The sequence below is a fragment of the Mycobacterium gastri genome (genome assembly GCF_002102175.1).
GTDB lineage: Bacteria > Actinomycetota > Actinomycetes > Mycobacteriales > Mycobacteriaceae > Mycobacterium > Mycobacterium gastri.
The window spans coordinates 1-56153 of sequence record NZ_LQOX01000077.1 but is presented as its reverse complement, the minus strand read 5'-3'; the positions used below and the strand labels follow the sequence as shown (position 1 = coordinate 56153).

The window sequence follows — 56153 nt, the reverse complement described above, 5'->3', positions numbered from 1 at the left end:
CGGCCGTCAATTCGATTTGCCACAAGAAGTAGGAACGCCGAAGACGACCCGAGCCCACGACAACCATGGCGACACTGGCCGTGGGCCCGCCGGTGGCCGATTGAGGGGACGCGGTGTGCTAGTCCGCTTTCACGGCGAATCCTCGTACTCTCGGTTGTGGCGGTTGCGGCGCGGCGGATCGATCGCAATCCCCGGATACGTGGTCGGGTGCAGCGCGGCCGATGTTGAATCCGCGGCCGGATTTCGGGCCGGAGAGGGGTCGGCGGTGCCGGTGACGGTGGTGTGGTGTAGCCCGCCCGATGACCATCCGGATGGCGGATCCGCCCGCGAAGACCAGGGCAACTAGACTCAGCGGCCTGGGTATACATGTTAGGAGTCGGGGTGACCTCACCGAACGAGCCGGGCGCCCCTAATACGGGCGACTTACCGAATGGGGATGCTGTGGCCGAGCGTGCCGGTGCACACCGGGCGACGACCGGGCCTGGCCGCACGTCAGAGCCCGCAGACACTGCGTCGCGGCACCGAGGTGGCGCCTGGCCGTCTCAGCCGGGGCAGTGGCAACCGAACGATCCGCCGACCGACGTGCGGCCACCCGGCCCGAGTTCTGCCGTCGACGCCCGGTTGAACCGCTTCATCACCGGTACTTCGGCACCGGCGGTCCCGCCCGCGCCGGTGAAGACGAGCCCACCCGAGCCTGACGAACTTCCGGCCCGCGGTGACGGTCCACCGGTTGAGGCCTACGCCAGTGAGTTGCCCGATCTGTCGGGACCTATCCCTCGGGCACAGCGCAGGGCCGCGCCCGACCGCCCGGCCGACGCGCCGGGACCTACGGCCGCCGCCGGCCGTCCGGTGACCACCGAATCCCGCGAATCCCGGGTGCAGGTATCGTCCCGGCGAGGCCGCGGCCCGGTGCGGGCCAGCATGCAGATCCGGCGGATCGATCCGTGGAGCACGCTGAAGGTGTCGCTGCTGCTGTCGGTGGCCCTGTTCTTCGTCTGGATGATCTCGGTGGCGTTCCTGTACCTGGTGCTCGGCGGGATGGGCGTGTGGGCCAAGCTCAACAGCAACGTCGGCGACCTGCTCAACAACACCAGCGGAAGCAGCGCGGAACTGGTCTCCAGCGGCACGATCTTCGGCGGCGCCGTACTGATCGGCTTGGTCAACATCGTTTTGATGACCGCGATGGCCACCATCGGGGCGTTCGTCTACAACCTCACCACCGATCTGATCGGCGGCATCGAGGTGACGCTGGCCGACCGGGATTAGCATTTTGGGGGTGGGGCGGCGATTGCGGTAATCTCGTCGCTCGGCCGTGTCCGGAATCCGGGCCTATAGCTCAGGCGGTTAGAGCGCTTCGCTGATAACGAAGAGGTCGGAGGTTCGAGTCCTCCTAGGCCCACGACCATGTGCCCGTCAAGGCGTTGCGTGCGGCTCGCGTTACCACTGGCAGCGATCGCTGCGGTGGTGGCGGCGGTGCGGGTGCGGCGCAGCGCCGAAGTGTGGCACCTGGCGCCGGATCCGGCCTCTGATCACACGCCCGGTCACCCGGTCCGCAACGATGAGGGGCCTTAGCTCAGTTGGTAGAGCACCGCCTTTGCAAGGCGGGTGTCAGGGGTTCGATTCCCCTAGGCTCCACAGACTAAGACCGCAGCCCGAGCTGCGTCGCAGCTACAGCGCCGGGATCTTGTCCTTGAACAGCCGCTGTGCATTACCGGCGGCGACCTTCTGCCGTAGCTCGTCGCCGAACGGAAAATCGGCGAGGAACTTCGCGCCGGCCATGTTGTCGTCCATCGGATAATCGACCGAGAACATCACCCGATCGGCCGACATGACTTCCAGCGTGCAAGCAAACGCCGGCGCCGAGAAGTTGCCGCTGGTGGTCACATAGAAGTTCGAGCGCAGGTATTCCGACGGCAACCGGCGCAGCTTGTGCCCGGCATCCGGATCGCCGGCAAGACCGTAGTAGCGATCGATCCGGTGGGCGGCGAACGGCAGCATTTCGCCCAGGTGCCCCAAGATCATCTGCAGCCGCGGGAAGCGGTCGAACAACCCCGAGTAGATCAGCCGCAGCGCATGCGTGCCGGTCTCCACGCCGAAACCCCACGATGCCAGGTGCAGGCCCGCCCCGAGGTAAGGCTTGAACCAGGCGTCCAGCACCGCGGGGTGCGGCGTGGTCGGATGCAGATAGATCGGTGCGTGTAGCGCTTCGGCGGCTTCGAACAACCCGTAGTAGGCCGGGTCGTCGAGATAGCGCCCATGAGTGTGCCCGTTGATCAGCCCACCGACGAAACCCAATTCGGTGACGGCGCGGATCAATTCGGCCGCCGCGGCCTGCGGATCCTGGGGCGCCAGGGTCGCAAACGCCCCGAATCGGTCCGGCATCGCGGTGATCGTCTCGGCCAAGTCGTCATTGGCCCGGCGCGCACTGTCGACCGCACGCTGGGCGTCAGCGTCGGCTTGGACGCCGGGGTCGAACAGCGAGAGGATCTGGAAGTCGATTCCCGCGGCGTCCATCTGCGCCAGCCGCAACGGTCCCCGGTCGTACAGCCGCTCATATGCGGTGCGATTGTGCAGTCGAAGCCAGCTGCCGACGACATTGTCGGAGCTGACCGGATCCCACGCGTAATGCTCTTCCAGCGCAATCAGCGACATCGCAAGCCTGGCCCCCGAGATTCCGTGCCCTACGGGCGCGGCTGCACGTCCACACTCGGCGGGCGCGGCGAAGGCTCCGGGCGCGACGAGCGCCGCACGACGGTGAATGCCACCGCACCGCCCGCCACGACGACGACGGCGGCACCGGCGATCACCCACACCCGCTTCTTACCGCGGCGCTGGGACCGGCGTGCTTCCTGAAGCACCTGGGGCAGGTTCGCCACCACTTCCTGGGCAGCGGCGAGCTCCTGGGCAAGTGTTTCTTGAGCGGCGGCGATCTCGCGGGCCAGCCGGCCTTCCCGATAACGGCGACGAAGTTCCGAGGCGGTCGAATGCGCGGACTGTACTCCGAGTCCGACGACGCCCCGGGTCACGTCCACGGGGCCCACCGCCGAATAGGTCAGGCCGCGGGTCAGTCGCTCCCTCGGGGTCAACCGGGTTTCCACCTGCTCGCTCATCTGCCGCCTTTCTGGTGTCTGGCTGGTCGATTCCTTAGCCCAGAGTCACTCCGATACCCCCACAGACTGCCACCACAAGGACGTCCGCGGGCCCATTGCCTCAATACCGCGCGGTTCGCGTCGGGTGACACCGGGTGCGGCCACGCCACCCGGTAATGGCACACTGTGATCCCGTGACCAACAGCCCGTTTCAGACCGCCACCGCCACGCTGCACACCAACCGCGGAGACATCAAGGTCGCCCTCTTCGGAAACCACGCACCCAAGACTGTCGCCAACTTCGTCGGCCTGGCGCAGGGCACCAAGGATTACTCGACCCAGAATGCATCGGGAGGCACCGCCGGCCCGTTCTACGACGGAGCGGTCTTTCACCGGGTGATCAACGGCTTCATGATCCAGGGTGGCGACCCGACCGGCACCGGCCGCGGTGGGCCCGGCTACAAGTTCGCCGACGAGTTCCACCCCGAACTGCAATTCGACAAGCCCTACCTGTTGGCGATGGCCAACGCCGGGCCCGGCACCAACGGCTCACAGTTCTTCATCACCGTGGGCAAGACTCCGCACCTGAACCGGCGCCACACGATCTTCGGTGAGGTGACCGATCCGGAATCGCAGCGCGTCGTCGACGCCATCGCGACGACACCCACCGACGGCAACGATCGGCCCACCGACCCGGTGGTGATCGAATCGATCACCATCTCCTGAACCACCGCTCTACCCACGCCCCGAGCCGGCGTAGCCGGCTGCGGTCAAGGCATCGAGCACGTTGAGCGGATCGGTCCCAAGGTCCCAACGGGACAAGATGAACAGTCGGTCGTTGACCGTCTCGATCTCGAGGAGTCGAACGTTGCGCGCGTAACGCCGGAACTGAGAGATCCGGATGATCTTGATGTCGGGACGCCGCAATAACTGCGTCCGCAACCACCCCCGGATCGCCAGCCCGTCACCGGTGATTGCCAGCTTCGGCCGTGCGCGCCAGGAAATGCCGGCAAACAAGATCAAACCCAGTGCCGCAACCATGGCCAGCGCGCGCCCCGGCAGATCTGTGACCAAGGTCACAGAACCGATAGCCATCAATACGCCCGCAACGCCGCAGCCAGCGATTCCTGCCGGCGGAGGCGACCACTGTGTTTGCTGCATGCGCTATCCAGACCCTCCGACCACCGCAGACTCGGTTATCCACAGACGCTATCAACAGTGGGGATAAATCACATCCATGTGATTGACGAACCGCAAGGTTGCTGGATCAGTAAAGAGCCCGGCCCGAAATGAATTCATTTCGAGTGCGCTGCGCCTCAGTGCCACCGCATGGTGAGCAACAAACCGGTGATCATGAAAGCGAACGCGATGGCGTAGTTCCACGGGCCCAGATCCGCCATCCACTGCAGCGCCTTGGGGGCCTGACTACCGAGGGCGGCCAACTGAAACACCATCAACCAGACGAGGCCGATCAGCATCAACCCGATGAACAAGGAGACGAACCACACACTGGATGGTCCGACCTTCACTTTCACGGGTGTGCGGCTCACCGGCTTGACGGTGAAGTCGTTCTTCTTGCGGACCTTCGACTTGGGCATGTAATACCTCGGGATACCTCAACAACACGGTGAGCGGACAAAGTGCAACGATTGCGACTGCAACTGCAATGCAGCCAAAGCTTGGCTACGAGACTAACCCAACTGGCCTCGCGACCAGGAAACGGAGACGTGATGACCGATGAGCGGCGCTCGCCATGGCGTTTCGGTGTTCCATTGGTGTGCCTGCTCGCCGGCTTGTTGCTGGCCGCCACGCATGGGGTTTCCGGCGGTGCGGAGATTCGCCACAGCGACGCGCCGCGGCTCGTCGATCTCGTCCGTCACGCCCAGTCGTCAGTGAACCGGCTGGATGCCCAGCGGGACGCGCTGACCAAACGGATCGACACAGCACACGCTCCGTCGTCGGATACCGCATTGGCGGCGATGCTCAGGCGGGCAGCCGAACTGGCCGGCGAGGCGGGCATGAACCCCGTCCACGGCCCCGGCGTGGTGGTGACGCTCAACGACGCGCAGCGCGACGCCCAGGGTCGCTTTCCCCGCGACGCGTCCCCCGACGACCTGGTGGTGCACCAGCAGGACATCGATGCCGTCTTGAACGCGGTGTGGAGCGCGGGCGCCGAGGCGATCCAGATGCAGGACCAGCGCATCGTCGCGACCTCGGTGGTGCGTTGCGTCGGCAACACGTTGCTGCTCAATGGACGCACTTACAGCCCGCCCTACACGATCACCGCGATCGGCAATCCCGCGGCGATGCAAGCAGCCTTGGCCGCGGCTCCGTTGGTGACCCTCTACAAGCAGTACGTGGTCCGGTTCGGATTGGGCTACCACGAAGAAAGCAAGTCCGACGTACCGGTCGTCGGACATTCCGAACCGGTCCGGCTGCATTTTGCGCAGCCGCTGGGGCCCGTGGGTTACTGAGGCCGGACGGTAACCTGTCACGATGCGGATTCTGGTCGTCGACAACTACGACAGCTTCGTGTTCAACCTGGTCCAGTACCTGGGCCAATTGGGCGTCGAGGCCCAGGTGTGGCGCAACGACGATCCCCGGCTCGCCGACGAGAACGCCGTCGCCGAGCAATTCGAGGGTGTGCTGCTGAGCCCCGGCCCCGGCACGCCGGAACGCGCGGGCGCGTCGGTGAGCATGGTCGCGGCGTGCGCCGCGGCGCGGACCCCGCTGCTGGGCGTGTGCCTGGGACACCAGGCCATCGGCGTGGCGTTCGGGGCCACCGTCGACCGCGCGCCCGAGTTGTTGCATGGCAAGACCAGCAGCGTCTACCACACGAACATCGGTGTACTGCAAGGACTTCCGGACCCATTCACGGCAACGCGGTATCACTCGCTGACCATCCTGCCGGAGTCGCTGCCGGCCGAGCTGGAGGTCACCGCCCATACCCGCAGCGGGGTGATCATGGGCGTGCGTCACCGCGAGTTGCCGATTCACGGTGTCCAGTTTCATCCCGAGTCGATCCTGACCGAGGGCGGACACCGGATGCTGGCCAACTGGCTGACCTATTGCGGCTGGGCGCGCAACGACACGTTGGTGCGCCGGCTGGAAAACGAAGTGCTCACCGCCGTCCGGCCGCACCTGCCGACCGCGGCGGCCGGCACAGCCGGGACTACTGACCGAACTTCAGCGTGATGATGCCGTCCCGGTTGACACCGGAACCCGCTGGCGGGTTCTGGTAGACCACCCGGTTGTGCTGGGACCCGCCGGCGTCGACGTCGGGTCCCTTGTCCAGCACCCCGGTCCAGCCCAGCGCGCGCAGCCGCGGTTCGGCGTCGGTCCAGAACATGCCGGACAGGTCGGGCATGACGAACTGGTTGCCCTTGGACACTTGTAGTTCGATCACCGAATCGACCGGAGCGGTGGTGCCCGCGGGTGGGTTGGTGCCGACCACGTCACCGGTCGGCTTCGGGCTGTCCACCTGCGCTTGGCTGAACTTGGTGAAGCCGTAGACGGTGAGGTTCTTCTGCGCCAGGTCGACGGTCTGACCCGCGACGTCGGGGATCTGTTTGGCCTCGGGCCCGGAGCCGACGATGATCGTGATCACGTTGGTGATTGCCGAGGTCTGGTTGGCCGGTGGGTTGGTCCCGATGACCTTGCCCGCCATCTCCGGGGAGGACGGCGAGGCGGCCTGCTTGAATTTGCTGAAGCCCGCGGCGGTCAGCTTCTTGACCGCTTCGGCATAGGTCAGCGACGAGACATCGGGCAGCTCACGCTGCTCGGGTCCGGTGGAGACGTTGATGGTGATGTCGGCCCCCGCACCCACCGAGGTGTTGGCAGCCGGGTCGGTCCCGATGACGTGGTCGGGCGGGATCGTCGAGTCCGGTTTCTGCAGCGTGCGGGTCTTGAAGCCGCGGTTTTGCAGCGCGGCTATGGCGTCGGCGGATGCTTGGCCACGCACGTCGGGCACCTGGACCTTGCGGGTGTTGCCGCCGAAGGTGTTGATGGCGATCGTGACGGCGATCGTCAGCACCGCCAGCACCGCGACCACGGCGACCCAGCGGCCCACCGAAGGGGTGGTGCGGTCCCGATCGGTGTGGTCTAGGACCTGGCGAGGCAGCGGATCGGTACGCGGACCGGCGGGATGTCCAGGTGTGGCCGCCAGCAACGAGCGCCGCTCGGCGCCGCTGAGCACCTTGGGTGCCTCCGGTGGCTCACCGTTGTGCACCCGGACCAGGTCGGCGCGCATTTCCGCGGCGGTCTGGTAACGGTTTTCCGGGTTCTTGGCCAGCGCCTTGAGGACAACAGCGTCCAGGTCGGCGGAGATGCCCTCATGGCGTTCTGAGGGCGGGATGGGGTCTTCGCGGACGTGCTGGTAGGCCACCGCCACCGGCGAGTCACCGGTGAACGGCGGTTCGCCGGTCAGGATTTCGTACAGCACACACCCCAACGAATAGACATCGGATCGCGCGTCGACTGCATCACCGCGGGCCTGTTCGGGGGACAGATATTGCGCCGTCCCGATCACCGCGGCCGTCTGGGTGACGCTGTTTCCGCTGTCGGCGATTGCCCGGGCAATGCCGAAGTCCATCACCTTCACCGCATTGGTCGAGCTGATCATGATGTTGGCCGGCTTGACGTCACGATGAACGATGCCGTTTTGGTGGCTGAAGTTCAGCGCCTGGCAGGCGTCGGCGATCACTTCGATGGCCTGCTTCGGCGGCATCGGGCCTTCGGTGTGCACGATGTCACGAAGGGTGACGCCGTCGACGTACTCCATGACGATGTAGGGCAACGGACCGGCGGACGTTTCGGCTTCGCCGGTGTCGTACACCGCCACGATCGCCGGGTGGTTCAGTGCGGCCGCGTTTTGCGCCTCCCGCCGGAAGCGCAGGTAAAAGCTGGGGTCGCGGGCCAGATCGGCGCGCAGCACCTTCACCGCCACGTCGCGGTGTAGCCGCAGATCGCGCGCCAGGTGAACCTCGGACATACCCCCGAATCCGAGGATGTCGCCCAGTTCATAGCGATCGGAGAGGTGCCGAGGGGTGGTCATCGCGATGTCTCGTATCGGTCCAGCGACACATGATGAGTCGGCCGCAGGTCCGTGTCGTCGACCGTGCCGAAACTCGTCCGGAGTCGCAAACCCTGACCGGTCGGCGTCTGGCTGGCTGGCGGGCTTCCGGTGTCGGTCACGGTCGGGGGCGGCAGCTGCGGCTGGTTGTCGCCACGCGAATTGATGACGATGAGCACCGCGATGATGATGGCCAGCGCCCCGAGGACGCCGGCAGCCCACAAGAGCGCCCGCTGGCCCGACGAGAACGTACGTCGCGCCGGTGGCCGGTTTCCCCCGGTCGCCGGCCGGGAGCGGCGCGGAGCCGTGGCCCGGCTGGCGGGGTTGCCCGCGATCCGGGCCGGCGCGCTCGACGGAATCGCCGCCGGCGCGGCCCGGCCGGGCGGTGGTGACTGGCTGGGCCGCGGCGGTCGCCGGCCGGCCCGCACCGCAGCGACGGCGTCAGCGAACGGCCCCCCACTGCGATAGCGCATCTGGGGGTTTTTCACCAGTGTGATCTCGATGAGTTCGCGCACATTGGGCGGCAGCTCGGCCGGCAGCGGCGGCGGCGGTTCCTTGATGTGCTTCATCGCCACCGTCAGGGCGCCGTCACCGGTGAACGGCCGCTTGCCCGAAACCGCTTCGTAGCCAACAACTCCCAACGAATACACGTCACTGGCCGGGGTCGCGTCGTGACCCAGAGCCTGTTCGGGCGCGATGTATTGGGCGGTGCCCATCACCATTCCGGTCTGCGTCACCGGTGCCGCGTCGACGGCCTTGGCGATCCCGAAGTCGGTGATCTTCACCTGGCCGGTGGGCGTGATCAAGATGTTGCCCGGCTTGACGTCGCGGTGCACCAGTCCGGCCGCGTGCGCAACCTGAAGAGCGCGGCCGGTCTGCTCGAGCATGTCGAGCGCATGCCGCAGCGACAGCCGGCCGGTCCGCTTGAGCACCGAATTCAGCGGCTCGCCGTTGACCAGTTCCATCACCAGGTACGCGGTGCGACCCTCGCCGTCCATCTGGCTCTCGCCGTAGTCGTGGACGGCCGCGATCCCCGGGTGGTTCAGCATGGCCGTGGTGCGGGCCTCGGCCCGGAACCGTTCGATGAACTCCGGATCGGATGAGAACTCGTTCTTGAGCACCTTGACGGCCACCCGCCGGCCCAGCCGGCTGTCGACCGCTTCCCAGACCTGCCCCATGCCGCCGGTGGCGATGAGCCGCTGCAGGCGGTAGCGACCGGACAGCGTCATACCAACTCGGGGACTCATGGGCCCCCCTGCAGCGCGGCTTCGATCACGGCTCGTCCGATCGGCGCGGCCAGCGCACCACCGGTCGCGAACAGGCGATCGCCCCCGTTCTCCACCAGCACCGCGATGGCAACCTTCGGCGCCTGTGCCGGCGCGAAGGCGATGTACCACGCATGGGGCGGAGTATGACGGGGGTCTGTGCCGTGCTCTGCGGTACCCGTCTTGGATGCGATCTGCACGCCGGGGATGGCCCCTTTCTGCTGTGTGACTTTCTCGGCGCCGACCATCAGCTCTGTTAGCTTAGCGGCGACCTGCGGCGACACCGCGCGCCGCTGCTGATATGGCGCGGTGGTGCTGATGTTGGCCAGGTCGGGCCCGCGGAGGTTGTCCACGAGGTAGGGCCGCATGGTGATCCCGCCGTTGGCGATGGTCGCCGCGACTTCGGCGTTCTGCAGCGGGGTCAGCGCGACGTCCTTCTGCCCGATACTGGTCATACCCAATGCGGCGGTGTCGGCAATCGCGCCGATGGTCGACTCGGCCACCTGCAACGGTATCGGGTCGGGCGAAGTGTCCAAGCCGAACGCCTGCGCCGTCCTGCGCAGCGCGGCTGCGCCGGTAAGGATGCCCAACTGGACGAATGCGGTGTTACACGACTTGGCGAATGCCACGCTCAGCGACACGGTCGGCTCGGCGCCGCACGTCGTGCCGCCGTAGTTCTCCAATGTCGCCGTGCTTCCGGGCAGTGGAATCTCGGCTGCGGCGGTCAGCAGCTCGCTGTCGGTGGCTCCGGCCTGCAGCGCGGCCGCGGTGGTGATCACTTTGAAGGTGGAACCCGGCGGGTACGTTTCCGCGATGGCACGGTTGGTCAGCGGCGAGTCGGGGCTGTCGCGAAGCCGCTGCCAGGCTTGCGCCTGGACCTCGGGATCGTGCGACGCGAGCAGGTTGGGGTCATAGGACGGTGTCGACACCAGCGCCAAGATCTTGCCGGTCGACGGCTCCAGCGCCACAACCGCGCCTTTACAGGGGCCGCCGCAGCCCTGTTGCATCGCGTCCCAGCCGGCCTGCTGGACGCGGGGGTTGATGGTGGTATCGACATTGCCGCCGCGCGGGTCACGCCCAGTGAAGAAGTCCGCCAGTCGCCGGCCGAACAACCGCTGGTCGGACCCGTTCAGCAGCGGATCCTCGGCGCGTTCCAGACCGGTACTGGAATAACGCAGCGAGTAGAAACCGGTGACCGGCGCGTACATCTCGGGGTTGGGATAGACCCGCAGGAAACGGAAGCGGCTGTCGGTCGCCACCGAGTAGGCCAGCAATTGCCCGCCCGCGGTGATCTGGCCGCGCTGGCGCGAATACTCGTCGAGCAGGACACGCTGATTGCGCGGATCGGCGCGCAACCCGTCGGCGGTGAAGACCTGCGTCATCGTGGCGTTGAGCAGCAGTAGCACGATCAACGCCATCACGGTCACCGAGATCCGGCGCAGAGAGGCGTTCATACCCGCTCGATCACCTCGGTACCGGCCGCCGCGATCGGCGTCGTATTTCGGGCGCGGGTGCGCAGCGGACGTCGGGCGCAGTGCGAGATGCGCGCCAATATGGCCAGCAGCACATAGTTGGCCAGCAGCGACGACCCACCGTAGGACATCCACGGTGTGGTCAGCCCGGTCAGCGGAATGAGCTTGGTGACGCCGCCGACCACGATGAACAGCTGGATGGCCAGCGTCGACGCCAGACCCGCGGCCAGCAGTTTGCCGAAGCTGTCGCGGGTGGCGATCGCGGTGCGCAGGCCGCGGATGATGACGATCGTGTACAGCATCAAAATGGCGGCCAGGCCGACCAACCCGAGCTCCTCGCCGAAGGCGGCGATGATGAAGTCGGTCGATGCCGCGGGCACGGTGTCGGGTTGGCCGTTACCCAGCCCGGTGCCGAAGATGCCGCCGGTGGCGAAACTGAACAGCGATTGGACCATCTGGTAGCCGCTGCCTTCGGGATCGGCGAACGGATCCCACCAGGTCTGCACCCGGACCCGGACATGGTTGAAAACGAAGTACGCCACTACGCTGCCCGCCGCGAACAGGGCCAGACCGATGACGACCCAACTGAACTTCTGGGTGGCCAGGTAGACGACCACCAGAAACGACGCATACAACAGCAGCGACGTGCCGAGGTCCTTCTCGAAGACCATGACACCCACCGAAATCACCCAGGCCGCCAACAGTGGCGCGAGGTCCCGCGGACGCGGCAGGTTCAGGCCCATCAGATGCTTGCCGGCGCTGGTGAACAGGCGGCGCTTGGCGACCAGCACCGCGGAAAAAAAGATCAGCAGCAAAATCTTGGAGAATTCGGCCGGCTGAATCGAGAAGCCGGGCAAGCGAATCCAGATTTTCGCGCCGTTCTGCTCGGACCACGATGCGGGAAGCAGCGCGGGTATGGCGAGCATGACCAGACCGGCGAGCCCGCAGGTGTAGCCGTAGCGGGCGAGCTGGCGGTGATCCTTGAGAAAGGTCACCACCAGCGCGAAAGAGGTCACGCCGACAAGGGTCCATAGCATCTGCTGGTTTGCGCTGGGATGACTGTGGTGGCCGATCTCGTCCTCGACGAGGTCGAGCCGGTGGATCATCACCAGGCCAAGCCCGTTGAGCAGCGCCACCACCGGCAGCAGCAGGGGGTCGGTGAACGGGGCGGAGCGTCTGATGGCCAGGTGCGCAAAGCCGAACAGGGTGAGGAAGGCCAGCCCGTAGCTGGCCAAATCCCAATGGAGGCTGCGGTCTTGGTTGGCTTCCACGATCAGTAGCGCAGTGACGGTGACCACCGCGGCGAAGCACAACAGCAGCAGTTCGGCGTTGCGCCGGGTCGGCAACGGGGGCGTCACCGTCACCGGCGCCTGCAGTGGTGCCGTCATGCCGCCGCCCGGCAGTCAATGCCCGGCTGCGGAGGAGGTGGCGGGAGCGCGGTCACGGTCGGCGATGTCGTCGACGGTGATGCGGGCGCTGTGGGCGAAGTGCTCGCGTGGTTGGGGCCGGCGCTGCCGGACGTGGTGGACGGGGCCCCGGCGGGTGAAGTGGTCGTTGGGGTGGTCGGGGGCGTTGACGAGGATGTGACGCTCGGTTCGGGGGTGCCGCTGGCGGTGGTCGGGGTAGGTGGCTCAGGTGGCGAGGTGGCGCGAGGCGGCGGGCACGGCGGTAGCAGGGAGTTGGCGGCCAGGTCACGCAGTTGCTTGATGGCGCCATCGAGGGAACCGGTGGGAAGTCCGGCCTGCACTTGAGCGCGTTCGGACGGACGCAGATCCTCCAACTTCATCAGATGGCAGCCGAGGTGGTCCCGGGGTTGGCCGTAGCTGATCTGGGACAGGTCATTGCGTGCGTTCAAACAGCCCAGCAGATACGGTTCGTGCAGGGGCATGCCCAGCAGGGACCCTTGGATCCCGCGCATGATCGACACCGTGCCGTTGTATTCGGCGACGTAGTAGTTGTTGCGGATGATCGCGCGACCGATGAACAGGGCCGCGACAACCAGGACCGCTGCCAGCACAGCGACAAGCATGATCCGCCGGCGCGACCAGCGGTGCCGGTGGAACGTCTCGGCCGACGGCGGAACCCGCTTCACGGCTTCTTTGCGGGGGGTAATCGCAGAGGCCCGTCCGGCGGCCGTGTTCGGCAGGGTCAGCTGGTCGTCGTCACCGGATACGGCTCCGGCCAGAATCGGCTGGGTCTGGCCGTATTCGTAGTCGACGACGTCGGCCACCACGACGGTCACGTTGTCCGGGCCGCCGCCGCGCAGCGCGAGTTCGATAAGACGGTAGGCGCTTTCGGCGACGTCGGGGATTTTCAGGGCCTCGTGGATTGTCTCGTCGCTCACCGGGTCGGACAGCCCGTCCGAGCACAGTAGGTAGCGATCACCGGCCCGAACTTCGCGCATGGTCAGGGTGGGTTCGACCTCGTGACCGGTCAGCGCCCGCATGATCAGCGATCGCTGGGGGTGGCTGTGTGCCTCCTCCGCGGTGATCCGGCCCTCGTCGACCAGGGTTTGGACGAACGTGTCGTCCTTGGTGATCTGGGTCAGCTCACCGTCGCGCAGCAGATAGCCGCGGGAGTCACCGATGTGCACCAGACCAAGGCGGTTGCCGTCGAAAAGGATCGCGGTGAGGGTGGTCCCCATGCCCTCGAGGTCGGGCTCCATCTCGACCTGGGCGGCGATGGCCGAATTACCGGCACGAACCGCAGCCTCGAGCTTGCCAAGCAGGTCACCCCCGGGCTCGTCGTCGTCGAGGTGGGCTAATGCGGCGATGACCAGTTGGGACGCCACTTCGCCGGCAGCGTGGCCGCCCATGCCGTCGGCCAGCGCCAGCAGCCGCGCGCCGGCGTAGACGGAGTCTTCGTTGTTGGCGCGTACCAGGCCGCGATCGCTGCGGGCCGCATATCGCAGGACCAGGGTCACGAGCGCCGCTCTCCCCCGCGAGCGGGGCGTGCCCCCACTGCATCGTCACCGGCGCGGGTCACGGGCGCAACTCGATTGCCGTCTTGCCGATCCGAACCGGCACTCCAATCGGAACTCGTACCGCAGTCGTCACCTTCGCCCTGTCAAGGTAAGTGCCGTTGGTCGATCCTAAGTCTTCGACGTACCATTCCGATCCCCGCTGAGAGAGCCTGGCGTGCCGTGTCGAGGCGTAGTCGTCGGTCAACACCAGGGTGGAGTCGTCAGCGCGTCCGATCAACACCGGCTGTCCGCTCAACGTGATGCGCGCGCCCGCCAGCGTGCCCTCGGTCACGACGAGGTAGCGGGCCGTCTGCCGGCGCTGGCGCAACGGCAGTAGTGTGCCGCGCAACGCCAACCCGCGGCGCACCATCACCGCACCGGTGGGTGCGTAGATGTCGGTGCGCAGCACCCGCAGCACCGACCAGATGAACAGCCATAACAGCATCAAGAAGCCGGCACGCGTCAGTTGCAGTACTAACCCCTGCATCTGGCGTCCTTTCCGTCCTGGCGCCGCCACCCCCGCGCCGGTGATGCCGAGAAGTTCAGCAAAGTCACGATACTGGTCAGGCGGTCGGTGCGAGGTCAAGCGAGGCAGCATTGTGCCCAGAGGGTTCAGTGAATGCGGACGATGATCTCGGAATGGCCCAAGCGGATCACGTCGCCGTCGGCCAATTGCCACTCCTGTACCGGTGCGTTGTTGACGGTCGTGCCGTTGGTGGAGTTCAGGTCCGTCAGTAGCGCGACTTGCCCGTCCCAACGGATCTCCAAGTGCCGGCGTGAGACACCGGTATCGGGCAACCGGAACTGGGCGTCCTGTCCGCGTCCGATGATGTTGGAGCCGTCGCGGAGCTGATAGGTGCGGCCGCTGCCGTCGTCAAGCTGCAGCGTCACCGTAGTCCCGGGTGACCCGTAGCCGCCTTGCCCGTAACCGCCGTAGCCGCCCGCCGGCTGGCCATAGTCGGGAACCGCCGACTGGCCGTAGTCGTAGTCGCGAGCCGGCTCGGCGTACCCGCCGCCCTGAGCGGGGTAGCCGCCGGGCGCCGACGTTTCGGCGTACTGGGTGTAGTCGCCTGATCCATATTCCTGACGGCCGTATCCGCCGCCACCCTGCTGATAACCCTGGTCGTAGCCGCCTTGCTCGTAGCCGGCGCCCTGGTCGGGATAAGCCGGCCGCTGGGGTTCCGGCGGTGCCTGCGGCGCGGCCGGCGGGCCGCCGTAGCCGCCCTCGTCCTGGCGCGCCGGCTCACGTCCGTAGTCGCCGTAGCCGCCGTAGCCGGGCTGGCCCCCAGGTGGCTGTCCGTAGCCGCCGCCGGGCGGTTGGCCGTAGCCGCTCGGCGGTTGTCCGTACCCGCCGCCGGGTGGTTGGCCATAGCCGGGCTGGCCGCCGGGTGGTTGGCCGTAGCCGCCTTGTCGGTAACCCTGGTCGTAGCCGGGGCCGGGGTAGCCGGGCGGACGCTGCTCGTACGGCGCGGGGTAGCCGCCCTGTTCAGGGTAGCCGCGCTGTTCGGGGTAGCCGCCCTGGTCTTGGTAGCCCTGTTCAGGGTAGCCGCGCTGTTCGGGGTAGCCGCCCTGGTCTTGGTAGCCCTGTTCAGGGTAGCCGCCTTGGTCTTGGTAGCCGCGCTGTTCGGGGTAGCCGCCGCCCTGGTCCGGCTGACGAGGGGGCGGCGGGTATCCGGGTTGGGGCTGGTAGCCGCCGCCTTCCGGCGGATATCCACCGCGCGGGTCCGGCCCGGCGGGCGAGCCACTGCGTGGCTCCTCTTGCGGACGCGGGTACCGGTCGTCGTAATACTCGTCGGGCCCCTGCCCCGGACCGCCGCGGTAGCTCGGATTGTCAGTCATCGGTGGTACTCCTGGTTCTGCGCCAAACGCGTGGTTCGATTGTGGCCGGGCGTATGCGGTGACCGTCGGGCGGGGCTCGACGTCGGGGTTGACAGTCCCGCGGGCGCGGAACTGGCCGGTATGCAGGTTCGGCGACCGCTCGAACCGGACCACCACATCACCATACGTTTGCCACCCCTGTTCTTGGATATAGTCCGCCAAGTACCGAGCAAATGCCGTCGACGTGAGATCCGGGTCTGCGCCTAATTTCTCGGAGTCGTGCACACTGAGGGTAATGATGTACTCGTTGGGCGCCAAAAGGCGATTTCCCTCGAGTGAGCGCACACCATCCGCGGCTTCCCGTCGCAATAGGGCTTCCACCTCTTGCGGGACGATCGATCCCCCGAACATCCAGGCAAATGCATCCCCGACAGTTGACTCGAGTTTGCGTTCGATGCGCTGAACCAGCCCCTTCTGGCTACCCATTTTTCAGCGCTCGCCTCACTGGATTCTGGTCATCGTCGACGCGAGGCAAACGACTCGCCCGCATCTGGTGGTCACAAAACATGCTATCGGGACACGGCGACGCAGTGGCACCGTGAGAATCCTGAGAAAACATCCAGCAGGTGACAGCCCGGCGCCGAGGACTGCCAAGGACGCAGAGCGAATCCCCCTCCGCCCGCTCCCCCGCCGCGCGGGTTGTCGACCTGGCGCCGGCGGTTGGGGCGCGTGGCTACTACAGTGGTATGGTCCTCCGGTTGTTTCGGGCGAGTGGCGGAATGGCAGACGCGCTGGCTTCAGGTGCCAGTGTCCTTCGGGACGTGGGGGTTCAAGTCCCCCTTCGCCCACTGTGAGTGGACCGCGCCGGGGGGTGTCGAGCAGTGCACCCGGGCGCGATCCATCCCCCTCCACAAAGCTGGAAATCCTCGCCAAGAAGAAGGTGGCCCGGTGAGTCGTGCGCGAGTGTCCGGCGGGGTGGTGCATCAGCTGCCCGCGGACCTGCGTAAGGCGTTGATCGCCAACGCCACGGCTTTGGCTGCCTGGAACGACATCACGCCGTTGGCGCGTAACGAGTTCATCTGTTGGGTCGAGGACGCCAAGCAACCGACGACCCGACAGCGGCGCATCCGCCGGACCCAGGAGGAACTGGAAGAAGGCAAGCGCCGTCCCTGCTGCTGGCCCGGATGCCGGCACCGCGAGCGCACGGGCAGCTAACGGCTCGACACCGCCTTGTCCCGCACCGCCGCTGGCGGTGCGTCAGGACCCGGCCGTCGGTCACGGCCAGCGGCCATAGCCGTCGCATCGGCCCGCCTTGACGCAGCGGCGACATCGATGGCCACCTTCGCCGCACCTCGTCTACCGTCTATCCGTCTATGGCGACACTGCGCGCCGGCAGTTTTATCGACGACTATCGAAGGAGCCGCAGAGTTGGACATCGATCCCGCCGCCACCGGGTGGCTGCTGGCCAGCACCGCACTCGTGCTGCTGATGACGCCCGGGCTGGCGATTTTCTACGGGGGCATGGTCCGCACCACCGGCGTGCTCAACATGATCATGATGAGCTTCATCTCCATACCGCTGGTGACGGTGGCCTGGTTGCTGGTCGGTTACAGCCTGGCGTTCTCCGATGGCGGCGCGGGCGGATTTCTGGGCGGACTTGCGCACGCCGGGATGCTCGGCATAACCCCGCAGACTTTGCACGGGTCGGTGCCCGAACTGCTGTACGCCACCTTCCAGCTAAGCTTCGCGATCATCACCGCCGCCCTAGTCAGCGGCGCCATCGCCGACCGGGCCAAGTTCGCAGCGTGGATGGTGTTCGTGCCCATCTGGGCGGTGGCGGTGTATTGCGTTATCGCGCACTGGGTTTGGGCGCCGAGCGGGTGGCTGTTCAAGATGGGGGTGCTGGACTACGCGGGCGGGCTGGTCGTCGAGATCGTCTCGGGGTCCTCGGCGCTCGCGCTGGCGCTGGTGCTGGGTCCGCGCATCGGCTTCAAGGTGGAAGCCATGCGGCCGCACAACCTGCCGTTCGTGCTCCTCGGCGTGGGTCTGCTGTGGTTCGGCTGGTTCGGGTTCAACGCCGGTTCGGCGCTGGCAGCCAGCGGACTGGCCGCCGCGATCTTCCTCAACACCCTGGTCGCCGGCTGCCTGGGCATGCTGGGATGGCTTGCGGTGGAACGGTTCCGGGATGGCAAGCCGACCACGTTCGGCGCCGCCTCCGGTGTGGTCGCCGGCTTGGTGGCGATCACACCGTCCTGTGGCACGGTGAACGCCCTGGGTGCCGCCGTCGTCGGGCTGGTGGCGGGTGTGGTGTGCTCCTTCGCGATCGCGGTGAAGTTCAAACTCAACTACGACGACTCGCTCGACGTCGTAGGGGTGCATTTCGTCGGCGGAGTGGTCGGTGTGTTGTTGATCGGGTTGCTCGCCACCGCGGTGATGACCCAAGGCCCGAAGGGACTTCTCTACGGGGGCGGGATGGGCCAACTCGGCAAGCAGGCGATGGCGATGGTGGTGGTAACCCTCTACGCGTTCACGGTCAGTTACGTGCTGGCCCTGCTGATCGAGCGTTTCATGGGGTTCCGGCTCAGCCGAGAAGACGAGGTGAGCGGTGTCGACCTCACCCAGCACGCCGAGACCGCCTATCCGGAGGGGGTCTACGGGCACCAGGCCCCCCGCCGCCCGTCGCTGGGGAGCGGGCCTCGCCCGCGGCCGAACGAGGACGAAGACACCTGAGTGGCGCCTGCGTTATCGGGGTCGGCCTGGTTGTCGATGACGGCGACTCGCGGACAGATCGGTCGGCATCGGTTTAGCCGATCCGTTGGCGGGTTAATTGGCGTGAGGTAGCGAAACACTCGCCCGCGGCCGTGCGCATGGTCCAGCACCCGCACGGCCGAAGGGCCAACGCGCCGGGGGGATAGCCTATGACGACGTTCGCTGTGGCCAGTGCCGGGGTCCTGAGGCGGGACAGATCATGACGGCGCCGGTCTGGATGGCATTGCCGCCCGAGGTTCATTCCGCGCTGTTGTCCAGTGGGCCTGGTCCGGGGCCGTTCCTGGCCGCCGCGGGCGCCTACCAGCTGCTCAGCGCCGAGTACGGTTCGGCGATCGCCGAACTCACGGCCGTACTGAACACGGTCCAGGGCGGTTGGTGGCAGGGCCCGAGCGCCGACGAGTACGTCGCCGCGCATGCCCCCTACCTTGCGTGGCTCGAGCAGGCCCGCGGCAAGAGCATTGCGGCCGGGCTACAGCACCACGTCGCCGCCCAGGCCTACACGGCGGCGCTGGCGAGCATGCCGACCCTGGCCGAGCTGGCCGCCAACCACGTTGTGCATGGTGTGCTGGTCGCGACCAATTTCTTCGGCATCAATACGATCCCGATCGCGCTCAACGAGGCGGATTACGTCCGAATGTGGGTTCAGGCTGCCACCACGATGAGCACCTATCAAACGGTGTCGAACGTGGCGGCGGACTCTGTCCCGGCTACATCACCCGCGCCGCCGCTGCTCAAAGCGGATACCGGCGACACCGCCGACCCCGCGCAGCTGGCGGCCCTGGCGCCGGCGACCGACGCCGGCAACCAACTGAACCTCGCGGACCTGGCTTCGCAACTGCTGCAGGCATACCTTGGCTACGTCGAGCAGGTATACGCGCCGATCATCGATTTCTTGCAGGACCCAGTGGGCAACGGCATGCAGCTGATCACCGATTTCTTGACCAATCCGTCACAGGCGTTGGTCGTGTGGGGGCCATTCTTGTTCGCTGTTGCCTACCAGGCCTTCTCCTGGGTCGCGGCCTCGCTCACCTATCCCCAATTGATACTCGATCCGCTGCTGGGGACGATTCTGCGGGTAGTGATCGGCGTGGGTGAACAGCTCGTGGTTCAGGTTCCGGCGGCAGCCGCAGCGGGTGACATCGCCGGTGGGGCCGGCGGGACCGTGGCGCCGGCCGTGCATCCGGTGGCCTGGCCGGCGGTAAGTGCGGCTTCAAGCGTGACCGCTCCGGTCGCCGCGCCCGCTGCCTCGGCAGCGGCGGGTGCCGGCACCGCGCCCGCCGCACCGGCGGCTCCGGCTGCGGTGACTTATGCCGTGGGGGGCTTCGACCCCGGCGAAGGCTTCCCACCCGCGTTGACCCATAACAGCGGCGCCAAGGCACCGTCGGTTGGTGTGCCTGCCCCGGCCGCGGCGGTCTCGGCACGCGAACAACGGCGTTCTCGTCGCCGACGCAAGGTGAGGGCGCCGCAGCGTCAGTACGCCGACGAATTCATGGATATCGACAGCGACGCCGACAATGACCCTGTGAAAGGCCCTGTGAAAGACCCCGCGACAGACGTCGAAGACCTGCGTGCAGCCGCATCGAGCCGAGGGGCCGGCGCGATCGGCTTCGGCGGTACCGCGGCCAAGAGCAATGCCGACGTGGCCGGATTGATCACGCTGCCCGCCCACGGCTTCGATGACGGTCCGACCAGCCCGATGCTGCCGGCCACGTGGGACTCCGACGGCTCGGACGCGCGCACTTAGACGGGGTCGGTGACGTCGGCGTACTCCGGATGTTTCTTGAGCACGGTGACGACCATGGAGCAGACCGGGACGATGCGCTTGCCGTCCGCTTTCGCCTGTTCCAGCGCCTTCTCGACGAGAATCGTCGCCAGCCCGCGTCCGCCGAACTTCGGGTCGACTTCGGTGTGGTCGAAGACCCGCTGATCGCCGCGGTCCAGGTAGCTGGCGAAGCCTACGGTTCTACCCTCGACCGCGATCGTGTACCTGCCCTGCTCAGCGGCCACCGTGGTCTGCGCACCGGTCTTGTCGGCAGTCATCCGGCATCCTTTCGGTTCGATCCTTGTCTGGGTAGCAGCCGGGTAGCGGGCAGTGGCGGGGCAGGCAGCCGAGCCGGCGTGCCCTGGTATCCCGCGACGGCGCCGAAGCGTTCGTCGCGGTCTTGCCACAGCTGCCGATAGGTGACGATCTCGTCGTGGTTGCGACCGACGAAGTTCCACCACATCACCAAATCCTCGGTGAAGGGTGTGCCGCCCAGCAGCAGCACCCGCCCGGGCTGCACCCCGGCGTTGATCAGGTGCAGGGTGGTGCGGCCCGGGCCTTGGTAGCCCAGGTCGCCGACCGCGAGCGCAGCCTGGCCGATCGCGATCTCGCCGGCATCGCAGAGCACCCCGTGCTCGAATGCCGGGTCGATGTCGATGTCCAGCGCAACGTTGGGGTCCAGATCGACCTGGGCGCCCACCAGCGGCGTGAACGTGTGTGCCGGCGAGCGGCTTCCGGCAAGCTCGCCCACAAATACCCGTGCCTTGGCACCCGGCAGCGCAATCGGATCAGGCGCATAGTGCGCGAAGTCTTGCCCGGTGTGGCGTGCTGCGTCGGGCAGAGCCACCCACAGCTGGGCGCCGTGCAGGACCGCCCCCGCGCCGGAAGGAAGCGATACTTCGGAATGACAGATCCCCGCGCCCGCGGTCATCAGGTTCAGCTCGCCGGGCCGGACTATCGCGTGCACACCCGCGCTGTCGCGGTGTTCCACCTCGCCGCTGAACAACCAGCTCACCGTTTGCAGCCCGGTGTGCGGATGAGGTGCGACGTCCATCCGCGCGGCGGGTCCGGTCACGGGGCCGTAGTGGTCCAGGAAACACCAGGCGCCGATCAGCGATCGCTGGCGCTGCGGCAGGGTGCGTTGTACCGGGATCGCCCGCGGTCCGCCCAGCGGAACCTCCCGCGGGTGCAGCACCTCGATACCCGCGGTCTGTGAAGCGCTGCAGGCAACTTCAGCCGGTGCGGCTTCGAGGTTACTCATCGTCGCCCTTCGTCATGCGCGGTGCGGCCCGATGCCGCGACCCTACGCCGCCTCACCGGCCCGGCGGCCGCAGCACCTTCATGGCCGCCCGCATCACCGGTTCGGGGAGCCGGTCCTGCATCGACAGCGCGGCGTCGGCGGCGCGCGATCTCAGCGGCGTGCCGCGACCGAAGATCCGCTTCAGCGGTCCGCCGGACGGTTCGAGCACGACATGTAGCGGCGGGGTGCCGACGGCAGCGCCGAGCGCATTCGAGATGACCATCCGCTGGATTTCGCTGGTTCCTTCGAAGATGGTGTACGGCTTGGCATCTCGATACCACTTTTCCACCGGGTGATCGGTGATGTAGCCCCAGCCGCCCATGGTTTGGATGGCGCGTTCGGTGGCCTTGACGGCGACCTCGCTGGCGGCCAGCTTCGACATCGAGCCCTCGCCCCGCTCGAAAGGCACTCTGTTGGCCGCCATCCAGGAGGCCCGCCACGTCAGCAGCCGGGCGGCGTCGATCTGAGTTGCCAAGTCCGCCACTGGAAATGCGATGCCCTGGTTGTCGATGATGGGCCCGCCGAACGCCTCGCGCTCAGCGGCATACGATGTCTAAAGCCAACTGAGCAAACTGATCGGCCTCGTCGTGCCGCTACGCCGCCGAACGGGGGCCTACGCGTGCCGCCGGTAGGTGCAGCACCACCGCGGTCACCGGCCTGGCGTCGCGTTCAGTGCGCGCGAGCAGAGCAGCGTTCTCCGGCAGTTGTCTGGCATTGATCTCACCGGCGGCGATCCGCCGCAGTACCTCGTGGGCCTGAGCCAGTTGCGTCCGCTTGCGGTACTGGCCGCCGGGAAGTTTGACACCGGCCCATACGCCGTACTCCTCGCGATACTTGACGGCCCGTTCGGCGCAAAGGCGTTGCTGCGCCAGTGGGCAGCGGCGCAGGCACTGAATTCGAGCCTCGGTGGCGGACCGTTCGTAGGCGCGAGCCTTCGCCGCGCCGTCGCCGCTGTCGTCGTCGGGGTAGCCGAACCACAGTTCCGGGTTGCCTGTGCACGGGGTAGCCATGTCTGTTGTCTCCTTCTGCTCCGAAACGTAGGCAAAAGCGTATACACAGGAAGGTGGCCCTGGCAAGCGAAACGCGACAAAAACATATATAGCAGCGTAGGTGGACCGGCCATGTGTAATATCCGGCTATGGCCGGAGGCTGCGGTGAGCCGTGAATCGGCTGGCGCGGCCATCCGCGCATTGCGCGAGTCGCGCGACTGGTCGCTTGCCGACCTGGCCGCCGCAACGGGCGTCAGCATCATGGGGCTCAGCTATTTGGAACGCGGCGCTCGCAAGCCGCATAAAGGCACAGTTCAGAAGGTCGAAAACGGACTTGGACTGCCGCCCGGCACCTATTCTCGGCTGTTGGTCGCCGCCGATCCCGATGCCGAACTCGCGCGGCTTATGGCAGCGCAGCCTCCTACGGCAATGTCGCCGCGACGCCCCGGCGCCGTGGTAGTCGACCGTCACAGTGACACCGATGTGCTCGAGGGTTACGCCGAAGCCCAGCTCGATACCCTCAGATCCGTCATCGATAGACTACCGGCGACGACGTCAAATGAATATGAGACGTATATTCTCTCTGTGGTCTCACAGTGCGTGAAGGCAGAGATGCTGGCGGCAAGCTCGTGGCGGGTGGCGGTCAACGCCGGTTCGGAGTCCAGCGACCGACTGATGCAACATCTGCAGGCGCTCGAGGCCATGCGCAGCACGCTGCTGGAGCGGATGTCGACCAGCTTGAGCGCGCGATTCGATCGGGCATGCGCGCAGTCGCCGCTACCGGAAGCCGTCATCGCTGCGCTGATCGGAGTGAGCACCGACGAAATGTGGGATATCCGCAATAGAGGGGTCATCCCCCCGGGCGCTCTAACCCGCGTCCGGGCCTTCGTGGACGCCATGGCGGCTGCCGAGGCTATCGAGACGGCGGACCCGGCCCAGCGACACCACAACGGCGGAGAACAAGACCAGTGAGCCAAACCGAAATCGAGGTGTTGAGCCGCGCCCACCGGCTTTTCGACGGCAGTGGTCTAAGTGGTCTGCCACCGACGCTGAACGTTGAGACCGCACACCACGAGCAACTGCTGCGACGCGCCGCCGCGCTCGATATCGATGCTTCCCGGGGTCGGTATGAACGCCGGGCAAACGACGGCAGGGACGCCCTGTTGTCTGCGGCTCGAACCGATGCGGCCGTTGCCGCGGTCATGGCCGATGCGCACCGGGACCGGGACCGAGCTCGCCAGCTGACCGGAAACATCGTCGAGCAGGCCCGCACAGACGCCGCCGTCACCCCGGCGACGCCAATGGCCCGGCGCGAGGCCATCCGTCGGCGCGTCGCACGGTTGCGCGCGCAACGAGCGCATGTCGTGTCGGCCCGCCTCTGGGCGCGACGGCATCAGGCCGCGCTGCGCGCGCTGCGGTACCGGATGTCGCGATACGGCAGCCGGGCAATGGGTGGCCGAGCCGGGATCGCCGTGCGGGCCGCGCTGTCACGGCTGGGCTGCCCGTATGTGTGGGGCGCGACGGGGCCCAGCCAATTCGACTGTTCCGGGTTGGTCCAATGGGCCTACGCGCAGGCGGGCGTTCACCTGGACCGCACGACCTATCAACAGATACACGACGGGATAGCCGTGCCGCGTTCCCAGGTGCGCCCCGGTGATCTCGTCTTTCCGCATCCGGGACACGTCCAGATGGCGATTGGCAACAACCTGGTCGTCGAGGCGCCGTACTCGGGTGCATCGGTGCGGGTCAGCCGGTTGGGCAGCAACGTGCAGATCCGTAGACCGCTGTGAGTGAATAACGCCCGGTCGGGCGGGCAGGATGGGAAGGTTGAACCCATGTCGGAGCAAGCCGGATCCTCGCCGGATGCCATCGCGGCGCGGCAGGCGGTGCTGGGTCGGCAATACGAGGCGATAGCCGAGGCCGACCGCGCGCTGGCCGAGGCGCTTGCCAGCGCACACGCCGCGATGCGGGAGAGCATCCGTCGGCTGGACGCGATTGCAGCCGACATCGAGCGTGCCGTTTCGGACCAGGCTGAGCTCGCCGTCGACACCCCCATCGGAGCCCGGGAGTTTCAGCGATTCCTGCTCGACAAGCAACGCGAGATCACCGCGATCGTGGCCGACGCCCGCGAGCTCGATCGCACCAAAAGCACAGTGCTGGCCCGATTGCTGGCGCAGTATGCCGGCCCCGCGGGTTAGCCGCGGGTTAGCCGCGGGTTAGCCGCGCACCGCCAGCCGAGGTGAATTGTGGGCACCCGAACACCTGGGTACTGTCACGCGGCATGGCAGGGTCGCGTGATCGCCCGCAGCGGGGCGAATCTGCATCCGCACCGCCGGACAGCGGTCAGGCAACTGCCGCCGACGCGATCGCAGGAGCTGAAGCCGCTCTGGCACACCAGAATTCGGCGAGTTCGCAGCTCGACTTGCAAGTGATTTCGGCGATCCTGAACGCACACCTGACCGCTGTCGAGGGTCGCGACGCGCTCGACCAACTTCAGCAGGAGACCGAGGCAGCGGTCCGGACGCGATCGGATCTGGACACACCGGTGGGAGCCCGCGATTTCCAGCGGTTCCTGATCGGCAAGCTCAGAGATATCCGTCAGGTGGTCGCCAACGCCAGCCTCGATGACACGTCCAAGGCGGCTCTGATGGCGGCGTGGACGTCGCTGTACAACGCCTCGAAGAACGAGCCCGGGGCGGTCGGTCCGGGGCCGGTGACGCCCGCAGGCACAGCCTCCGATGGCACCGGTGAGCAGGCGGATCTCCTGCCTGACGACCCTCTTCTCGATTCGCTGTTGTTCGACGATCCAGCCTTCACGGACGGGGACGCCCCGATGCCCGGCGCAAGTCCCCCGGCGCCGCAGATGGCACCGACGATGCCCGGCATGCCCAACCTCGGCGGCCTACCGATGCCGGGATTACCGGCCGGGGCAACCTCGCCGATGTCCGGCCTCGGTTGGAACCCATCGGGTGGGTCACCACTGTCCGGATTGCTTCGGGGATCTGAACCAGGATTCGGCGACCGTGACGAACGCGAACTGGATTCCGGCGGTCCGGAGCACGAGACAGCCGGGCACGCTGATGAGCCCAAAAACCGGGAAGGCCAGGGGGAGACGGACGGCGGCGAAGCGCCGGATAAGCCGGACTCGCCACCGACGGGTCCGACGACCGTCACGTTGCCCGACGGTGAGACGGTCACCGCCGCCAACCCCAAACTCGCAGCCGCCATCAAGGCCGCAGCCGGCGGAGTCCCGATCCCAGATGCGTTCCAACAGCAGGGAATTGCCCTGCCGTCGCCGGGCACGGCGGTCACCGACCCGATAGACCCGGCTCGGCTCGAACCCGGAGACATCGGCCTCTTCATCGATCGGCATGCGCTCGCACTTGGCCGCAACAAGGCATTGCTCGACGGCCAGATTCAACAGGTTTCCAGCATCGGCGGGCCAAGCTTCCTAGGCTGGGAGCATCCGCCCGCCACGGCGACGACCGGTCCGGCCCGGGCCGGCGCACCGACACCGACCCGGCCGGCGGCTCCCTCGGCCGCTTCGCAATACTGACCCCGCCGGCCTGACCGCCAGCACACAAAAGGAGACGCGGATGGCAGATCGAATCCATGTGGTACCGGCGCACTTACGCGAAGCCGCCGCCCATCACCAGCAGACTTCGGAGTACTTGCGCACCGTCCCGTCGTCGCATGCCGCGATCCTGGAGAGCCTGGAGTCGCTCGGGCCGATCTTCGCCGAGCTTCGGGGCACCGGCCGTGAACTCCTCGAGTTTCGGCGCCAGTGTTACGAGCAGCAAGCCGATGACCATGCCGATATCGCCCAGAGCCTGAGGACGTCAGCCGCCATGTGGGAACGGCATGAGCAGGGCGCGGCACAGGACTTCAGCCGAGTCTTCGACCCCGATCGATGACGGGACGATGACGGACGCCAATCCTGCTTTCGACACCGTCCACCCCAGCGGGCACACATCCTGGTTCGCTCCTGTCGCGGTGGATACATGCACAGTGTCGCGTTGAGTGAGGGCGTCATGGATACCGATGCCGAGACTTTGGCCGAGGGCATCGTGCTGACCGCCGACGTTTCCTGCCTCAAAGCCTTGCTGGAAGTACGCGACGAGATCATCGCGGCCGGGCATACGCCGTCCGCGAGCGTTCCGACCAACCAAGATCTCGACGCGGCGATTGAGAAACTACTGGCGCACCAACTGCGCCGGCGCCGGCGCTCTAGCTAGAGCATCCAGGTCTTGGCCGTCTCGGGATCCGGGACGATATAGGTGGGCGGTTCGATGGGATTGGCGCCGAACAATTCTCGCGCTCGGGACAGTAAGGTCCGCACCTCGTCGAGTTGCTGCTGCAGCGCAGAATCAGCCATGGCTTTACGCTACCCAGGCCATGGAGCCGGCACAATTCAGGCATCTGCAGCGGCTCTCGGAGTCCCGGTACGCTTAGCCGGTGGGGATCTTCGGCAGGCGGACGGCGCGCCAGCGCCTGCGGAGAGCGACGGAAGAATCCCTCACGATTCCGGCTTTCAGTTCTCCCCCCGATTGCACCCCGTGGGTGATCGGCGGGCTCTGGCCCGTCGAGCTGTCGCCCAACAATGCCGAAACCGCTGCGCTGGCAGCGTATCTAAAGGACGACTTAGACCGGATCGTCAGTTCTGCCAACGACGAGTTGAGGATGCTCAGGTCAGCGGTGCTGCTCGATTCCGCCCGCCGCGCGGCCGAAGCCACGGTGATCGACGAGGCCCGCGCGCGGGCGGTGCGACGAGTCGAGTCGACACTGCGGCAACTCCGCGGACAGCCTGCGCCGCCGGTCGTCCCGCGTCCGTCGGTCACCCCTGATTCGGGCGGGACGGATCTGGAACGGACCAGGGTGCTCCCCGCCATCAAGGATGAGGAGCCGGGTGCCGCAGGAGACCTGGCGAGCACCCGAGTGCTTCCTGCCGTTGAGGACGCCACCGGGGATGAGCAACCGGTTACCAACGGCGAGGAACAGGTCCAACTGGCCGCGCCTCCTGAAGCGGAGGTCGCTGTGGCCGAGTCGCTCACGCCGACGCTGGGCGTGGCCGCGCCCGAGTCCGACGACGAACGGTTGCAGCGGCTCCTGACCTTCGTGGCTCGTCAGGAACCGCGTCTGAACTGGGCGGTCGGGCAGCGCGCGGACGGTATGACGGTACTGGTCACCGACCTGGCCCACGGTTGGGTACCTCCTGGGGTCATGCTCCCCGAAGGTGTCCAGTTGCTGGAGCCGAAGCGCCGTAGCGGCGGCGTCGCCAAGCTGATCGGTACGACGGCGCGCCTGGCAACCTATCGCCCCGGCGACTTCTTGGGCTGGACAAGTGACTTCACTCCGACCACATCCTCGCCGAAGCCGCGCGAGTTACCGACGTTGGACAACCTGTTATCGGAGCTGAGTGGGGCTACCCGCTGGCGCGACGGACTGCCGCGGATAGTGCACCTGCTGGCCCAGGCCTCGGCCGCCGAAGGCGGCGTCGGCGAAGACGAAATCGACCTGCTGCGAGTGCATCTCGATACCGCACGGCATGAGGTCGTGGCCCAGTACCCGAACGTCGATGCCGCGCTGTTGCTCAACTGTATGTTGTTGGCGGCCACCGAAAGCGGGGTTACCGGAGATCCGGTATCAGCCAACTATCACTTCGCCTGGTTCCGCGAACTCAACCAATAGCCGGTCAAGTTGGCGGACGGTTGAATTGACGCTGGTTAGAGCCGTGGACATACTGTTTTGGTGCCGGGGTCTGGTGATCGCGCGGAACTGAGCGACAAAGATCTCGTCGAATCGGTTCTTCGTGAGCTAAGCGAGGCGGCCGACAAGTGGGAAGCGCTTGTCGCACAGGCGGAAACCGTCACCTACAGCGTGGACCTGGGAGATATTCACGCCGTTGCCAATTCGGATGGGCGGTTGCTCAGGTTGAGATTGCATCCTGGCGTAATGACCGGCTATTCCCACGGAGAACTGGCCGACAGACTGAACGCCGCGATCGCGGCGTTACGCGAGGAAGCAGAGGCCGAAAACCAGGCACGGTACGGCGGCTCGTTGCACTGACGCTGGCGCGCGCTCATCGCCCGCGGCGGGGCTGATGGGCCGCGGCTCTCTTCGCGCGCTGGCGCGCGCTCATCGCCCGCGGCCGGGCGGGCCGGCGAAGGCTTGAGCGATCGTCAGCCACCGCTGCGCGTCCTCTCCTACCGCGGTGATGTCGAGGGTGGGCAACGCCCGCCGCTGGGTGACCAGGAAACAGAAATCCTCGGCGGATCCGGTGACGTGCTGAGCCGCATCGTCCGGCCCCCAGGACCAGGTGTCTCCGTCAGGGCCGCACAACTCGACCCGGAAAGGCTCCGCCGGCGGGGTCAGATTGTTGACGACGAACGCGTAGTCCCGGGTGCGGACACCGAGATGCGCGATGGAGCGCAGCCGGTTGGTGGCAGGCCGACTGACACCGAGGGCGTCGGCGACGTCAAGTCCGTGCGCCCAGGTCTCCATCAATCGCGCGGTGGCCATCGACGCCGCGCTCATCGGTGGCCCGAACCACGGTAGTTTGCGGCCATCGGCGACCGTCAGCAGCGCATCGTGCAACCGGCCCCTCGTCATCCGCCAGTCGTCGAGCAGCTCGCCCGGCGGCCGGGCCGCGTGCTCTTCGGCTCCGGCGTCCACGAAGCTGGCAGGATCAGCCGCCGCCTGGGTCAGTACGTCGGCAAACCCCGCCTCGTCGGTGACCGCGGTGAGCGCCACCCGATCAGTCCACAACAGGTGGCCGATCTGGTGTGCGATGGTCCAGCCCGGTGCCGGTGTCGACTCGGCCCATCGCTGCGGCGGAAGAGGCGCCACCAGCGCGTCGAGGTCGTCGCTTTCGGCCCGCAGGTCAGCGACGATCGAACCCGGACCCGCCATCAGTACCTCCCTTAGTCGCCGTTGACCGGCTGGCCCCGTCGGCCAACGATGCTGTGAACCACCAGCCCGGTCAAATAGATCACCGAGCCGAACAACACGAACGCGGGCGCGTGCCCGTCGGCTGGAATCAACGCCGCGGCCACGGTAACCGAGGCGATGTAGGAGACCCAGAACACCGCATCCTGGACCGCGAACACGTGCCCGCGCAACGCGTCGTCGACGTCTATCTGCATCGCGGAGTCGGCGCACAGCTTGACCACCTGGCCGGCCACCCCCAGCAGGAACCCGCATGCCACCATGATCGGGATCACCAGGCCGGCGCCGGCGATTTCGATCGTCGCGGCCGCGATCAGGGCGCCGTTGGCCGTCGCATAGCGCCCCCACCGCCGGATTAACACCGGGGTCAACACGTTGGCCAGGAATGCCCCGAGACCCGTGGCAGCGAAGAACACCAGGGCGGTGCCGAACCCTACGACGTCCGCGTCTTTCATGTGGTGGACCAGCAGCAAGATCAACAGCGAGTTGATGCCGACCACCATCCGGTGTGCGGCCAAGCCCGACAACGCAGCGCCAACCGTCGGTTGTTGCACGACGGTACGCACGCCGTGTAGCCAGCCGGTGACCACCGCGTACACGACCGACCCATGGATCGCGCGCTTGGTGTCGTCCGGACCGAGTACCCGGGGGGCGAACCGCAGCGACAGCAGCAACGCAATCAGCACCGGGACAATGGCGGTGAAGACGACCACGGCGGCACCGTGATCGCCGCCGCCGGCCAGCCAGCGGGGCAACAGCATGAAGTTCGCGCCCAGGAAGGCCGCGACCGCCCCCGACGCGGTGGCCACCGAGTTCATCGTGACCACCTGTTCGCGTGGCACCACATGGGGCAACGATGCCGATAAGCCCGATGCCACGAACCGCGATAAACCATTGGCGAGCAACGCTGCGATCAGCAGCAAAAGATCCCCGCCGCGAACCGCCAGGATCGTGCCGATCCCGGCAATGAAGGCCAGCCGGCCGATGTTGGCGCCGACGAGCACCAGCCGCCGGTCCCAGCGATCCATCAGTGCTCCGGCGAATGGGCCAAGCAGTGAATACGGCAAAAACAGCACCGCAAAAGCTCGTGCGATCGCCATCGGGTCGGTGGCCCGGTCCGGGTTGAACAGCAGTGCTCCCGCGAGTCCCGCCTGGAAGAGACCGTCACCGAATTGACTCGCTATGCGAAGCTGCAGCAGTCGACCGAAGTCGGGCAGAGCACGCACCGACCGCCACAGTGTGACCGGTGCGCTGGCTTGCGTCTGGCTGGGAATCACAAAACCCACTTCCACGATCGGGCGCAGGCAATGCTGGTTTCGCGCTGTGCCGACCCAATCACAGTACAAATATCTGCCGACCGTGCTTGTTTGGCCCGGTGATGCTGTGGTGAGTGCGATGATGGTGTGGTGGCGCCGCAGGAAGACCCCGAAGACTACATGGCACCCGCCGCGCAACGTGTGCGCGCGGGTACTTTGCTGCTGGCCAACACCGATCTGCTGGAGCCGACTTTTCGGCGCAGCGTGATCTACATCGTCGAGCACAACGATGGCGGCACCTTGGGTGTGGTGCTCAATCGACCCAGCGAGACAGCGGTTTACAACGTGTTGCCGCAGTGGGCCAAACTCGCTGCCAAACCGAAGACGATGTTCATCGGGGGCCCGGTCAAGCGTGACGCCGCCCTGTGCCTAGCCGTACTGCGGGTCGGTGCGGATCCAGACGGGGTGCCGGGCCTACGCCATGTTGCGGGTCGCATGGCGATGGTGGATCTGGACGCCGAGCCCGACCTGCTTGCGCCGGTGGTCGAAGGTGTGCGGATCTTCGCCGGGTACTCGGGCTGGACCATCGGTCAGCTCGAAGGCGAAATCGAACGCGATGACTGGATTGTGTTGTCGGCGTTGCCATCTGACGTCTTGGTTCCGCCCAGAGCCGACTTGTGGGGGCAGGTCTTGCGGCGGCAGCCGTTACCGCTTTCGCTGCTGGCCACCCATCCGATCGATCTCAGCCGCAACTGACACCAAACCACGCGTCACTCCGCGGATCCGGCAAACGCGGATGACGCGTCAGGAAAACCGACGGCCCAGCGCCGAATTCATCGGCAGGACAACGTGCACGCCGCGCAATCGCCGCCGCAATCAGCCGACTTGGGTCGGGCAGCCTCCCGGCGCAGCGCGTAGCGGGCGCTCTGCCAGGAGCCGGTGGCCAGCGTGCCGAACGCGCCGGCAACGCAAACGACCAGCACCACCAAAGCCGTTGGCGTAGCCGCCACAAGTGCCACGACACCTCCGGCAGTCAGCATGACCGCGGCCGCGAACTGGGTAGGTGCCATGGCACGCAGCGCCAGCTGCGTCGGATCGGCGGCGTGGGTATGAGAGAGTGACCAGAACCCGAAGACGGCGGAAGCCACCGCCGCACACACGCACAGCACACCCGCAATCAGCATGGGCTCACAATACGAGTTCGCCGGTGCGTCCGCCCGACCCGATCCGCCCAACGCCGATCGGTCAGAGGCGCCAGGACTCAGCGCGACGGGACGGGTGTGAGGGTGACCAGCGGCGGCAGCGTGGTTGTCACCCCGGGCAGCGACGGTGATGCGGGATTTACGTTGGGTGCCGTCGCCTGCGGAGCGGGGGCTGCCACCGGTGCCGAATGCGTCGCCTGCGCGGGCGCCTGGGGAGCGGGCGCGATCGCTTGCGCGGGCGCCTGGGGAGCGGGAGCGATCGCTGCTCCCCCGCGCGCGGGCGCCTGACCGGCCGCCCCGGGAGCCGTCACCCGGAATCCGTTGACGATGGCATCCGTGGCAGGCGCATCGGCAATCGCCTGAGAGGCCGCGGTGGTCACCGACAACGACACCAGGTACTTGTCAGCCCCCGAAGTGGCAAGGACATGGCGGCGCGAGGTGTTCAGCGTCATGTCGTTCTCGCGGTACGTGCCCTCAATGACCGACGACGGGAAGCCGTTGAAGTCGGCCATGGACGAGTTAGTCGTCCGCCACGCCAGCAGCTTCTGGCTGTCGACGAAGCCGTGCGTGATGGCCTCCGCCGGGTCGAAGCCGCCGACCAGCTTGTAAACCACCACCTGCGCATTGGAGGTGTAGACGCTGTTACCGCCGACCCGGTCGGCGATCACCAGGAAAGCGTCGGGCACGTTGGGATCGGGCACCGGAGTCCATCGAGGCGGCATCGGCAGCGTGACGTCGAGCGCCTTGAACCCCGGCGACCGCTGGGGCTCGAGCTTGACCCCCTTGCCTTGGAGGAACTCTCGCAACGTCCCGGCTACGGCGGGCGTCACCGCCGGCGGCGTCGGCACCACGGCCACCGGGGGTAGCGCGGACACCACCGGCGCGGGTGCCGGCGCCTGTGCGGGAACCGGGGCGAATCTGTTGCTGGCACCGCCGGGAACCGCGGTGAGATTCTGGACGGGCGGCGCCGCCGGTTGCACCGGAACCGGCGCGGGCAGAGGCGGTAGGGGATAGAGCGGTTCGGCCGACGCCTTCCCGCCCGCGATGAGTACGACGCCGACGAAACCGGCAGCCATGCCCCCTGCGAAGACCCGCCAGGTACGCGCGATGTGGATCATGTGCGTCGGTCCCTCCGAACTACTCGGGCGTCAATGCCCGTTATCGAGCTGAATTTAACGAACTCTTAAAGGGGCCAATAGTGCCGAAATCGAGCTGGGATGAACCTCTGACCAGTGTGCAACGCAACCGAGACCAACCCGTGGCCGGCGGCTTGGTCGCCGACCTGCAAGGGGCGTCCTTATACCCTGTTGGGCGTGACCGAATCGCCGACCACGACGCCGGGCAGCGCCTCCGGTGGCACGTCCAGTGTCAGGGACACGGAACCCGACGCGCCGCGGTACCGCTACACCGCCGAGTTGGCGGCGGGGATTGAGCGGACCTGGCAGGACAGCTGGGCTCGGATGGGGACGTTCAACGTGCCCAACCCGGTCGGGTCCTTGGCTCCCGCGGACGGTTCGCCGGTACCTGCGGACAAGCTCTTCGTCCAGGACATGTTTCCCTATCCTTCCGGCGAGGGACTGCACGTCGGGCACCCGCTGGGCTACATCGCGACCGACGTCTTCGCCCGGTACCACCGGATGAAGGGCCACAACGTATTGCACGCCTTGGGGTTCGACTCCTTCGGGTTGCCCGCGGAGCAGTACGCCGTGCAAACCGGCACGCACCCGCGTACCCGGACCGAGGCCAATATCGTGAACTTCCGGCGGCAGCTGGGCCGGCTGGGTCTCGGTCACGACAGCCGCCGTAGCTTCTCGACCACCGACGTCGAGTTCTACAAGTGGACGCAATGGATCTTTCTGCAGATCTACAACGCGTGGTTCGACACCCGCACCAATAAGGCCCGTCCGGTCGGCGAGCTGCGTGCCGAATTCGAAACCGGCGCAAGAACTCTCGACAATGGGCGGGAGTGGGCCAAGTTGTCGGCGGGGGAGCGGGCCGACGTGATCGACAGCTACCGCCTGGTTTACCGGGCCGATTCGATGGTGAACTGGTGTCCGGGGCTGGGCACGGTACTGGCCAACGAAGAGGTCACCGCCGACGGCCGCAGTGACCGGGGAAACTTCCCGGTGTTCCGCAAGCGGCTGCGGCAATGGATGATGCGCATCACCGCCTACGCCGACCGGTTGCTCGACGACCTCGACCTGTTGGACTGGCCGGAGCAGGTCAAGACCATGCAGCGCAACTGGATTGGTCGCTCGACGGGAGCCGCGGCGCTGTTTTCGGCGACTATTGCGACGGGTGACCGGGCCGGTTCGCGAATCGACATCGAGGTGTTCACCACCCGGCCCGACACCTTGTTCGGCGCCACCTACCTGGTGCTGGCTCCCGAGCATGAGCTGGTCGACGAACTGGTCGTGCCCGCCTGGCCCGCCGGCGTCAACCCGTCGTGGACCTACGGCGCCGCCACGCCGGCCGAGGCCGTCGCCGCCTACCGCGGTGCGATCGCGGCCAAGTCGGACCTGGAGCGTCAGGAGAGCCGGGAGAAGACCGGCGTCTTCTTGGGAAGCAATGCGATCAACCCGGCCAACGGCGAACCGGTGCCGATCTTCATCGCCGACTATGTGCTGGCCGGCTACGGTACCGGGGCGATTATGGCGGTCCCCGGCCATGATCAGCGGGACTGGGATTTCGCCCGGGCGTTCGGACTGCCGATCGTGGAAGTCATTGCCGGCGGCGATATTTCACAGGCCGCACACACTGGCGACGGCGTGCTGGTGAACTCCGGATATCTCGACGGCATGGGCGTGGCACAGGCCAAGCAGGCCATCACCGCTCGGCTGGAATCGGACGGCCGCGGCCGGGGCCGCATCGAATTCAAGTTGCGGGACTGGCTTTTCGCGCGGCAACGGTACTGGGGTGAGCCGTTCCCGATCGTCTACGACAGCGACGGGCGCCCGCATGCGCTCGACGACGCCGCGCTGCCGGTGGAATTGCCTGAGGTGGCCGACCATTCACCGGTGCTGTTCGATCCCGACGACGCCGACAGCGAACCGTCCCCGCCGCTGGCCAAGGCGACCGAGTGGGTCCACGTGGAGCTGGATCTCGGTGACGGCCTCAAGCGGTACCGTCGTGACACCAACGTGATGCCGCAATGGGCCGGCAGCTCCTGGTACGAGCTGCGCTACACCGATCCGCACAACTCAGAGCGGTTCTGCGCCAGGGAAAATGAGGCGTACTGGATGGGCCCGCAGCCGGCCGAACACGGCCCGCAGGACCCTGGCGGCGTCGATCTGTACGTCGGTGGCGCCGAGCACGCGGTGCTGCATCTGCTGTATTCGCGGTTCTGGCACAAGGTCTTGTACGACCTGGGTCACGTGAGTTCACGGGAGCCCTACCGCAAGCTCATCAACCAGGGCTACATTCAGGCCTTCGCCTACACCGACGCGCGCGGAGCCTACGTGCCGGCAGATCAAGTGGTCGAGCGCGACGGGCGCTTTTTCTACCCGGATTCCGGCGGTGAGGTCGAGGTTTTCCAGGAATTCGGCAAAATCGGTAAGAGCCTGAAGAATTCGATATCACCCGACGAGATCTGCGACGCATACGGCGCCGACACGTTGCGGGTGTACGAGATGTCGATGGGCCCGCTGGAGGCGTCGCGTCCGTGGGCCACCAAGGATGTCGTCGGAGCGCATCGCTTTCTGCAAAGAGTGTGGCGGTTGGTGGTCCGGGAAGACACCGGTGAGATGCGGGTGGTCGATGGGGTGGAATTGGACACCGACACGCTGCGGGCACTGCACCGCACCATCGCGGGTGTGTCCGAAGACTATGCGGCACTTCGTAATAACACCGCGGCTGCCAAACTCATCGAATACACCAACCACCTCACCAAAGAGCATCGTGATGCGGTGCCGCGCGCGGCGGTCGAGCCATTGGTGTTGATGCTGGCTCCGTTGGCTCCGCATCTGGGCGAGGAGCTGTGGCTGCGCCTGGGCCACACCGTATCGCTGGCGCACGGTCCCTTCCCTGAAGCAGATCCGGCGTACCTCGTCGACGAGACCGTCGAGTACCCGGTGCAGGTGAACGGCAAAGTGCGTGGCCGGATAGTGGTAGCCGCCGAGGCGGACAACGAGGCGGTTGAAGCCGCCGCGCTGGCTGACGAAAAGGTGCAGGCGTTCCTGGCGGGAGCCACGCCCCGCAAGGTGATTGTGGTTCCGGGCCGGCTGATCAACCTGGTGGTCTAGCGCCTAGACCGGCGCGCGAATGTGAATTGGCCGACGCGACACGCCGAAAACCCATCGCGTGGTACACACTCGGCAACCCGCTAGCGGGGCCGGATGACCACCTCGTGGACGTGACCATCGGGTGGGGTGGCTACCACGTTTGCGACCACCGCGGCGACCGTCTCGGCCCGCAGGAACCTGGCGGGATCGTAGTCGCTGCCTTCGAAGTCGACCAGTTCGCGCTGCATCTCGGTGTCGGTGCGGCCCGGGAAGATCGTGGTAACCCGCAGGCCGGGCTCGTCGGCGCGCAGTGAGTCGGCGAAGGCCCGCAAGGCGAACTTGCTGGCCGAGTAGGACGCCATGCCCGGCGAAACATTGCGCCCGGCACCGGAATTGATGAAAACCACCTGGCCGCGGGCTTGCCGCAGCGCCGGTAATAGTGCCAGAGTGAGTGCCACCGCGCCAAAGACGTTGACGTCGAAGGTGGCGCGCCACTCGTCGACGTGCGAATCACCGACACGGCCGGGAATGGATAGCCCGGCGTTGTGCACCAGCACGTCGAGCTCGTCGACCACTTCGCAGCTGGCCTCGATCGTGCTGGCGTCGGCCAGATCCAGCGGAAAAGTGGTGGCGCCCAACCGTTCCGCGACGGCGTCGAGACGCTCGGAGGGCCGTCCGGCCAGTAGCAGGGTGTGTGCCGGCGCCAAGGCGGTGGCAATCGCCGAACCGATGCCGCGGCTGGCGCCGGTGATGAGTGCGGTGGGCATGACTCGGGCGGTTACCAATCAGCTTGCCGGGCCGTTGCTTTCACGCCTGTTCGCGGGCATCGTCAGCGGCGGCACTGGCCGGCTCACCACTGGCCAGGCGTTCCAGCGGCGGCAGCGCTTTCATCAACGTGTCGAGGTCGGGGTGGGGGAGCTGGCTGAGCATCGCGGCAAGGGCGGCATGCCGGTTGGCCAACGACTCGGCGTGCACGGCCCGCCCTTGCGGCGTGATGTCGACCAGCACGGCCCGCAGATCGGAGGGATCACGCGAGCGTTTCACCAGCCCGATCTTTTCCAGCCGGCGGATGGCCACGGTGGTGGTGGGGGTCCGTACCCTCTCGTGTGCGGCCAGGTCCGTCATCCTGATCGGACCGCGATCGAGCAAAGTGACCAGAATCGACAGCTGTGCCAGGGTCAATTCCCCGGCGAACGCGCCGTTGGGATCCCCGCGGCGCAAGATCGAGAACAACTTGGACAGTGCGCGGTGCAGACCCTCCGCCAATTCCGTCACCTCAGGTGCGGTGGATTCGCTGTCCGCCATAAGTCGGCAGTCTAACCCGACATGGCGATAGCCGACTGTCAGCGGTGCCTAAAGCACCTGGGCCAGGAACCGCTGTAGCCGCTCGGTCTGTGCGGCCTCGAAGATCTGCTCCGGAGGACCGGCTTCCACGACCTTGCCGTGATCCATGAAGACGACCGCATCCGATGTCGAGCGGGCGAAGCCCATTTCGTGGGTGACCACTAGCATGGTCATTCCGTCGGCGCCGAGGTCGGCGATCAGTCCCAGGATGTCCTTGACCATTTCGGGATCCAGCGCAGAGGTCGCTTCGTCGAAGAACATCACCTGCGGGGCCATAGCCAGTGCTCGTGCAATCGCAACACGTTGCTGTTGCCCGCCAGACAGCGTGCCGGGACGGGCAGCGGCCTTGTGTTTGAGGCCAACTCGCTCCAAATGGCGTAGCGCAAGGTCCCGGGCCGCACCGGCGGACAGCCCGCGCAGCTTGCGGGGCGCCAGCGCCACATTGTCGAGAACGCTGCGGTGTGGGAACAGGTTGAAATGCTGGAACACCATGCCGATGCGCTGGCGCAGTTCGTTGGGGTTGTCCCGCAACACCGATCGCCCGTCGAGAAGGATGTCGCCGCTGTCCGGCTCGTGCAACCGGTTGAGGGTGCGCAGCAACGTCGACTTGCCCGAGCCCGACGGGCCGATCACCGCCGCGGTGGTGCCTGCCGGGACGTCGATATCGACGCCGCGCAGCACCGCATTGCCGCCCAGCGCCTGGTGAATATCCTTGGCAACCAACGAAACCGGCGTACGGCGCGCCTCGCTGGTCATGTCATCTCCTGACCGATGGTCGAACTGACGACCTCGGAGGGATCCTGCGGATCGATCCTGGCGCGGCCGCGCCGAAGACGGGTGTCGATGTAGTTCACCAGGTGGGTCAACGGGATGGTCAACAGCAGGTAGAAGATGCCCGCGGCCACCAACGGCGACAGGTTGCCGGTTTGCGCGTTGAGGTCACGGCCGATTTGGAACAGTTCGCGCTGTCTGGCGACCAGGCCCAGGAAGTACACCAGGGCAGAGGCTTTCAGCAGTGCGATGAACTGGTTGACCAATGCCGGCAGGACTCGCCGTATTCCCTGCGGCACCACCACCAATCGCATCGCCGCGGAGTAGCTGAAACCCAGGGCACGAGCGGCCTCGAGCTGCCCGGGATCCACGCTTTGGATTCCGGAACGCAGGATCTCGCCGACGTAGGCGCCGGCCATTAACCCCAGCGCGGCGATGCCCAACGGATAGGGGTTGTTGTTGGTCAGCCCGCCCACGATAGGCCCGACACCTAGCCCGATGATCAGGATGATCACCACCTCGGGCAGGCCGCGGAAGATATCGGTGTACACCCGTGCCGGCCACCGCAGCCAGCGCTTCCGCGAGATCCCGGCGACGGCCAGGGTCATGCCGATTGCCAGCCCGATAGCGCTGGCGCTGACGGTCAGGATCAACGTGTTGGGTAGCCCCGTATGGAACAGCGTCGGGATGGCCTGCCGGTACATGTCCCAGTCGAAAAAGGACTCCCGAAGCTGCGCCAGGGTCGACTTGGGTGCGGCCGGCTGGACCGGCTTGCGGTGCTGACCGGCCGCGATGGCGGCGAAATCCGGCAACGTCGGGGCAGCGACGGCTTTCGAACCGGGTTTCCACCCGGGCGGCAACGTGCGGGGAACCCAGTTGCTGTAGAGATCCGCCCAGGTTCCGTCGGCGATCACCGCGTCCAGCCCCGAGTTCAGCGCGTCGACGAGCGCGGGGTTGTCCTTGGCGACCGCATAGGCCACGAAATCGTCGGTACTGAAGGTGTTCGCGACGATCACCGCCGGATCGCCCGGCCGCATGGCCGCCGCTGCTTGGTTCGCTGGCGCCACCCACGCGTCGATCTGATGGGTTTTCAGACTGCCGTACACGGTGGCGAAGTCGGGATACTTCACCGGTTGCAGGTGCAGGGTGTCGACGACGTAGGACTCCTCGACCGTGCCTTGCACCACGCCGATGCGCTGACCCGCGGCCAGGTCGGTGAAACTGGTGATCGCCGAACCGGGAGGCACCACCAGCGAGTAGTAGCCGAAGTCGTAGCCGTTGGTGAAAGCGACCGTGCGACGGCGCGCATCGGTGGCCTTGACCGATGCCGAGCCGACGTCGAAACGCCGTGATGCCACCTGGGCGAGTAGCCCGGAGAAGTCGGTGCCGACGAAGCGGACATGCAGGCCTAGTTTGGCGGCAATGGCGCGCAACAGCTCGTTGTCGAAGCCGGTGAACCGTCCGGTCGAGTTGATGCAGACGTTCGGCGGGGCATCCGAGAGCGTGCCCACCGTCAGCACCCCGGGTGCGCCCAGCCCCAGCGCGTTGACATCGATTGAGCTCAGCGGCACGACGGTGGCGGTGGTGTCGGTGTCGTCGTCGGCGCCGGGCCCGCCGGGCCTGGACAGGTTACCGGGCAGAACCGTGGCACTCTCCACACCGGCGGGTGCGCACTGATGCCGGTCTGCCGCCGCGGGCGCGGCGGTTGCCAGGCTAGCGAAGATCAGCATTGTCGCGGCCGCGGCCAGCAGTCTGCGCCCGCTTCTGGTGCGGGGATCCGCGCGTGGACTCATCACCGCCACCGTATCGGCCGACCGGATGGCGCGCGCCGCTCAGAGCACGATCGACGACGGTTCGAGAGGGCCGGCCAGAACGCCGACGGCCGATGGCTCCGGAGCCATGGCCGTGAGGCGTACCGGAACCTGGTCCGGCGCGATCCCGCCGTGCGGCGTGAAGACTCCGCGGCGGAATAGTTCGGCCAGCATCGTATGAGCCATCAGCTGGGAGCGTCCGATACATGCGGCCCGCGCGGCTTCCGGATCACGCCGATGTATTGCGGAATGCTCGTCTTCGTAGAACGACAGCATGTCGTCGCGGCCGTTCTGGTAGGTCAGCCAAAAAACGCGGGGAATCAGGTTTTGCGAGGCACGGATGCTGGCGTGCAGCCGCGGCCCCGCGTACTCGTCGTTGACCGTTCGACGGTATTCGTGCGCGACTTCGGAGAAAGTCCGCGGTTCCTTCGACGTGTGCAACGAGCGCATCAGCGCGTCGAGCTGGCCCAAGATCCGCGGTGTGGGGTTGGCCGCGGCTCGTGCCGAAGCAATGCCGTTGAGCAGGCCGTCGAGCTCGTGATGTTCGAGGACGGTGGCTTCGTCGAACCGCTCGATGAACGCCCCGCGGTGGTAGCGAGTCGACACGACGCCGTCGTGTTCGAGTTGCACCAGCGCCTCTTGTATCGGGACGCGGCTGACCCCCAAGCCCTGCGCGATTTCATTACGGTCGACACGGTCGCCGCTGCGCAGTTTGCCAGTCAGAATCAGGTCGAGGATGTGGGAAACGACCTGGTCTTTTTCCTTGATCCCATATTTCTTAGGCATCACTATCCGTCGAGTTCCGTCGAGTCTTTTTCAGCCGCTGCGGCTATCGGCGCTGGCAAGTTTCTCATGACTGGCTGCGCGCGTTCGGGTGTTTGGCGCAGAAATCGACGCAAACGCAAACTACCGACTGTCACGCCATCTGCAGAGCGCTTCAGCGGCGGTGAGGTCGTAATCGGGACCGTCGCAGCCGACCGTCAGCAGCGTGACCCCAAGCCGGGTGAGGGCTTCGGCGTCAGCGATCCCGCCCGTTACCGAGGCCGAGCGTTCGATCGCGGCCGGATCCCGGCCGACATCGGCGCAGTGCCGGTTCAATACCGCGGCCTTGGCCCCGAACTCGTCGGCGGCGGTGAAGCTGTGCCACATGTCGGCGTGTTCGGCCACCAGTCGCAGCGTCTTGCGTTCGCCGCCGCCGCCGATCAGCACCGGAATATCACGGGTGGGCGGTGGATTCAGTTTCGCGAGTCGGGCCTTGATTCGCGGGAGCGCGGCGGCCAGATCGTCGAGGCGACTGCCGGCGGTGCCGAATTCGTAGCCGTATTCGTCGTAGTCCTTTTGCTTCCAGCCCGAACCGATGCCCAGCACGAGGCGGCCATCCGAAATGTGATCGACGGTACGGGCCATGTCGGCCAGCAGCTCCGGATTGCGATAGGAGTTGCAGGTCACCAGGGCGCCGATCTGGATGCGCGACGTCTGCTCGGCCCACGCTCCGAGCATGGTCCAGCATTCGAAGTGCGCACCGTCGGGATCGCCGTAGAGCGGGAAGAAGTGGTCCCAGTTGAAGGCGATGTCGACGCCGATGTCCTCGCAGCGGCGGACGGCGTCGCGGATGTGGCCGTAGTGCGGGGCGTGCTGCGGCTGGAGCTGCACGCCGATGCGGATGGGAAGCTCGGGATGCGCGGCTGAGGTCATACGACCACGGTAGGCCCGGCGCCCTGGGCAGCACGCTCAGCGTCTGCCGAACACTCCGCGCAGGATGTCGACCAGCGCGCGCGGTTGGTCGCTTTGCACCGAGTGGCCCGAATCCGGAACGATGTGCGCACCACGAAAATGCGTTGCACGCCTGCTTAATTCGGCAACATCTTCGTCGGTGACAAAGCCCGACTTACCGCCGCGCACGAGGGTGATCGGTGCCGACAACGCGTCGACGTCATCCCACAAACTGGCGAAGTCCGGGAAGCTGCGGATGGCGTCGTAGCGCCAGGTCCAGTTGCCGTTGTCGAGTCGACGGGAGTTGTGGAACACGCCGCGGCGCAACGCCTTCACCTCGCGATGCGGCGCCGCGGCGATGGTCAGGTCCAGCATCGCCTGGAAGCTGGGAAATTCTCGCTCACCGTGCATCAGCGCCACCGTGCCGCGCTGGTCGGCGGTCATTTCGGCGTGTCGCTGCAGCGCCGACGGGGTGACGTCGATGACGACGAGCTCGTCGACGAGCTCGGGGGCGACCGCGCCCAGCCGGATCGCGGTGAGCCCGCCCAGCGACATCCCGACGACGAATTCGGCCGCCGGTGCCAGCTCCCGCAGCACCGGGGCCAGGGCGTCGGCATTGTGCTGCGGCGAGTACTCGCCGTCCTCGCGCCAACCGGAATGACCGTGCCCCGGCAGATCTACCGCCAGCGCCGGCTCGCCAAGGCCGACGATCACGGTGTCCCAGGTGTGGGCATTCTGGCCGCCGCCGTGGAGGAAGACCACTCGCGGCGCCGAGCCGCCCCAGCGCAGCGCGCTGATTCTGCCCGCGGCGGTGTCGGCTTCCACCCGCTCTACTTCCGGCAGCGGGCCGGTAGCACCGGCCTGCTCGGCGTTTTCGGCCAGCAGATCGAATTCGGAGAGTCCGGCCAGTTCGTCGTCGGAAATCTCGGTCACGGCTCCGACTCTACGAGTCCTGCCCGAGCGTCATGCGAGCGTCACGGGGGATCGCTTTGTCATCGGGGAGTGGCGGGCACCATCGCGCTTCTGGTCTACGGGAATGCGGTGCCGCAGGCCGCTTTCTAGCTCTCACTCGGAAATTCATGGTGATCACGAATGCTGCTGGTCAACGATGTCCGCTTGCGCAGCGTTGAATGCCACGCACACCTGGGCTCTGTTTCAGCACGTCGATACCACACCGTCGCTCAAACCCCTTGTGATGGCAGGTGTTAGCCGGATGTCTCACGTGCTCACCGAGTCGGATGTCACTCCGCCGCAGCGTCGTCAGCGTTGCACACTCGGCGCCATCAGCCGCCGACCCAACCGCGTCAGTACGCGATTTTCATCTCCGCACACCGGGGCGCAGCCCCACGACCGCTCTTAGGGACGATGCGGGGCATGGTCGTTCTGGCGAGGACCTGGTTGCCGTCGGCAACCCGCATTCACGTGTGAGGCAGGCCCGGCGGCGAAAAGACGCTTTTAGTCGGACCCGATGATGAACTCTTCGAGTTGCGCGCGCGCAATGTCGTCCGGCAACTGCTGCGGCGGGCTCTTCATCAGGTAGGCCGATGCCGGGATCACCGGTCCGCCGACGCCGCGGTCCTTGGCGATCTTCGCCGCGCGCACCGCGTCGATGATGACGCCGGCCGAGTTCGGCGAATCCCACACCTCGAGCTTGTATTCCAGGTTCAGCGGCACGTCACCGAAGGCACGCCCTTCCAGGCGCACGTAGGCCCATTTGCGGTCGTCGAGCCAGCCGACATGGTCGGACGGGCCGATGTGCACATCCTTGGTCTTGAACTCGCGCTGCAGGTTGGAGGTGACCGCCTGCGTCTTGGAGATCTTCTTCGATTCCAGCCGTTCCCGTTCGAGCATGTTGAGGAAGTCCATGTTGCCGCCCACGTTGAGCTGCATGGTGCGGTCCAGCTGCACACCGCGGTCCTCGAACAACTTGGCCAGCACCCGGTGCGTGATCGTCGCCCCGACCTGGCTCTTGATGTCGTCACCGACGATCGGCACTCCGGCGTCGGCGAACTTCTTGGCCCACACCGGGTCGGAGGCGATGAACACCGGCAGCGCATTGACGAACGCCACCCCGGCGTCGATGGCGCACTGGGCGTAGAACTTGTCGGCTTCTTCCGAACCCACCGGGAGGTAGGAGACCAGCACGTCGACCTTGGTGTCCCGCAGCACCTGAACCACGTCAACGGGCTCGGCGTCGGACAGCTCGATGGTGTCGGCGTAGTACTTGCCGATGCCGTCCAACGTCGGGCCACGCTGGACCACGACGTTGGTGGGCGCCACGTCGGCGATCTTGATGGTGTTGTTCTCCGAGGCGAAGATCGCGTCCGACAGGTCGAAGCCGACCTTCTTGGCGTCCACATCGAACGCCGCGACGAACTTGACGTCGCGGACGTGATACGGGCCGAACCGCACGTGCATCAGCCCCGGCACCGTCGAGGAGTCGTCGGCGTTGTGGTAGTACTCGACGCCCTGGACCAGCGAGGACGCGCAGTTGCCGACGCCGACGATGGCGACCCGTACCTCAGGCTGCGCCTCCGGCGCCCCTAACGGCTTGTACTCACTCATTCGGGCGTTCTCCTAACCTCATAGCTTTCCGGCAGTGTTTTGTGTCGTTGTGCAGGGCTGTTGTGCAGAGTTCACGTCTGTTCGGCGTGATTGGGCGCTGCCCGTTCTGCGGCGATGAGCTCGTTGAGCCACTTGACCTCGCGCTCGCTGGACTCGAGCCCGAGTTGGTGCAGTTGCCGGGTATAGCGGTCCAACGAGTTGCTGGCCCGTGCCACCGCTTCGCGCAGGCCTTCGCGGCGTTCTTCGACCTGGCGGCGACGGCCTTCCAGGATGCGCATTCGCGCCTCGGCCGGAGTGCGGTTGAAGAACGCGAGGTGCACCCCGAAGCCGTCGTCGGTGTAGTTGTGCGGGCCGGTGTCGGCGACCAGTTCGGCAAACCGTCGCCGGCCCTCGTCGGTCAGCTGGTAGACCCGGCGCGCGCGCCGCACCGGCGTGCCCGCCGGCGCGGCGTTCTCCGCGATCAGCCCCTCGGCCTGCATCCGCCGCAGCGCCGGATACAGCGAGCCGTACGAGAATGCTCGAAACGCGCCGAGCAAACCGGTCAGCCGTTTACGCAACTCGTAGCCGTGCATGGGCGACTCGATCAGAAGGCCCAGAATGGCAAGTTCCAGCATCGGGTCACCCCCTTTGTATGGCTGTTGTATGGCCGGTTGCGTGAACTAGTTAGCGGTTCGACGCCTCGCGTCATCGTATCGTTTCGATATATTTGCCACAACACCACGCGTCGTTGGTGAGTTGTTCGTCACGTGTGAGCGACGCGCGCGCGTCGCGCGGCGGCTTCGCTACGACGGGTAACTGACCTGTTTGAGGGTGCCGTCGCCGGCAAAGACGAGATAGCCGCTGCCGTAGTCGCTGGAAACATACACCGACAGCGATAGCTCCCCGGGCGCGGTCGGGTCTTCGGCCGGATCGATGACCAGGTACATGTTGGTGACATCGGACTGCTTCATGCCCAACGTTTCCGCGGCCCCCCGCATGATCCCCACCGTCGCCTTCACGTCGAACTTGCCCAGATCGACCAGGGCCCCATCGCTACCGCTCTTAGCGGAGCTGGTCGGATCGCCCCAGCCGCCGCGATAGGTGTAACTAAGCACCCTTCGGTCGTCGGCCGGGTCCTTGCGATCGAGCACCGCGTACGTCGGATAGATCACCAAGCGGTACCCCATGGTGTCGCCGAACCTTTTGCGCGTCTGCTCCAGCAGACCGGTCAGCCCACCGAGGGAGTGCAACTGCTTCGGCGGGGTCAGCACCACGGCCGCGACGCCGTCGGGCTTGGCTCCCGGATCCGTCGTGAAATCCAGCGGTGAGCTGGTGTTGCCGTACAAACCCCAGCCGATGCCGACACCCAACAGCACCGACACCCCGAATGCGGCCGCGAGCAGCGCCAATCCGTTGCGCCGCGCCCGCGACTTGAGTGCGGGAACCTCTGCGGGCGCACTCTCGGACTGCAGATCGGCGATCAGGTCCTGCAGGTCGCCCAGCGTCACGGCCTTGGTGGCGGTGCTCACCCGATCTCGGTGCTCTTCCATCGAGAGCTGGCCGTCGTTGAGGGCGGCGTCAAGAATCTGGCAGGCGTCTTGCCGGTCGCTGTCCTTGGCCCGGGTCGTCGTCGATCCTCCACGAGCAAGCGGTGTGCCCAGCCATTTCGCCACGGGCATGATCGTAGAAGTCCGGCCTCTCGGCACGCGATACAGCATCGGTTGCGTGTCTGTGACGCGCGTTCGAGTGCCGCCGCTCCTGCCCAGGCCGCGCCCGGGCTGCATCGGCGCGACGCGAAAGCGACGTACTCTGGTCAGCGTGCAACTGCAGCGACAGGTGGTGGACTACGCGCTTCGCCGGCGTTCACTGCTGGCCGAGGTGTACTCGGGGCGCACCGGCGTGTCCGAGGTCTGTGACGCGAATCCCTATCTGTTGCGCGCCGCAAAGTTTCACGGGAAACCAAGCCGGGTGGTCTGCCCGATCTGCCGCAAGGAGCAGTTGACGATCGTGTCCTGGGTGTTCGGCGAGCACCTGGGCGCGATCTCGGGATCGGCGCGGACCGCCGAGGAGCTGGTCATGCTCGCCACCCGGTTCGCCGAGTTTGCGGTCCACGTTGTGGAGGTGTGCCGGACCTGCAGTTGGAATCATCTGGTCAAGTCGTATGTGCTGGGCGGAGCACGCCCTGCGCAACCCCCGAAGGCTCCCAGGGGGGCTGGAACGCGGACGGCGCGCAACGGCGCCCGCACGGCCAGTGAATAGCGAAGGGCGCCACCACCAGTCGTCGAGTGACGCACCAGGTGGATCGGCGACTGGGGGTGTGGATCAACCTCACGGGAACCCCGGTGGCCCGGAGGCGGCGCGTCCGTCGGCGGGCTCGCGCCGCCAGGTTCCGCCCGATGATCGAATGACCACGATCATTCCGCCGGTGACCGATGACCGATCGTCTCGGCACCCGGACCCGATCGAGGAAGTCAGGGCTGCCCTGGACAATCCGCCGACGACGCCCCTGCATCGCGACCCGCTGGAGCAGGTCAAGGCGGCGTTGAACAGTCCTGAGCCGCGCCCTCGGCACGAGCGGCTAAGCGGCCCTGCCCGTAGACCGGGGCCGCCTGGCCCACCCGGCTCGGGCGGGCCGACGGGCGCACGGTCCGCCCGGCCGGGACCCGACTGGCTCCGGCAGATCAACTGGAAATGGGTGCGGCGGTCGGCAGCCTTCGCCGCAGCGGCGATGATCCTGTTGCCGATCGCCACCTTCACCATGGCCTACTTCATCGTCGACGTGCCGAGGCCGGGGGACATCCGGACCAACCAGGTCTCCACGATTCTGGCCAGCGATGGCTCTGAAATTGCCAAAATCGTTCCGCCTGAAGGCAATCGCGTCGACGTCAACCTCAGCCAGGTTCCGCTGCACGTTCGTCAGGCGGTCATCGCCGCTGAGGACCGCGGCTTTTACTCGAACCCCGGCTTCTCGTTCAGCGGTTTTGCCCGGGCGGTGAAGAACAACCTGTTCGGCGGCGATCTGCAGGGCGGTTCCACGATCACCCAGCAGTACGTCAAGAACGCGCTGGTCGGTTCCGCGCAGCACGGGTGGAGCGGCCTGCTGCGCAAGTCCAAGGAATTGGTCATCGCGACCAAGATGTCCGGGGAGTGGTCCAAAGACGACGTACTCCAGGCTTATTTGAACATCATCTATTTCGGGCGGGGTGCTTACGGGATCTCGGCGGCTTCGAAGGCCTATTTCGACAAGCCGGTCGAGCAGCTCACCGTGTCCGAGGGGGCGTTGCTGGCGGCGCTGATCAGGCGACCGTCCACGCTGGACCCGGCGGTCGACCCGGAAGGCGCACTCGCGCGGTGGAACTGGGTGCTCGACGGCATGGTCGAGACAAAGGCCCTGTCCGCTCAGGACCGCGCCGAACAGCGGTTCCCCAAGACCGTGCCGCCGGAGCAGGCCAGCGCGGAAAACCAGACCACCGGTCCCAACGGGCTGATCGAACGACAGGTGACCAAGGAATTATTGGAGCTGTTCAACATCGATGAGCAGACCCTGAACACCCAGGGTTTGCAAGTCACCACCACGATCGATCCGCAGGCCCAGCGGGCGGCCGAAAAGGCGGTGGCCAAATACCTCGACGGGCAGGATGCCGATATGCGGGCGGCGGTGGTGTCCATTGACCCGCATAACGGAGGCGTGCGCGCCTACTACGGCGGCGACAACGCCAACGGCTACGACTTCGCCCAGGCCGGATTGCAGACCGGATCGTCGTTCAAGGTGTTCGCGTTGGTGGCGGCCCTCGAGCAGGGAATCGGGCTGGGGTATCAGGTCGACAGTTCACCGCTCACGGTCGACGGCATCAAGATCACCAATGTCGACGGCGAAGGTTGCGGGACGTGCAACATCGGCGAGGCGCTCAAGATGTCGCTGAACACCTCCTATTACCGGCTGATGCTCAAACTGAAGGGCGGCCCCCAGGCCGTCGCCGACGCCGCCCACCAAGCCGGTGTGGCCGACAGTTTCCCGGGCGTACCCCACACGCTGTCCGAGGATGGCAAAGGCGGGCCGCCGAACAATGGGATTGTGTTGGGCCAGTACCAAACCCGGGTGATCGATATGGCGACGGCGTACGCCACGCTGGCCGCGTCGGGCATCTATCACCGGCCGCACTTCGTCCAAAAGGTGGTCAACGCGGAAGGTCAGGTCCTCTTCGACGCCGCCACCCAGAACGACTCCGGCGAGCAGCGCGTCCCCAAAGCCGTGGCCGACAACGTCACCGCGGCGATGATGCCGATCGCGGGCTATTCACGCGGCCACAACCTGGCCGGCGGCCGGCCTTCGGCCGCCAAGACCGGCACGGTGCAATTGGGTGACACCACCGCCAATAAGGACGCCTGGATGGTCGGCTACACCCCGTCACTGTCCACCGCCGTATGGGTCGGGACGGTCAAGGGCGACGAGCCGCTGGTGACCGCCTCGGGCGCAGCGGTTTACGGCTCGGGTCTGCCATCGGACATCTGGAAGGCGACCATGGACGGGGCGCTGAAGGGCTCTCAGGACGAGAGCTTCCCCAAGCCCACCGAGATAGGCGGCTACGCCGGTGTGCCGGCACCGCCGCCACCGCCGCCAGCGGCACCCCCTTCGGAGACCGTCATTCAACCCACCGTCGAAGTGGCGCCGGGGATCACCATCCCCGTCGGTCCGCCCACCACCGTGACCCTCGCGCCCGGGCCGCCGTCCGCGCCACCGCCGACTGACAATCCCACACCGCCACCGTGACGGCTATTATCCGGACCAATCCCGCAACCGTCTCAGCTACCTCGCCCGCGCCGTTGGCCTGCGACCTACGTAGTGCAGACACCCGCGATTTCCCCAGCCGCACCGATGTTTTAGGTTCTGCTCTGGCCGATGTCATCGGCGGACCGGTGGGCCGGCACGCCCTGATCGGGCGGGCCCGGTTCATGACCCCGTTGCGGGTGATGCTAGTGATCGCGTTGGTGTTTCTGGCGCTCGGCTGGTCGACGAAGGCCGCCTGCCTGCAGAGCACCGGGACCGGGCCGGGTGACAAGAGGGTGGCCAACTGGGACAACCAGCGCGCCTATTACGAATTGTGCTACTCCGACACGGTGCCGCTCTACGGCGCAGAGCTGTTGAGCCAGGGCAAGTTTCCCTACAAGTCCAGCTGGATCGAAACCGACAGCACCGGCGCACCGCAGATCCAATACGACGGACAGGTCGCGGTGCGCCACATGGAATATCCGGTGTTGACCGGGATATACCAGTACGTCGCGATGGCTATTGCCAAGACCTACACCGCGTTGAGCAACGTCACGCCGCTACCGGTGATCGCTGAAGTGGTGATGTTCTTCAACGCCGCGGCGTTCGGGCTGGCGATCGCGTGGTTGGCTACCGTGTGGGCAACCTCGGGCCTGGCCGCCCGCCGGATCTGGGATGCGGCATTGGTGGCAGCATCGCCGCTGTTGATCTTCCAGATATTCACCAACTTCGACGCACTGGCAACGGCTTTCGCGATGGGTGGACTGCTGGCCTGGGCGCGGCGCAGACCGTGGCTGGCCGGACTGCTGATCGGTTTGGGTGCCGCGGCCAAGTTGTATCCGCTGTTGTTCCTGGGCCCGCTGCTGGTGCTGGGAATTCGGACCGGGCGGCTGGGTGCCGTGCGGCGCACGGTGTTGGCCGCGGCGGTGACCTGGCTGGTGGTCAATCTGCCCATCATGGTGCTCTATCCGCGGGGCTGGTCTGAGTTTTTCCGGCTCAACACCCGGCGCGGCGACGACATGGATTCGCTGTACAACGTCGTGAAGTCCTACACCGGCTGGCGCGGCTTCGATCCCAGGGTGGGCTTCTGGGAGCCGCCGATGGTGCTGAACACGGTCGTCACGGTGCTGTTTGCATTATCTTGTGCCGCAATCGCTTACATCGCGTTCACCGCGCCGCAGCGGCCGCGGGTGGCGCAGCTGGTGTTTCTGGTGGTGGCGGTATTCCTGTTGACCAACAAGGTGTGGAGCCCGCAGTTCTCGCTGTGGTTGGTACCGCTGGCCGCGCTGGCCCTGCCGCACCGCCGGATTCTGCTGGCGTGGATGACAATTGACGCGCTGGTGTGGGTACCGCGGATGTATTACCTGTACGGCAACCCAAACCGCTCACTGCCCCAGCAGTGGTTCACCACGACGGTGCTGCTGCGCGATATCGCTGTTATCGTGCTGTGTGCGTTGATAATTCGACAGATATATCGACCCCGGGAGGATCTGGTGCGCTGGAATGGCCGAGTCGACGATCCCGCGGGCGGTGGTTACGACCTCGCCCCAGACGCCGCACCCGGCTGGCTGCCGAACTGGCTGCGCCCCGTTGCGTCGCGGCCGGAGCGGACGGCGCCTGGCGCAGTTGCCGCGCGGGAGCCCTGATGCAGGTCGCCATCCCGCTGTTCCCGAGGTTCACCGCCTTGGACGCCGTCGGTCCCTATGAAGTCCTGCAACGTATTCCGTCGATCGACGTGGTTTTCGTCGGGCACCGACGCGGCGAGCTGCGCACCGAAAACGGCATGCTCGGCCTTATCTGCGATGCCGCCTTCGACGAAGTCGGCACCCCCGATGTCGTGGTGTTTCCCGGTGGCATCGGAACCCGGGTGCTCCTGGATGACGAGGTCATCCGTGGCTGGCTGCAATCGGTCCACCCGCACACCAGATTCACCACCTCGGTGTGCACCGGAGCGTTGTTGCTGGCCGCCGCGGGTCTGCTCGACGGCCTTACCGCCACGACGCACTGGCGCGCGGCAGAGCAGCTCAACGAGCTGGGCGCGCAGTATGTGCCCGACCGCGTCGTCGAACACCTACCGCAGCGCATCATCACCGCCGCCGGGGTCTCCAGCGGCATCGACATGGCTTTGCGGTTGGTCGAGCTGTTGGTTGACCGGGAAGCCGCCCAGGCCGCGCAGCTGCTCATCGAATATGACCCGCGGCCGCCGTTCGCCTCGGGATCGCTGGCCAATGCCGACGAGGCGACCAGGATCCGGGCCGCTGAATTCCTGCGCAGCCGGAAGTGACCGGCTTGTTGGCGGCGAGATTGCGGTGAGGGGTGTGGTTCGGCACGTGACCGCGACCACCGGTGCAATCTGGGCGCGGGCCGCGGCGTTGTTCGGTGATTTTTCTGGTGGGCGCGCTATCCGGTAGCCTGGGACGGTTGCCGACGCAGGCGACCCTCCTGCCACGGACCGACCGTGGCCGCTACGACCAGAGGAGGTGATGAGGTCCCTATGCGTCCATACGAAATCATGATCATCCTCGATCCCACTCTCGACGAACGCACCGTTGCCCCGTCCCTGGAGACGTTCCTGAACGTCGTCCGGAAAGACGGCGGAAAGGTCGAAAAGGTCGATATCTGGGGCCGGCGGCGGTTGGCCTACGAGATCGCCAAGCACTCCGAGGGCATCTATGTCGTCGTCGACCTGAAAGCTGCCCCGGCGACGGTATCCGAGCTCGACCGCCAGCTGAGCCTCAACGAGTCGGTACTGCGCACCAAGGTGATGCGCGCCGACAAGCATTAGCCCGGCGACGATGCGGCCGCGAAGCGGGGGCGAAGGAGCCGGGCAAATCGAGCACCAGCCCTCGCTGTCAGCCCTGTTGCATAGGCTCGAGTCAAAGACGCTCATGACTACCCGCCAGGCGAGAATCGGGCGGAACAAGGAGAACCATTGTGGCTGGTGACACCACCATCACTGTCGTCGGAAATTTGACCGCCGATCCTGAGCTGCGGTTCACGCCGTCGGGTGCCGCCGTCGCGAATTTCACCGTCGCGTCGACGCCCCGGATCTACGATCGGCAGACCGGTGAATGGAAGGACGGCGAGGCGCTTTTCCTGCGCTGCAACATCTGGCGGGAGGCCGCCGAAAACGTGGCGGAAAGCCTGACCAGGGGTGCACGGGTCATCGTCACCGGCCGGCTCAAGCAACGTTCGTTCGAAACCCGCGAAGGCGAGAAGCGCACCGTCGTCGAGGTCGAGGTCGACGAGATCGGGCCGTCACTTCGGTACGCCACCGCCAAAGTCAACAAGGCCAGCCGAAGTGGCGGCGGTGGCGGCTTTGGCGGCGGCGGTTCCCGGCCGGCGGCACCGCCGGCCGGCGGCGCACCCGGTCCCGGTCCCGGTGACGACCCGTGGGGCAGCGCCCCTGCCTCGGGCTCATTCGGCGGCGATGACGAGCCGCCCTTCTGATCGACAACACGTCCCATCACTGAGCAACGGAAAGAAAGACACACATGGCCAAGTCCAGCAAGCGACGCCCGGCTCCGGAAAAGCCGGTCAAGGCGCGCAAATGCGTCTTCTGCGCGAAGAAGGATCAGAAGATCGACTACAAGGACACCGCGCTGCTGCGGACCTATATCAGCGAGCGCGGCAAGATCCGGGCACGCCGGGTCACCGGCAACTGTGTGCAGCACCAACGAGACATCGCAACCGCGGTGAAGAATGCCCGTGAAGTCGCGCTGCTGCCCTTTACCTCGTCGGCGCGGTAGCCGACGGTCAGCGCTGCAAGCCCAACGAAAGTACGCAAACGATGAAGCTGATTCTGACGGCCGACGTTGACCATCTTGGTTCCGTCGGCGACACGGTCGAGGTCAAGGACGGGTACGGCCGCAACTACTTGCTGCCACGCGGCCTGGCGATCATGGCATCGCGCGGTGCCCAACGGCAGGCCGACGACATCCGCCGCGCCCGCGATTCCAAAGCGGTGCGCGGCCGCGAGCATGCCAACGAAATCAAGGCGGCCATCGAAGCGCTTGGCTCGGTCGCACTGCCGGTGAAAACGGCGGGCGACTCCGGCAAGCTGTTCGGCTCGGTGACCGCGGGCGACGTTGTCTCGGCCATCAAGAAGGCGGGCGGCCCGAACCTCGACAAGCGGATCGTCCGGCTGCCCAAGGCTCACATCAAGGCGGTGGGCACGCATCCGGTGGTGGTGCACCTGCACCCGGAAGTCGACGTCGAGATCGCTGTCGACGTCATCGCGGAAACCTAGCCCCCAGAGCTGTCCACCCGGTGGAGCCCACGATGGCCCCACCGGGTTTTCGGCCGCTCGTGACTGGCCGCCGGGCCGCGCGGCGCATTGCCGAAAAGGTTGCCGCTGGCGAACTTTTCCGATGGCGTCTTGGCGCGCTTGCCGTTACCAACGCTTAACTCGCCGAAAATCTCGGCGAAAACCAACACGCCCGAGGCGGTAACCTGGCCCGACACGCCGGGGTGATTGTTGTCCACACAATACGGGTGCCGTTGTATGGCGCTTATCTGCAGTGATGTCGCAACTACCCGCATTGATCCACAGGTTTTGCACACCCCGTTCAACACAGCGGTCAACGGATATGCACACACCATGCACAGTTTCATAGACAACGGCCCCTTGGAGGACCGGCCAGCAACGTTTAGCGTCGTCTCGGCGCATTGGGATGTGGGTGCTCGCGGGTGGTCAATTGAGCTGCGGCGGCGACGATACAGCCGTGACGTAGCGGCCAGTTGATGGTCGGCCAATTGAGGTGGGAGCGGGGATTGTTGTCGGAGCCTTGATTTACGCTCTGGTTGTCGGCGGTCGAATGTGTGTTCGGATGCTCATGTCGGAGGAGGTGAGGGCCCATGGCGGTGGTCGACGATCTCGCCCACCCCGGAATGGATGCCCCGCCTCCCAGTGAGGACTTCGGCCGTCAGCCACCGCAGGATCTTGCCGCGGAACAGTCCGTACTGGGCGGGATGCTGTTGAGCAAGGACGCCATCGCCGATGTGCTGGAACGGCTGCGGCCCGGTGATTTCTATCGTCCCGCCCACCAGAACGTCTACGACGCCATCCTCGACCTGTATGGGCGCGGCGAGCCGGCCGACGCGGTGACGGTCGCGGCCGAACTGGACCGTCGCGGGCTACTGCGCCGCATCGGCGGCGCACCGTATTTGCATACCCTGATCTCGACGGTGCCGACCGCTGCCAATGCGGGTTACTACGCCAGCATCGTCGCGGAGAAGGCGGTGCTGCGCCGGTTGGTTGAGGCGGGCACCCGGGTGGTGCAGTATGGCTATGCCGGTGCCGAGGGCGCCGACGTGGCCGAGGTGGTCGACCGCGCCCAGGCGGAAATCTACGACGTCGCCAACCGGCGGTTGTCGGAAGACTTTGTGCCGCTTGAGGATCTGCTGCAGCCGACGATGGACGAGATCGACGCCATCGCATCCAACGGCGGTGTCTCGCGCGGTGTGCTGACGGGCTTTAGCGAGCTGGACGAGGTGACCAACGGCCTGCACCCGGGGCAGATGATCATCGTCGCGGCGCGTCCGGGAGTGGGTAAGGCGCTGGCGCTGGACACGCCGCTGCCCACACCGGCCGGTTGGACCACGATGGGCGACGTCGCGGTCGGCGATGAGTTGCTCGATGCCGACGGCTTGCCGACGCGGGTGGTCGGTGCGACGGATGTCATGTTGGGACGCCCGTGCTATCGGATCGAGTTCTCCGACGGCACAACGATTGTCGCCGATGCCGAGCATCAGTGGCCGACCGGCCATGGGATCCGGACCTCAGCTCAATTGCGTTGTGGGCTGGACACGATCACGCCGGCCGGCTCCATGGTGCGTTGCACCGGACGCCGGCCCACCGCCACGCTGGCACCGGTTTTGCGGGTCGTCTCGGTGCGCCGGGTCCCCAGCGTCGCGGTGCGCTGCGTCGAGGTGGACAACGCCGCACATCTTTATCTGGCCGGTCGCGGTATGGTGCCGACCCACAACTCCACCCTCGGGCTGGACTTCCTGCGGTCGTGCTCGATCAAACACCGCCACGCCAGCATCATCTTCTCGCTGGAGATGAGTAAGTCCGAGATCGTGATGCGGCTGTTGTCGGCGGAGGCGAAAATCAAGCTCTCCGATATGCGCTCGGGCCGCATGACCGACGATGACTGGACGCGGTTGGCCCGGCGGATGAGCGAAATCAGTGAGGCGCCACTGTATATCGACGACTCGCCGAACATGACGATGATGGAGATCCGGGCCAAGGCGCGCCGGCTGCGGCAGAAAGCCAGCCTGCGTCTGGTGGTGGTCGACTACATGCAGCTGATGACCTCGGGGAAAAAGCACGAGTCGCGGCAGGTCGAGGTGTCGGAATTCTCGCGGCAACTCAAGCTGCTCGCCAAGGAGCTCGAGGTGCCGGTGGTCGCGATCAGCCAACTCAACCGCGGCCCCGAGCAGCGCACCGACAAGAAGCCGATGCTGTCCGATCTTCGCGAGTCGGGAAGCCTGGAACAAGATGCTGACGTCGTGATTCTGCTGCACCGGCCGGACGCATTCGACCGTGACGATCCACGCGGGGGAGAGGCGGATTTCATTCTCGCCAAGCACCGTAACGGTCCGACCAAGACGGTGACCGTCGCACACCAGCTGCACTTGTCGCGGTTCGCCAACATGGCTCGGTGAGTTACATCACGAATGATGGCGGAGTGATGGCGGATCCGCCAAGTTCGTGAGACACACGGGTTGCTGAATCCCAAGGGTGCGTCGACGGGTGTGTCCCGAGCGTGGAAGGGAGTTCGATGTAGGTAGAGCTTTCCGAAGCGGTGCTGTGCAGGAGATGAAGGATTGTCGGCCCTTCGGAGTCGCCCTGCGGGGGGTGGCTTCAAACCGCCACATGCTGCAGGAGCGGTGACGTGACTGTGGTGAGCGATGTGGAAAAGGCACAGGTCGATGTGTCAGGTGGGGATCGGGAAGGTGAGCGCAAGCGATTCGCTGTTGACGTGTCGAAATGCACATAGATGACATCGAAACCGGGGTGTCCGTCAAATCCCGGGATGAGTCTGGCGGGTGCCCGTTGATTGGCCAGGCGGTGTCCGG

At 66.3% G+C, this 56153-nt stretch carries 55 protein-coding genes, 3 tRNA genes and 3 pseudogenes; 30 read left to right on the top strand and 31 right to left on the bottom strand.

Annotation, left to right across the window (positions count from 1 at the left end; all coding sequences use genetic code 11):
* Positions 1 to 381: 381 nt before the first annotated feature.
* The 4 genes from AWC07_RS07345 (at position 382) to AWC07_RS07335 (ending at position 1635) form a co-directional block, all read left to right on the top strand.
* The gene (locus tag AWC07_RS07345) at positions 382 to 1266 is read left to right on the top strand and encodes a DUF3566 domain-containing protein (protein ID WP_036418463.1); all 885 of its coding nucleotides are present in this window, start codon (positions 382 to 384) and stop codon (positions 1264 to 1266) included.
* Between the two features lie 59 nt (positions 1267 to 1325).
* Positions 1326 to 1399 (top strand) — tRNA-Ile (locus AWC07_RS07340).
* 26 nt (positions 1400 to 1425) lie between these two features.
* On the top strand, positions 1426 to 1572 hold the full coding sequence (locus AWC07_RS27465) for a hypothetical protein (RefSeq protein WP_167380027.1): 147 nt from the start codon (positions 1426 to 1428) through the stop codon (positions 1570 to 1572).
* Positions 1563 to 1635: transfer RNA gene (locus AWC07_RS07335), tRNA-Ala, on the top strand. The genes AWC07_RS27465 and AWC07_RS07335 overlap by 10 nt, the downstream gene beginning before the upstream one ends.
* Positions 1636 to 1668: 33 nt before the next feature.
* Here the strand turns inward: AWC07_RS07335 and AWC07_RS07330 are convergent.
* Together AWC07_RS07330 and cwsA are read right to left on the bottom strand one after the other, a co-directional pair.
* A complete protein-coding gene (locus tag AWC07_RS07330; RefSeq protein ID WP_036418465.1) occupies positions 1669 to 2652 on the bottom strand; it encodes an amidohydrolase family protein in 984 nt (327 codons plus the stop codon).
* Between the two features lie 29 nt (positions 2653 to 2681).
* Complete coding sequence (gene cwsA / locus AWC07_RS07325) at positions 2682 to 3110, bottom strand: cell wall synthesis protein CwsA (protein ID WP_036418468.1); 429 nt, start codon at positions 3108 to 3110, stop codon at positions 2682 to 2684.
* A 155-nt stretch (positions 3111 to 3265) separates the two neighbouring features.
* On the opposite strand from cwsA, the gene AWC07_RS07320 reads away from it, so the two are divergent.
* Positions 3266 to 3814, top strand: a complete 549-nt coding sequence (locus AWC07_RS07320; protein WP_036418470.1) for a peptidylprolyl isomerase — start codon at positions 3266 to 3268, stop codon at positions 3812 to 3814.
* A 9-nt stretch (positions 3815 to 3823) separates the two neighbouring features.
* Here AWC07_RS07320 and AWC07_RS07315 read toward each other — a convergent pair whose 3' ends face one another.
* Positions 3824 to 4249, bottom strand: a complete 426-nt coding sequence (locus tag AWC07_RS07315) for a PH domain-containing protein (protein ID WP_036418472.1) — start codon at positions 4247 to 4249, stop codon at positions 3824 to 3826.
* Positions 4250 to 4404: 155 nt separating this feature from the next.
* Positions 4405 to 4686, bottom strand: coding sequence for a cell division protein CrgA (gene crgA, locus AWC07_RS07310; protein ID WP_023369055.1), 282 nt, complete (start codon positions 4684 to 4686; stop codon positions 4405 to 4407).
* A gap of 132 nt (positions 4687 to 4818) precedes the next feature.
* Here crgA and AWC07_RS07305 point away from each other — a divergent pair, with 132 nt between their 5' ends.
* Both AWC07_RS07305 and AWC07_RS07300 read left to right on the top strand, forming a co-directional pair.
* Positions 4819 to 5562, top strand: coding sequence for a DUF881 domain-containing protein (locus AWC07_RS07305; protein ID WP_036418473.1), 744 nt, complete (start codon positions 4819 to 4821; stop codon positions 5560 to 5562).
* A gap of 22 nt (positions 5563 to 5584) precedes the next feature.
* Positions 5585 to 6283, top strand: a complete 699-nt coding sequence (locus AWC07_RS07300) for an aminodeoxychorismate/anthranilate synthase component II (protein WP_036418476.1) — start codon at positions 5585 to 5587, stop codon at positions 6281 to 6283.
* On the opposite strand, the gene pknB is transcribed toward AWC07_RS07300, so the two are convergent.
* From pknB to AWC07_RS07265, 7 genes are all read right to left on the bottom strand, one after another.
* Positions 6261 to 8141: a Stk1 family PASTA domain-containing Ser/Thr kinase gene (gene pknB / locus AWC07_RS07295; protein ID WP_085105016.1), complete on the bottom strand. Its 1881-nt coding sequence runs from the start codon at positions 8139 to 8141 to the stop codon at positions 6261 to 6263. The two genes, AWC07_RS07300 and pknB, sit on opposite strands and share 23 nt — an antisense overlap.
* A complete protein-coding gene (locus tag AWC07_RS07290; RefSeq protein ID WP_036419533.1) occupies positions 8138 to 9406 on the bottom strand; it encodes a serine/threonine-protein kinase in 1269 nt (422 codons plus the stop codon). The genes pknB and AWC07_RS07290 overlap by 4 nt, the downstream gene beginning before the upstream one ends.
* Positions 9403 to 10878, bottom strand: a complete 1476-nt coding sequence (gene pbpA / locus AWC07_RS07285; RefSeq protein ID WP_036419532.1) for a D,D-transpeptidase PbpA — start codon at positions 10876 to 10878, stop codon at positions 9403 to 9405. Before pbpA ends, AWC07_RS07290 begins: the two co-directional genes overlap by 4 nt.
* Positions 10875 to 12284, bottom strand: coding sequence for an FtsW/RodA/SpoVE family cell cycle protein (locus AWC07_RS07280; protein ID WP_036419530.1), 1410 nt, complete (start codon positions 12282 to 12284; stop codon positions 10875 to 10877). The genes pbpA and AWC07_RS07280 overlap by 4 nt, the downstream gene beginning before the upstream one ends.
* Positions 12281 to 13819 carry a PP2C family protein-serine/threonine phosphatase gene (locus tag AWC07_RS07275; RefSeq protein ID WP_036419528.1) on the bottom strand — a complete coding sequence of 513 codons (1539 nt, stop codon included), beginning with the start codon at positions 13817 to 13819 and terminating at the stop codon, positions 12281 to 12283. The genes AWC07_RS07280 and AWC07_RS07275 overlap by 4 nt, the downstream gene beginning before the upstream one ends.
* A gap of 58 nt (positions 13820 to 13877) precedes the next feature.
* The gene (locus AWC07_RS07270) at positions 13878 to 14345 is read right to left on the bottom strand and encodes an FHA domain-containing protein FhaB/FipA (protein ID WP_036419538.1); all 468 of its coding nucleotides are present in this window, start codon (positions 14343 to 14345) and stop codon (positions 13878 to 13880) included.
* A 125-nt stretch (positions 14346 to 14470) separates the two neighbouring features.
* On the bottom strand, positions 14471 to 16162 hold the full coding sequence (locus AWC07_RS07265; protein ID WP_036419526.1) for a DUF3662 and FHA domain-containing protein: 1692 nt from the start codon (positions 16160 to 16162) through the stop codon (positions 14471 to 14473).
* 279 nt (positions 16163 to 16441) lie between these two features.
* Between AWC07_RS07265 and AWC07_RS07260 the strand changes: the two genes are divergently transcribed.
* The 4 genes from AWC07_RS07260 (at position 16442) to AWC07_RS07245 (ending at position 20189) form a co-directional block, all read left to right on the top strand.
* Positions 16442 to 16524: transfer RNA gene (locus AWC07_RS07260), tRNA-Leu, on the top strand.
* Between the two features lie 100 nt (positions 16525 to 16624).
* The gene (locus tag AWC07_RS07255) at positions 16625 to 16891 is read left to right on the top strand and encodes a YdeI/OmpD-associated family protein (RefSeq protein WP_036419524.1); all 267 of its coding nucleotides are present in this window, start codon (positions 16625 to 16627) and stop codon (positions 16889 to 16891) included.
* Positions 16892 to 17104: 213 nt separating this feature from the next.
* Positions 17105 to 18406, top strand: coding sequence for an ammonium transporter (locus tag AWC07_RS07250; protein WP_036419522.1), 1302 nt, complete (start codon positions 17105 to 17107; stop codon positions 18404 to 18406).
* 238 nt (positions 18407 to 18644) lie between these two features.
* Positions 18645 to 20189: a PPE family protein gene (locus AWC07_RS07245; protein ID WP_085105015.1), complete on the top strand. Its 1545-nt coding sequence runs from the start codon at positions 18645 to 18647 to the stop codon at positions 20187 to 20189.
* On the opposite strand, the gene AWC07_RS07240 is transcribed toward AWC07_RS07245, so the two are convergent.
* The 4 genes and pseudogenes from AWC07_RS07240 to AWC07_RS07225 form a co-directional block, all read right to left on the bottom strand.
* Complete coding sequence (locus AWC07_RS07240) at positions 20186 to 20485, bottom strand: GNAT family N-acetyltransferase (protein WP_036414640.1); 300 nt, start codon at positions 20483 to 20485, stop codon at positions 20186 to 20188. The two genes, AWC07_RS07245 and AWC07_RS07240, sit on opposite strands and share 4 nt — an antisense overlap.
* The gene (locus AWC07_RS07235; RefSeq protein ID WP_036414643.1) at positions 20482 to 21468 is read right to left on the bottom strand and encodes a pirin family protein; all 987 of its coding nucleotides are present in this window, start codon (positions 21466 to 21468) and stop codon (positions 20482 to 20484) included. The genes AWC07_RS07240 and AWC07_RS07235 overlap by 4 nt, the downstream gene beginning before the upstream one ends.
* Positions 21469 to 21520: 52 nt before the next feature.
* A pseudogene (locus AWC07_RS07230) lies at positions 21521 to 22060 on the bottom strand (acyl-CoA dehydrogenase family protein); the annotation flags it as partial.
* Between the two features lie 40 nt (positions 22061 to 22100).
* Entirely contained in the window at positions 22101 to 22517 is a 417-nt protein-coding gene (locus tag AWC07_RS07225; RefSeq protein ID WP_036414646.1) for a WhiB family transcriptional regulator, read from the bottom strand.
* Positions 22518 to 22661: 144 nt separating this feature from the next.
* Between AWC07_RS07225 and AWC07_RS07220 the strand changes: the two genes are divergently transcribed.
* The 6 genes and pseudogenes from AWC07_RS07220 (at position 22662) to AWC07_RS07195 (ending at position 26731) form a co-directional block, all read left to right on the top strand.
* A complete protein-coding gene (locus AWC07_RS07220; RefSeq protein WP_036414648.1) occupies positions 22662 to 23468 on the top strand; it encodes a helix-turn-helix domain-containing protein in 807 nt (268 codons plus the stop codon).
* Entirely contained in the window at positions 23465 to 24286 is an 822-nt protein-coding gene (locus AWC07_RS07215) for a C40 family peptidase (protein ID WP_036414651.1), read from the top strand. The genes AWC07_RS07220 and AWC07_RS07215 overlap by 4 nt, the downstream gene beginning before the upstream one ends.
* A 45-nt stretch (positions 24287 to 24331) precedes the next feature.
* On the top strand, positions 24332 to 24694 hold the full coding sequence (locus AWC07_RS07210; protein WP_036414654.1) for a DUF4226 domain-containing protein: 363 nt from the start codon (positions 24332 to 24334) through the stop codon (positions 24692 to 24694).
* 83 nt (positions 24695 to 24777) lie between these two features.
* Positions 24778 to 26052 (top strand): DUF4226 domain-containing protein, encoded by a 1275-nt coding sequence (locus AWC07_RS07205; RefSeq protein WP_036414657.1) that lies wholly within the window; start codon positions 24778 to 24780, stop codon positions 26050 to 26052.
* A gap of 40 nt (positions 26053 to 26092) precedes the next feature.
* Entirely contained in the window at positions 26093 to 26410 is a 318-nt protein-coding gene (locus tag AWC07_RS07200; protein WP_036415723.1) for an ESX-1 secretion-associated protein, read from the top strand.
* A 7-nt stretch (positions 26411 to 26417) separates the two neighbouring features.
* Positions 26418 to 26731: pseudogene (locus AWC07_RS07195) on the top strand (DUF2694 family protein).
* On the opposite strand, the gene AWC07_RS27460 reads toward AWC07_RS07195, so the two are convergent.
* Positions 26728 to 26871: a hypothetical protein gene (locus AWC07_RS27460; protein ID WP_167380026.1), complete on the bottom strand. Its 144-nt coding sequence runs from the start codon at positions 26869 to 26871 to the stop codon at positions 26728 to 26730. The pseudogene AWC07_RS07195 and the gene AWC07_RS27460 overlap by 4 nt on opposite strands.
* Positions 26872 to 26951: 80 nt before the next feature.
* On the opposite strand from AWC07_RS27460, the gene AWC07_RS07190 reads away from it, so the two are divergent.
* Entirely contained in the window at positions 26952 to 28184 is a 1233-nt protein-coding gene (locus AWC07_RS07190; RefSeq protein WP_085105014.1) for a DUF5632 domain-containing protein, read from the top strand.
* Positions 28185 to 28241: 57 nt separating this feature from the next.
* Complete coding sequence (locus AWC07_RS07185; RefSeq protein ID WP_139829585.1) at positions 28242 to 28562, top strand: DUF2710 family protein; 321 nt, start codon at positions 28242 to 28244, stop codon at positions 28560 to 28562.
* 69 nt (positions 28563 to 28631) lie between these two features.
* Here AWC07_RS07185 and AWC07_RS07180 read toward each other — a convergent pair whose 3' ends face one another.
* Entirely contained in the window at positions 28632 to 29405 is a 774-nt protein-coding gene (locus AWC07_RS07180; RefSeq protein WP_036415045.1) for a TIGR03084 family metal-binding protein, read from the bottom strand.
* 11 nt (positions 29406 to 29416) lie between these two features.
* On the bottom strand, positions 29417 to 30745 hold the full coding sequence (locus AWC07_RS07175) for an MFS transporter (protein ID WP_244187510.1): 1329 nt from the start codon (positions 30743 to 30745) through the stop codon (positions 29417 to 29419).
* Positions 30746 to 30844: 99 nt separating this feature from the next.
* On the opposite strand from AWC07_RS07175, the gene AWC07_RS07170 reads away from it, so the two are divergent.
* The gene (locus AWC07_RS07170) at positions 30845 to 31453 is read left to right on the top strand and encodes a YqgE/AlgH family protein (RefSeq protein WP_084293584.1); all 609 of its coding nucleotides are present in this window, start codon (positions 30845 to 30847) and stop codon (positions 31451 to 31453) included.
* Positions 31454 to 31530: 77 nt separating this feature from the next.
* Here the strand turns inward: AWC07_RS07170 and AWC07_RS07165 are convergent, their stop codons facing one another.
* Both AWC07_RS07165 and AWC07_RS07160 read right to left on the bottom strand, forming a co-directional pair.
* Positions 31531 to 31881: a hypothetical protein gene (locus AWC07_RS07165; RefSeq protein WP_036415043.1), complete on the bottom strand. Its 351-nt coding sequence runs from the start codon at positions 31879 to 31881 to the stop codon at positions 31531 to 31533.
* 77 nt (positions 31882 to 31958) lie between these two features.
* On the bottom strand, positions 31959 to 33017 hold the full coding sequence (locus tag AWC07_RS07160; protein WP_036415039.1) for an LpqN/LpqT family lipoprotein: 1059 nt from the start codon (positions 33015 to 33017) through the stop codon (positions 31959 to 31961).
* Positions 33018 to 33212: 195 nt separating this feature from the next.
* Between AWC07_RS07160 and leuS the strand changes: the two genes are divergently transcribed.
* The gene (leuS, locus tag AWC07_RS07155; RefSeq protein WP_036415053.1) at positions 33213 to 36140 is read left to right on the top strand and encodes a leucine--tRNA ligase; all 2928 of its coding nucleotides are present in this window, start codon (positions 33213 to 33215) and stop codon (positions 36138 to 36140) included.
* An 80-nt stretch (positions 36141 to 36220) separates the two neighbouring features.
* Here leuS and AWC07_RS07150 read toward each other — a convergent pair whose 3' ends face one another.
* The 10 genes and pseudogenes from AWC07_RS07150 to AWC07_RS07105 all read right to left on the bottom strand — a co-directional run bounded on the left by AWC07_RS07150 (position 36221) and on the right by AWC07_RS07105 (position 45975).
* Positions 36221 to 36886, bottom strand: a complete 666-nt coding sequence (locus AWC07_RS07150) for an SDR family oxidoreductase (RefSeq protein WP_036415037.1) — start codon at positions 36884 to 36886, stop codon at positions 36221 to 36223.
* Positions 36887 to 36926: 40 nt separating this feature from the next.
* Entirely contained in the window at positions 36927 to 37424 is a 498-nt protein-coding gene (locus AWC07_RS07145; RefSeq protein ID WP_036415034.1) for a MarR family winged helix-turn-helix transcriptional regulator, read from the bottom strand.
* A gap of 48 nt (positions 37425 to 37472) precedes the next feature.
* Complete coding sequence (locus AWC07_RS07140; protein ID WP_036415031.1) at positions 37473 to 38219, bottom strand: amino acid ABC transporter ATP-binding protein; 747 nt, start codon at positions 38217 to 38219, stop codon at positions 37473 to 37475.
* Positions 38216 to 39964 carry an ABC transporter substrate-binding protein/permease gene (locus tag AWC07_RS07135; protein WP_425271227.1) on the bottom strand — a complete coding sequence of 583 codons (1749 nt, stop codon included), beginning with the start codon at positions 39962 to 39964 and terminating at the stop codon, positions 38216 to 38218. Before AWC07_RS07135 ends, AWC07_RS07140 begins: the two co-directional genes overlap by 4 nt.
* A gap of 134 nt (positions 39965 to 40098) precedes the next feature.
* Positions 40099 to 40831: pseudogene (locus tag AWC07_RS07130) on the bottom strand (GntR family transcriptional regulator); the annotation flags it as partial.
* A gap of 120 nt (positions 40832 to 40951) precedes the next feature.
* Entirely contained in the window at positions 40952 to 41740 is a 789-nt protein-coding gene (locus tag AWC07_RS07125; RefSeq protein WP_036416617.1) for an LLM class F420-dependent oxidoreductase, read from the bottom strand.
* A gap of 36 nt (positions 41741 to 41776) precedes the next feature.
* Complete coding sequence (locus tag AWC07_RS07120) at positions 41777 to 42691, bottom strand: alpha/beta fold hydrolase (RefSeq protein WP_036416619.1); 915 nt, start codon at positions 42689 to 42691, stop codon at positions 41777 to 41779.
* 522 nt (positions 42692 to 43213) lie between these two features.
* Positions 43214 to 44323: an inositol-3-phosphate synthase gene (locus AWC07_RS07115; RefSeq protein WP_085105012.1), complete on the bottom strand. Its 1110-nt coding sequence runs from the start codon at positions 44321 to 44323 to the stop codon at positions 43214 to 43216.
* A gap of 71 nt (positions 44324 to 44394) precedes the next feature.
* Complete coding sequence (locus tag AWC07_RS07110; protein WP_023369138.1) at positions 44395 to 44937, bottom strand: PadR family transcriptional regulator; 543 nt, start codon at positions 44935 to 44937, stop codon at positions 44395 to 44397.
* 168 nt (positions 44938 to 45105) lie between these two features.
* Positions 45106 to 45975, bottom strand: a complete 870-nt coding sequence (locus AWC07_RS07105) for a DUF1707 SHOCT-like domain-containing protein (RefSeq protein ID WP_036412444.1) — start codon at positions 45973 to 45975, stop codon at positions 45106 to 45108.
* Between the two features lie 145 nt (positions 45976 to 46120).
* On the opposite strand from AWC07_RS07105, the gene AWC07_RS07100 reads away from it, so the two are divergent.
* The 8 genes from AWC07_RS07100 (at position 46121) to rplI (ending at position 53319) form a co-directional block, all read left to right on the top strand.
* Positions 46121 to 46561 carry a DUF5318 family protein gene (locus AWC07_RS07100; RefSeq protein ID WP_036412429.1) on the top strand — a complete coding sequence of 147 codons (441 nt, stop codon included), beginning with the start codon at positions 46121 to 46123 and terminating at the stop codon, positions 46559 to 46561.
* A complete protein-coding gene (locus AWC07_RS07095) occupies positions 46554 to 49073 on the top strand; it encodes a transglycosylase domain-containing protein (RefSeq protein WP_036412432.1) in 2520 nt (839 codons plus the stop codon). The genes AWC07_RS07100 and AWC07_RS07095 overlap by 8 nt, the downstream gene beginning before the upstream one ends.
* Before the next feature lie 8 nt (positions 49074 to 49081).
* The gene (locus AWC07_RS07090) at positions 49082 to 50716 is read left to right on the top strand and encodes a glycosyltransferase family 87 protein (protein ID WP_036412446.1); all 1635 of its coding nucleotides are present in this window, start codon (positions 49082 to 49084) and stop codon (positions 50714 to 50716) included.
* Positions 50716 to 51354, top strand: coding sequence for a DJ-1/PfpI family protein (locus tag AWC07_RS07085; protein WP_036412434.1), 639 nt, complete (start codon positions 50716 to 50718; stop codon positions 51352 to 51354). The genes AWC07_RS07090 and AWC07_RS07085 overlap by 1 nt, the downstream gene beginning before the upstream one ends.
* A 210-nt stretch (positions 51355 to 51564) precedes the next feature.
* Positions 51565 to 51855 (top strand): 30S ribosomal protein S6, encoded by a 291-nt coding sequence (gene rpsF / locus AWC07_RS07080; protein WP_023369150.1) that lies wholly within the window; start codon positions 51565 to 51567, stop codon positions 51853 to 51855.
* Positions 51856 to 52004: 149 nt separating this feature from the next.
* Complete coding sequence (locus AWC07_RS07075) at positions 52005 to 52520, top strand: single-stranded DNA-binding protein (RefSeq protein ID WP_036412436.1); 516 nt, start codon at positions 52005 to 52007, stop codon at positions 52518 to 52520.
* Positions 52521 to 52564: 44 nt separating this feature from the next.
* On the top strand, positions 52565 to 52819 hold the full coding sequence (gene rpsR, locus AWC07_RS07070) for a 30S ribosomal protein S18 (protein ID WP_023369156.1): 255 nt from the start codon (positions 52565 to 52567) through the stop codon (positions 52817 to 52819).
* Between the two features lie 41 nt (positions 52820 to 52860).
* Positions 52861 to 53319 carry a 50S ribosomal protein L9 gene (gene rplI / locus AWC07_RS07065; protein ID WP_036412439.1) on the top strand — a complete coding sequence of 153 codons (459 nt, stop codon included), beginning with the start codon at positions 52861 to 52863 and terminating at the stop codon, positions 53317 to 53319.
* On the opposite strand, the gene AWC07_RS07060 is transcribed toward rplI, so the two are convergent.
* Positions 53316 to 53555 carry a hypothetical protein gene (locus tag AWC07_RS07060; RefSeq protein WP_036412440.1) on the bottom strand — a complete coding sequence of 80 codons (240 nt, stop codon included), beginning with the start codon at positions 53553 to 53555 and terminating at the stop codon, positions 53316 to 53318. The two genes, rplI and AWC07_RS07060, sit on opposite strands and share 4 nt — an antisense overlap.
* A 372-nt stretch (positions 53556 to 53927) precedes the next feature.
* On the opposite strand from AWC07_RS07060, the gene dnaB reads away from it, so the two are divergent.
* The gene (gene dnaB / locus AWC07_RS07055; protein ID WP_036412442.1) at positions 53928 to 55739 is read left to right on the top strand and encodes a replicative DNA helicase; all 1812 of its coding nucleotides are present in this window, start codon (positions 53928 to 53930) and stop codon (positions 55737 to 55739) included.
* Positions 55740 to 56153 lie beyond the last annotated feature (414 nt).

Bases quoted from the DNA above. Each gene is read 5' to 3' on its own strand.
- AWC07_RS07180 (WP_036415045.1), bottom strand. From the start codon at position 29,405: ATGGCGGGTCCGGGTTCGATCGTCGCTGACCTGCGGGCCGAAAGCGAC.
- AWC07_RS07265 (WP_036419526.1), bottom strand. From the start codon at position 16,162: ATGGGTAGCCAGAAGGGGCTGGTTCAGCGCATCGAACGCAAACTCGAG.
- dnaB (WP_036412442.1), top strand. From the start codon at position 53,928: ATGGCGGTGGTCGACGATCTCGCCCACCCCGGAATGGATGCCCCGCCT.
- AWC07_RS07165 (WP_036415043.1), bottom strand. From the start codon at position 31,881: ATGCTGATTGCGGGTGTGCTGTGCGTGTGTGCGGCGGTGGCTTCCGCC.
- AWC07_RS07315 (WP_036418472.1), bottom strand. From the start codon at position 4,249: ATGCAGCAAACACAGTGGTCGCCTCCGCCGGCAGGAATCGCTGGCTGC.
- crgA (WP_023369055.1), bottom strand. From the start codon at position 4,686: ATGCCCAAGTCGAAGGTCCGCAAGAAGAACGACTTCACCGTCAAGCCG.
- AWC07_RS07200 (WP_036415723.1), top strand. From the start codon at position 26,093: ATGGCAGATCGAATCCATGTGGTACCGGCGCACTTACGCGAAGCCGCC.
- pbpA (WP_036419532.1), bottom strand. From the start codon at position 10,878: ATGAACGCCTCTCTGCGCCGGATCTCGGTGACCGTGATGGCGTTGATC.
- AWC07_RS07140 (WP_036415031.1), bottom strand. From the start codon at position 38,219: ATGACCAGCGAGGCGCGCCGTACGCCGGTTTCGTTGGTTGCCAAGGAT.
- AWC07_RS07305 (WP_036418473.1), top strand. From the start codon at position 4,819: ATGACCGATGAGCGGCGCTCGCCATGGCGTTTCGGTGTTCCATTGGTG.
- AWC07_RS07240 (WP_036414640.1), bottom strand. From the start codon at position 20,485: ATGACTGCCGACAAGACCGGTGCGCAGACCACGGTGGCCGCTGAGCAG.
- AWC07_RS07110 (WP_023369138.1), bottom strand. From the start codon at position 44,937: ATGCTGGAACTTGCCATTCTGGGCCTTCTGATCGAGTCGCCCATGCAC.
- rpsF (WP_023369150.1), top strand. From the start codon at position 51,565: ATGCGTCCATACGAAATCATGATCATCCTCGATCCCACTCTCGACGAA.
- AWC07_RS07290 (WP_036419533.1), bottom strand. From the start codon at position 9,406: ATGAGTCCCCGAGTTGGTATGACGCTGTCCGGTCGCTACCGCCTGCAG.
- AWC07_RS07270 (WP_036419538.1), bottom strand. From the start codon at position 14,345: ATGCAGGGGTTAGTACTGCAACTGACGCGTGCCGGCTTCTTGATGCTG.
- AWC07_RS07160 (WP_036415039.1), bottom strand. From the start codon at position 33,017: ATGATCCACATCGCGCGTACCTGGCGGGTCTTCGCAGGGGGCATGGCT.
- AWC07_RS07225 (WP_036414646.1), bottom strand. From the start codon at position 22,517: ATGGCTACCCCGTGCACAGGCAACCCGGAACTGTGGTTCGGCTACCCC.
- rplI (WP_036412439.1), top strand. From the start codon at position 52,861: ATGAAGCTGATTCTGACGGCCGACGTTGACCATCTTGGTTCCGTCGGC.
- AWC07_RS07085 (WP_036412434.1), top strand. From the start codon at position 50,716: ATGCAGGTCGCCATCCCGCTGTTCCCGAGGTTCACCGCCTTGGACGCC.
- AWC07_RS27460 (WP_167380026.1), bottom strand. From the start codon at position 26,871: ATGGCTGATTCTGCGCTGCAGCAGCAACTCGACGAGGTGCGGACCTTA.
- rpsR (WP_023369156.1), top strand. From the start codon at position 52,565: ATGGCCAAGTCCAGCAAGCGACGCCCGGCTCCGGAAAAGCCGGTCAAG.
- AWC07_RS07115 (WP_085105012.1), bottom strand. From the start codon at position 44,323: ATGAGTGAGTACAAGCCGTTAGGGGCGCCGGAGGCGCAGCCTGAGGTA.
- AWC07_RS07330 (WP_036418465.1), bottom strand. From the start codon at position 2,652: ATGTCGCTGATTGCGCTGGAAGAGCATTACGCGTGGGATCCGGTCAGC.
- AWC07_RS07320 (WP_036418470.1), top strand. From the start codon at position 3,266: ATGGCACACTGTGATCCCGTGACCAACAGCCCGTTTCAGACCGCCACC.
- AWC07_RS07150 (WP_036415037.1), bottom strand. From the start codon at position 36,886: ATGCCCACCGCACTCATCACCGGCGCCAGCCGCGGCATCGGTTCGGCG.
- cwsA (WP_036418468.1), bottom strand. From the start codon at position 3,110: ATGAGCGAGCAGGTGGAAACCCGGTTGACCCCGAGGGAGCGACTGACC.
- AWC07_RS07145 (WP_036415034.1), bottom strand. From the start codon at position 37,424: ATGGCGGACAGCGAATCCACCGCACCTGAGGTGACGGAATTGGCGGAG.
- AWC07_RS07125 (WP_036416617.1), bottom strand. From the start codon at position 41,740: ATGACCTCAGCCGCGCATCCCGAGCTTCCCATCCGCATCGGCGTGCAG.
- pknB (WP_085105016.1), bottom strand. From the start codon at position 8,141: ATGACCACCCCTCGGCACCTCTCCGATCGCTATGAACTGGGCGACATC.
- AWC07_RS07300 (WP_036418476.1), top strand. From the start codon at position 5,585: ATGCGGATTCTGGTCGTCGACAACTACGACAGCTTCGTGTTCAACCTG.
- AWC07_RS07245 (WP_085105015.1), top strand. From the start codon at position 18,645: ATGACGGCGCCGGTCTGGATGGCATTGCCGCCCGAGGTTCATTCCGCG.
- AWC07_RS07135 (WP_425271227.1), bottom strand. From the start codon at position 39,964: ATGCTGATCTTCGCTAGCCTGGCAACCGCCGCGCCCGCGGCGGCAGAC.
- AWC07_RS07280 (WP_036419530.1), bottom strand. From the start codon at position 12,284: ATGACGGCACCACTGCAGGCGCCGGTGACGGTGACGCCCCCGTTGCCG.
- AWC07_RS07205 (WP_036414657.1), top strand. From the start codon at position 24,778: ATGGCAGGGTCGCGTGATCGCCCGCAGCGGGGCGAATCTGCATCCGCA.
- AWC07_RS07210 (WP_036414654.1), top strand. From the start codon at position 24,332: ATGTCGGAGCAAGCCGGATCCTCGCCGGATGCCATCGCGGCGCGGCAG.
- AWC07_RS07235 (WP_036414643.1), bottom strand. From the start codon at position 21,468: ATGAGTAACCTCGAAGCCGCACCGGCTGAAGTTGCCTGCAGCGCTTCA.